Origin of the sequence: Pantoea sp. BL1 (assembly GCF_000963985.1) — a bacterium.
In the GTDB taxonomy this organism is placed as follows: Bacteria; Pseudomonadota; Gammaproteobacteria; order Enterobacterales; family Enterobacteriaceae; genus Pantoea; species Pantoea rwandensis_B.
The window spans coordinates 1-57,671 of the sequence record NZ_JZRH01000027.1; the positions used below are offsets into that span (position 1 = coordinate 1).

The window sequence follows — 57,671 nt, forward strand, 5'->3', positions numbered from 1 at the left end:
TGTAACGCTTTACTCCGCGGTCCCGCATTCCCTCCTTCATTTGATTCTGTGCGCGTTTTGGGAAGCTGACATTTGGTTCTGTGCGTGCTTTTGAAATCTAGCATGTGGTTCTATGCGTGCTGCTAAATGAAAACATTCTGCTGCTGAGTGTGCTGCTTTTCAAAACAGCGGCACCCTTGCTGATGTGCGATGGGAAGGCGGTTCGGGGAGCAAAGCGTCCGCCGCAGGGACGCGGCGGCCGAGGCTACAGGGATGTATTTACGCCGTCTTTGCGATCGAACCGCCTTCCCTGAGCAACGCACCGTTTAAAAGCGATGATGTTTATACCTAACCTTCTAATTCACCCATCCCATCCAACAAATCATATTTACCCGCCATTATTCCAACTTTACCGACTCGACCCCTCGCGCAATCAACCCTGCACGCTTAATTCGCGACACATTCTTCTTATGACCGATTAATGCTTTTTGCTGATTTCTTATGCCATTACACCAGCATATTTCGCTGCCTGAACGTCATAACGCACGACGAATCGTTCAGTTATTCGACGTTTACCAATAACTTTTGTGTGTTTTTTAGCGGTGATAATCACTGTCATTTGGCTGCATAGCCAGACAATCACACGGCATTGCGCGCTTTATCACCTTTTTAAATTTTGGCTCAGCGCAATAACCCTGTTTTTTATCGTTGCTTGCACTTACTCACACTCTGTGTAAATAACCCCACCTTGTATTGACGTTCTTTGCAACTGTTGACAAATTGATGCGTCAATAACATGCAGAGTAGGGCGATTCTGAGGAGCCGTTGGCTATCGGATGACAAAATAAACCACTCGCATGCTGCCCGAACCGCATAAAAAAATTCAGAGGTCGGGCGACGCACACAACATCACATCACAATGGAGCAAAACATGATCAACTCCCTGGCTAAATCCAGGATGCTGAAGGTCGGTCTTAGCCTGATTGCTATGACTGTTGCCGCGGGTGTCCAGGCGAAAACCCTCGTATATTGTTCAGAAGGTTCGCCGGAAGGCTTCAACCCACAGCTCTTCACATCGGGTACCACTTACGATGCCAGCTCCGTGCCGATCTACAACCGCTTGGTTGAGTTCAAAACCGGTACTACCGAGCTGCAGCCGGGTCTGGCAGAAAAATGGGACGTTAGCGAAGATGGTAAAACCTATACCTTCCATCTGCGTAAAGGCGTGAAATGGCAAACCACCAAAGACTTTAAGCCAACTCGTACCTTCAACGCTGACGACGTCGTGTTCTCCTTCGAGCGTCAGCTCGACAAAAACAACAAGTACCACGGTGTTTCGGGCGGCAGCTACGAATACTTCGAAGGCATGGACATGCCTAAGCTGATCGAGAAAATCGAGAAAGTTGACGACTACACCGTACGCTTCACCCTGAGCCGTCCTGAAGCGCCGTTCATTGCCGACCTCGGCATGGACTTCGCCTCAATCCTGTCAAAAGAGTACGCTGACAACATGCTGAAAGCCGGCACGCCAGAGAAGCTGGATCTGAATCCAGTGGGCACTGGTCCATTCGTGCTGCAGCAATACCAGAAAGACTCGCGCATTCTGTATAAAGCGAACCCAGACTTCTGGGGCACCAAGCCGAAAATTGATCGTCTGGTGTTCTCTATCACCCCTGATGCTTCTGTGCGTTACGCCAAACTGCAGAAAGGTGAGTGCCAGGTCATGCCGTATCCAAACCCGGCTGACATCGCGAGCATGAAAAAAGATGACAAAATCAACCTGATGGAACAGCCTGGTCTGAACGTCGGTTACTTGTCATTCAACACCGAGAAAAAGCCGCTGGATAACGTGAAAGTGCGTCAGGCACTGACCATGGCGGTGAACAAACAAGCCATCATTGACGCTGTGTATCAGGGCGCTGGCCAGGCCGCGAAAAACCTGATCCCACCAACCATGTGGGGCTACAACGATGCGGTGAAAGACTACGCTTATGACCCTGCCAGGGCGAAAGAACTGCTGAAAGAAGCCGGCATGCCGGATGGTTTCTCCATCGACCTGTGGGCGATGCCGGTACAGCGTCCTTACAACCCGAACGCCCGTCGCATGGCGGAAATGGTTCAGGCTGACTGGGCGAAAATTGGCGTGAAAGCCAAGATTGTCACCTTCGAGTGGGGCGAGTACCTGAAACGCGCCAAAGCCGGTGAACACCAGACTGTCATGATGGGCTGGACCGGTGACAATGGGGATCCAGACAACTTCTTCGCCACCCTATTTAGCTGTGCCGCCGCAAAAGACGGTTCTAACTACTCACGCTGGTGCTACAAGCCGTTTGAAGATCTGATTCAGCCTGCACGTGCTGAAGCCGATCACAACAAACGTATTGAGCTCTACAAACAGGCTCAGGTCGTGATGCATGACCAGGCTCCGGCGCTGATTATTGCTCACTCTACCGTGTATGAGCCGGTGAGCAAGAAAGTGACTGGCTATGTGGTTGATCCATTAGGTAAACATCACTTCGAAAACGTCGATATCCAGGAATAACCTTTCGGATTATCGCGGTCTGGGCCAGCGCTGCTGGCCCTCGGGCGGCACCTTTGCCGCCCGGTCTCCGCACTTTTTTTCCGGTTAATTTCTTATATACCCTCAATATTTCACGCTGTAGCAAGGCGGCAATTTCGTGAATCTCCTGGAGCTTACTCTAGTAAGTAACTGGGATGAGCGAACGCAGCCAACGCAGATGCAGCATGAAGTATGACGGGGATTTTGAAGCGCTTCTTGCGTCGCAAACGACGTTGTCGATTGCGTGTTGTGAGCAATGTAGTCCCTGGCGGCAACGCCACGGGAAATGACTGAGAATCCGGCTTATGCTGCAATTCATACTCCGACGTCTGGGCCTTGTCATCCCAACGTTCATCGGTATTACCTTACTGACCTTTGCGTTTGTCCATCTGATCCCCGGTGACCCGGTGCTGATCATGGCGGGTGAACGCGGTATCTCTCCCGAGCGCCACGCCCAGTTGATGGCCCAATTTGGCCTCGACCAGCCGATGTGGAAACAGTACATCACCTACATTAATGGTGTGCTGCACGGCGACCTTGGCATCTCGCTGAAAAGCCGCATCCCGGTCTGGGATGAGTTCGTCCCCCGCTTCAAAGCCACGCTGGAACTCGGCATCTGCGCGATGATCTTCGCCATTGCGGTGGGCATTCCGGTGGGTGTGCTGGCTGCGGTGAAGCGCGGTTCCGTATTTGATCACACCGCGGTGGGTATCTCGCTGACCGGCTACTCGATGCCGATTTTCTGGTGGGGCATCATGCTGATCATGCTGGTATCGGTGCAGCTCAACCTGACGCCGGTTTCGGGGCGTGTCAGTGACACCATTTTCCTCGACGATAGCCACCCACTCACCGGTTTTATGCTGATTGATACGCTGTTGTGGGGTGAAGAGGGCGATTTCAAAGATGCGGTGATGCACATGATTTTGCCGGCCATCGTGCTGGGGACTATCCCGCTGGCGGTGATCGTGCGTATGACGCGCTCTTCAATGCTGGAAGTGCTGGGTGAGGATTATATCCGTACCGCGCGCGCTAAAGGCCTGACGCGTATGCGCGTCATCGTGGTGCATGCGCTGCGCAACGCCATGCTGCCAGTGGTCACCGTGATCGGTCTGCAAGTCGGCACTTTGCTGGCGGGCGCGATTCTGACGGAAACCATCTTCTCGTGGCCGGGACTCGGTCGCTGGCTGATCGAAGCGCTGCAACGTCGTGACTATCCGGTGGTGCAGGGCGGCGTGCTGCTGGTGGCGATTCTGATCATCGTGGTCAACCTGCTGGTTGATCTGTTGTACGGCGTGGTCAATCCGCGCATTCGACATAAGAAATAAGGGGGGCATCATGACAACTGTTGATCCCGCAAGCGTAAGCGCTGCACCTAAGCCGATGACCCCGATTCAGGAATTCTGGCACTACTTCAAACGTAATAAAGGCGCGGTGATTGGCCTGGTTTACATCATTTTGATGCTGCTGATCGCCATCTTCGCCGATGTGCTGGCGCCGCACGCGCCGTCGGAGCAGTTCCGTGATGCGCTGCTGCATCCGCCGGTGTGGCAGGAAGGCGGCAGCTGGAAATTTATCTTTGGCACCGATGACGTAGGCCGTGATGTGCTGTCACGCCTGATGTTCGGTGCACGTTTATCGCTGCTGGTCGGCTGTCTGGTGGTGGTGCTGTCGCTGATCCTTGGCGTGGTGTTTGGCCTGATGGCGGGTTACCTCGGCGGCGTTGTCGATGCGGTAATCATGCGTCTGGTCGACATCATGTTGGCGCTGCCGAGTCTGCTGCTGGCATTGGTGCTGGTGGCGATCTTTGGTCCGTCGATTGTCAACGCCTCGCTGGCGATTACTTTCGTCGCGCTGCCGCACTATATCCGTCTGACGCGTGCAGCGGTGCTGGTGGAAGTGAACCGCGACTACGTCACCGCATCAAGCGTGGCGGGTGCCGGTACGTTGCGCCAGATGTTCGTCAATATTCTGCCTAACTGCCTGGCACCGCTGATCGTGCAGGCGTCATTAGGCTTCTCCAACGCCATCCTCGATATGGCGGCGTTGGGCTTTCTCGGAATGGGGGCGCAACCGCCAACGCCGGAGTGGGGCACCATGCTCTCCGACGTGTTGCAGTATGCGCAAAGTGCCTGGTGGGTAGTGACGTTCCCTGGTGTCGTCATCCTGCTCACCGTGCTGGCATTCAACCTCATGGGCGATGGTTTGCGTGATGCACTCGACCCGAAACTCAAGCAGTAAAGAGGCACCGAGATGGCACTATTAAATGTAGAAAAACTGTCGGTGCACTTCGGCGACGAAAAAACACCGTTCCGTGCAGTAGACCGTATCAGCTACCAGGTTGAACAAGGCCAGGTGGTGGGAATTGTGGGTGAATCCGGCTCTGGTAAGTCGGTCAGCTCGCTGGCGATCATGGGACTGATTGATTATCCCGGCCGCGTAATGGCGGAAAAGCTGGAGTTCAACCAGCGCGATTTGCAGAAGATCTCTGAGAAAGAGCGCCGCCAGCTGGTGGGCGCGGAAGTGGCGATGATCTTCCAGGACCCGATGACCAGCCTCAACCCGTGCTACACCGTGGGCTTCCAGATCATGGAAGCGCTGAAGGTGCATCAGGGCGGTAGCAAAAGCACGCGCCGTCAGCGTGCGATCGACTTGCTGGATCAGGTCGGTATTCCCGATCCGGCCTCTCGTCTGGATGTTTATCCGCATCAGCTGTCAGGCGGCATGAGCCAGCGCGTGATGATCGCCATGGCGATTGCCTGCAAACCCAAACTGCTGATTGCCGATGAACCGACGACGGCGCTGGATGTGACCATTCAGGCGCAAATCATCGAACTGCTGCTGGAGTTGCAGAAGCAGGAGAACATGGCGCTGATCCTGATTACCCACGATTTGGCGCTGGTGGCAGAAGCCGCGCAGCACATCATCGTGATGTACGCCGGCCAGGTCGTGGAGAGCGGTAAAGCGGTAGATATCTTTAAAGCGCCGCGTCATCCGTACACTCAGGCGCTGCTGCGTGCGCTGCCGGAGTTTGCCGCAGATAAAGCGCGTCTGGCTTCGCTGCCGGGTGTGGTGCCGGGCAAATATGACCGTCCAACCGGCTGTCTGCTCAATCCGCGCTGTCCATATGTGACCGAACGCTGCCGTCGTGAAGAACCTGAACTGCGTGACATTCCGGGTCGCCAGTCTAAATGCCATTTCCCACTGGATGATGCCGGGAGACCGACTTATGAGTCTTAATAATACTCAGCAGGATTACCTGCTGCAGGCGATCGACCTGAAAAAACACTACCCGGTGAAGAAAGGGCTGTTTGGCCAGGAACGTCTGGTGAAAGCGCTGGATGGCGTGTCGTTCAACCTTGAACGCGGTAAAACGCTGGCGGTGGTGGGTGAATCGGGCTGTGGGAAATCCACGCTTGGCCGTTTGCTGACCATGATTGAAACACCGACCGAAGGCCAGCTTTACTGGCACGGTCAGGATTTGCTGAAACACGATCCACAGGCGCAAAAACTGCGTCGTCAGAAAATCCAGATCGTGTTCCAGAACCCGTATGGCTCGCTTAATCCGCGTAAAAAAATCAGCCAGATTCTCGAAGAACCGCTGGTGATTAACACCTCACTGACTAAAGCGGAACGTCGCGAGAAAACGCTGGAGATGATGGCGAAGGTGGGCCTGAAAACCGAGCATTACGATCGCTATCCACATATGTTTTCTGGTGGTCAGCGCCAGCGTATCGCCATCGCGCGCGGTTTGATGCTCGACCCGGACGTGCTGATCGCCGATGAACCGGTTTCTGCGCTCGACGTTTCCGTGCGTGCGCAGGTACTCAACCTGATGATGGATTTGCAGCAGGATTTGGGTTTGTCCTATGTGTTCATTTCTCATGATTTGTCGGTGGTTGAGCATATCGCTGACGAAGTGATGGTGATGTATTTAGGTCGCTGCGTTGAACGAGGCAGCAAAGAGGCCATTTTCAGTCATCCGCGTCATCCTTATACGCAGGCATTGCTGTCAGCCACGCCACGTTTGAATCCAGATGAGCGCCGTGAAAGGATTAAATTGACCGGCGAACTGCCCAGTCCACTTAATCCGCCGCCGGGCTGTGCGTTTAACGCGCGCTGCCGCCGCCGTTTTGGTACCTGCGTCCAGTTGCAGCCCAAACTGAAGCAATATGGCGAACAGCAAATTGCCTGTTTCGCGGTGGATCAGGACGAGAATCAGCCAGTGGGCGTGTAATTAATAACGCCAAAAATGAATAAAGGCTCCTGCGGGAGCCTTTATTTTTTCCTGCGTTATACTTCAGGGATGCTAACGCGAAAAATGTTTCTGCCGGAAGCGCCTGGAAATGTATTACTCCAGTGCATCAGTAATCGATTGGTCCTGATTAAGGGTTAAATCGTTAAGGCAAATTCTGAATAGCGTCAGGATTATGTGAGCATAATCACGCACCTGTTAAATCCGCAACTTGAACCACTTCTGCTTCATATCAGTAGCTTAGGTGCATGTTTTTGTCGTTATTATTTCAGTTAATCGATATTAATAAATCTCCGGCCTTAAATATCTGCACGCTTTTTGCATTGCCAGATTTTCAATCATTTTGATAAAAGTCTTTTGTTGAATACGCCGTTTTTGTAATCAGAATTCCCTCACTCTCTTTTAGTGTGTGTGATATATTCGCGGAAAATTCCCTCCCGCTTTTACAGGCTCTGATCATGAAGAATTACGACGATCTGCAGCGTTTTAAAGAAAAGACCAAAACGCTCGATATCGCTTTTAAGGATATGTCTGGGCAATCGCAGGAAGCGGATCACAGCCAGTGGGCGATCATCCGCCAATTAGCGACCGATAATGAGCCTGAGTTAGGCAGCGGCCAGCGTATTGATCTGCCACAGCCGCAGCCGATCCGCGGTGATGAGTTCAGCGCACCCGCTGCTGAACCGGCGGCAATTTCACCAGCGGCCAGCACTTCACGCGGTTCGATTCTCGATATCCTGGCGGCCACTGCGCCTGCAGAACCTGCGCCAGCCACGCCGCCTGCGGGAGTCTCGTCTCTCTTTTCGCCTGTACCAGCGGCTAAACCGGCGCCCTCTGTCATCTCACAGGCACCGAAAGCGACCCACGTTGAGCGTCAGGCCACGACGTCGCTGTTTCCACCGCCGCCAGCGAAACCGGCTGCTGCACCTTTATCTGCATCCGCACCTATCGCTGCGGTAACTGCAGCGACGCCGGCTCCCGCACCTGTAGCAAACCCTGCTCCAGCGCCTTTAGCCGCATCGATTGCCGCGACATCGGCTGAAGCACCGCAGGCTGCAACAACGTTCAGTGCACCCGCGTCTGCCTTTGCCGCTCCGGTTGAATCGGCGCGTCCGGCCGCTTCTGCACCCTCTCGTTTTGGTGCCCTGTTCCGCTCGCGTGCGACGGAACCTGCTAATCTATCGAAAGAAACACCCTTAAAACCGCTATTGGAGAAGATTGCGCTATGCCGTTAGTTTGTGTGTGCTCGCCAAAAGGGGGAGTAGGGAAAACCACCATGGCGGCCAACCTTGCATGGAGCCTGGCTCGCGCTGGCAGCAAGGTGTTGGCAATCGATTTCGATGTCCAGAACGCATTGCGCCTGCATTTTGGTGTGCCGCTGCACGATGGTCGCGGCTTTGTTGCGCGCTCTGAAGAGCAGGCCGACTGGAGCCAATCCATCCTCACCACCGGCGGTAATATTTTCGTCATGCCTTATGGCGATGTGACCGAAGATCAGCGTGAGCGTTTTGAAGAGAACCTGATTAAAGATCCGCATTTCCTGCGCCGCGGTTTGGACACGGTTTTAAATTATCCGGGACTGGTCATTATTGCCGATTTCCCGCCAGGCCCAGGTCCGGCACTTAAAGCCATGGCCGCTTTGGCCGATATGCATTTAGTGGTGATGCTGGCAGATACCGCCTCGGTCTCTTTACTGCCGCAAATTGAAAATGACCGCATGATAGGTCAGCCACTCAATAATAAGCGTGGTCATTATTTCGTACTTAACCAAAGTGACAATCGCCGCAATATTAGCCGTGAAGTCACTGGCTTTATGCAGCAGCGTTTGGGCGAGAATTTATTAGGCGTGGTGCATCGTGATGAAAGCGTCGCGGAAGCCAATGCTTCACAACAATCAGTTTATGATTTCAGCCCGGCATCAGCCGCAGCCTTTGATATCGAACTGGTGGCGAAGCGCGTAGCCAATATCCTGAATATTACCGTGGGTAACGGTGAAGTTCAGGCACCTATCCGCAGCCATTATTAATCGCCAGGCATTTGCCTGGCGGTATTAGCAATAATAACAACACAGCTTCTTTAGGGTGAATCATGAGTAAACTCGGGTTTTACCTGCTGCTGCTGGTGCTTGCACCTGTGGCTGCGGTAATCGTCATCACGCCTATGGACAGCCAAAAACAATATATTTTTGGCTTAATCAGCATCGGGATGATGTTTTTACTGGGCTTCAGCAAAAGCCGCAAAATAACCGTCATCATGGTTATCCTTTCTGCGCTGATGTCGACCCGATATATCTGGTGGCGCACCACGGAGACGCTACAGTTTAATTCCGAGATTGAAGCGATTCTCGGTATCGGCTTATATCTGGCCGAACTGTATGTCTGGCTGATTCTGATTCTCGGCTTCCTGCAAACTACCTGGCCATTAAAACGCACCATTGAACCGTTGCCGGACGATACCAGCCTGTGGCCCACTGTCGACGTCTATGTCCCGACTTATAACGAAAGCCTCGACGTTGTCCGTGATACCGTGCTGGCGGCCCAGTGTATTGATTATCCGCGTGACAAACTCAAGGTCTATTTGCTGGATGATGGCAAGCGCAGTGAGTTTGCGGTTTTTGCCGCCGATGTGGGCGTGGGCTATATCACCCGCGACGACAACAGCCATGCGAAAGCCGGTAACCTCAACCATGCGATGAAAATCACCAAGGGTGAGCTGATCTGCATCTTTGACTGTGACCACGTGGCCACGCGTACTTTCCTGCAGGCAACGGTGGGTCCGTTCCTGAACGATCCCAAGCTGGCGCTGTTGCAGACGCCACACTATTTCTATTCACCGGACCCGTTTGAACGTAACTTGCGTGCGGCACGGACGATCCCGAACGAAGGGGCGCTGTTCTACGGCCCGGTTCAGCAGGGTAACGACAACTGGAACGCGACCTTCTTCTGCGGTTCCTGTGCGGTGATTCGCCGTAGCGCGCTGGAAGAGATTGGTGGATTTGCGGTGGAAACCGTGACCGAAGATGCGCACACCGCATTGAAAATGCAGCGTCTGGGCTGGGGGTCTGCCTTCCTGGCGATTCCGCTGGCTGCGGGGCTGGCAACTGAGCGTCTCGGTCTGCACGTGGTTCAGCGTAACCGCTGGGCACGAGGCATGACGCAGATCTTCCGTGTGGATAATCCACTGTTTGGCCGTGGTCTGAAATGGCAGCAGCGTCTCTGCTACCTCAACGCCATGCTGCACTTCCAGTTCGGTCTGCCGCGCGTGGCATTCCTGACCGCGCCGCTGGCGTACCTGCTGTTCAACCTGAACATCATTCACTCGTCGGCGTCGCTGATCTTCGCCTACGTATTGCCGCATTTGGTGATGTCGCTGTACGTCAACTCCCGCATGAACGGCAAGTTCCGTTACACCTTCTGGGGTGAAATCTACGAAACCGTGATGTGCTTCCACCTCGTGATCCCGACGTTGCTGACCATGCTGGCACCTAAGCGCGGTAAATTTAACGTAACGGATAAAGGGGGCTTGCTGGATCAGGGCTTCTTCGATTTCCACATCGTCCGCCCCCATGTGATTGTCGCGGTACTGCTGACCATTGGTATCGTCGCGGGTGTGGTACGTGCGACGGCACATGATTACTTCGGTGTTGACCCTTATGTTATCGCCCTCAACGTCGGCTGGGCGGTGTTCAGCCTGATCATCCTGATGGCGGCGATTGCCGTGGCGCGCGAAACCAAGCAGGTACGTAAAACCATTCGTATCGAAGTGCAGATTCCGGCGGTGATTCACTACGCCAGCGGTATCTCATCACGCACCCAAACCAGCGACCTGTCGATGGGCGGCGCGCAACTGGATGCGCCGGACAATCGTCATGAGCATGATGAAATTGAAGAGATTGATCTGCTGCTGAAATCCGGTGCCATTACCATCCCGGTGAGCAAAATCTCCGGCGATGAAGAGACCATTCGTCTGCGCTTTGGTGATATGCCGCTATCGCGTCGTCGTGAGCTGGTGCGTGTGGTACTGGCGCGCGCCGATGCGTGGATCCAGCCGGAGTATAAGCAGGACAACCCGCTGGTATCGCTGGGCACCATTATTCGTACCGTATTTGAGCTGTTCTGGCTGACCTGGAAAGATCGCCGTGAGAAGCGTAAGCGTGACAACCAGTCGGCAGTGAAAGAGGACAGCGCAGTATGAAGAATTTGACGCAAACGTTGCTGGCAAGCTCGCTGGCGACGGCGCTGATGCTCGCCCCGGCCTGGGCAGAAACCCCTGCGGTAACGCAGGATAGTTCGGCCTTGTCCAACGTGCCGCCACCGCAAGGCATCCAGAGTGAAGCGGATGCCCAGTTGCAGCAGGCGGCGGGTGCGACACCGTATGCGCCCACTGAAAATGCACCAGCGACTGAAAATAGCGCCCCGGCTGCGACGGATATGCCAGCAGCCAACGCCACAAACCCGGCTGCACCACAGACGGAGCTGCCTGCTACCACGCCAGCGCCAGAGATGGTGCTGCCTGATGTGGCACCTGCGGCATCAGTTGCCGCACCCGTGGTTTCCGCTTCTGCGATGCTCAATCAACCTATCAGCAGCACCATTTCCGTGGCGCAGATGGGCCAGCCGCAGGGCATCACCTTAACCGGCGGTCAGCTGCAATCGGGTATCATGTTTACTCTGCCGAGCGATGAAGTGATCACCAACGCGCGCCTGAATTTGTCGCTGCGCGTTTCAGCAGCACTGGCGGCGCGTAATACCTCGTTGCAGCTGATGCTGAACGGTCAGCCGCTGGGCACCTTGCCACTGGGATCGAGCGACAGTGATGTCAGCGACTATCAGCTGGATATTCCGGCGGCGATGGTGGTTTCAAGCAACAACCTCAGCTTCAAAATTAACGATGCCGACAAACTGCTGTGCGAAAAAGAGAGTGCGCAGCAGTATCAGGTCTCCATCTTGCCGAAAACCACGCTGAGCCTCGAAGGCCAGCAGTTGAATATCGGCACCAGCCTGCGCAACTTCCCGCGTCCGTTTATGGATGCGCAGCGTATGACGCCAGCCAGCGTGACCTTTGGCTTTGCCGCCAATGCCACGCCGGACAGCATCAGCGCGGCGGCGTTAGTGGCATCATGGATGGGTATTCAATCGGACTATCGCGGCATTCGTTTCCCGGTGGTACGTGGCGATCTGCCTGAGCACAACGGCATTTTGATTGGCCATCCCGGTGAGAAGATCGGTTCTGTGACTTTGCCTGCCACCAACGGACCGCTGTTGCAGGTGATTGATAACCCAAACAACCCGGTTTACAAACTGCTGTTAGTGGTCGGCGCGGATGATGCTCAGCTGCGTCAGGCGGCCAACCGTTTGACCACGCAACCGCTGGCGACCGATGCCAGCAGCCTGAACGTGCAGCCGCAGCCGATTGGCCTGCGTAAGCCGTATGACGCGCCGCGCTGGATCAACACCACCCGCCCGGTGCGCTTGAGCGAGCTGCTGCGTAAAGATCAGAGTCTGACTACCACCGGCATCTGGCACGATGCGCTAAGCGTGAACTTCCGCGCGGCACCCGATTTGTTCATGTGGGATGGCGACACCATTCCGGTCGAGCTGCACTACCGCTTCCCGTCAGAAAGCTGGATTGATGAGAACAAATCGTTCCTCAACGTGATGCTTAACGGCACCTTCCTGCGCAACCTGACCGTAAACAAAGTCGGCTTGCTGGAGAGCGCCTGGCATCGTCTGGGCGGCGACGCCCGTCAGGAGCACTATACCCTGAAGCTGGAGCCGTATCTGATTTACGGTGATAACCAGCTGGCGCTGTACTTCAACATCAAACCGAAAGCGGACGCGCCCTGTGGTGTGTTGCTCAACAACAACATCAAGAGCCGCATCGAAGATGATTCGTGGATCGATCTGAGCCACACGCGTCACTTCACCATGCTGCCGAACCTGTCGTACTTCGTCGGCGCATCGTTCCCGTTCTCGCGTCTGGCGGACTTCTCGCAGACCACCTTGCTGCTGCCAGAAAAACCGACCGATGCGGAGATCTCCACGCTGCTGGATATGTCTTCACGTGCGGGTAACGCGACCGGTGTACCGCTGGTGCAGAACCAGGTGCTGTTTGGCTTGCCAAATGGTGGCACTAACCTGACACGCCTGCAGGACAGCGATCTGCTGGCGGTGAGCACCACACAGAACAGTGAATTCAATCAGCAGATGCTGGCTAACACGCCTTATCAGACCAGCGGTAATACGTTGGGCGTGAAAGATCCGACGACCTGGGACAAGCTGCGTGGCTGGCTGACCGGCGACTGGAATCTTCAGCAGTTGGATGCCGATCGTTACTTCTCCTCCAACGAAGCGTGGCGTGGCTTTGTCAGCTACCGCTCGCCGTGGAATGCCGATCGTCTGGTGGTGATGACGGTGGCAACCAGCGATCAACAGCTGCTGCGTTTGCATGAAGATCTCAACTCGGCGCGCATTAACGCGGGCATTCGTGGCGATACCGCCATCATCACCGATGAAAACGGTATCCGCAGTTTCCGCGTCGGCCCACAGTTCCCGAGTGGCGAAATGCCGTGGTACATGATGGTGGTGTGGTATGCCAACCAGCACTCGGTGCTGATGGCGCTGGCGGCTCTGTTGCTGGCAACGCTGGTCGGCGGTAGCGCATGGGCGATGCTGAAGCGTCATGCATGGCGACGCCTCAACCCGAAAGCTGATAGCAAGTCCGGCAAGAAGTAAGGATAAAAACAATGAAAAAAAATCTGTTGAGTGCCGGTATTCGTCATGCCCTGATTCTGGGTGGGGCACTGGCGTTCTCTCAGCCGCTGCTGGCGGCGGAGAGCACCAATCCTGCGTTACAAGCGTTGTTTGATCAGGCGGCTTACTGGCATCAGAAAGCGCATGACGATTTGGCCAAATCTTCGCTGCAAAAAGTGTTGATGGTGGAACCCAACAACACTCAGGCGCTTTATTTGCTGGCGCTCTATTCCCAGCAAAGCGGCAGCAGCGCGGAAGCGGCGCAGTGGCGCGCGCGCCTGAGTGCCGCATCGCCGAACGATCCGCACCTCACCGAACTGGATAATGCGCGTCAGCTGCAAACCATTCCGCAGGCGCAGCTGTCGTTAGCGCGCCAGCAGGCCCGCAGCGGCAATATTGCGGCTTCGCTGCAGACCTGGCGCAATACCTTTAATGGTAATGAGCCACCACCGAGCGTGGCGGCGGAATATTACCTGACCATGGCTGGAGACCGCTCGCTGCTGCCGCAGGCGGTCGAAGCGCTGCGCCAATTTGCGGCCGATCATCCACAAGATACCGGCGCGAAGCTGGCACTCGGCAAAGCACTGACCTATCAGGAATCAACCCGTCGTCAGGGTATTGATCTGCTGGGCACGCTGGCGGATGGCAATAAAGACGCTGACCGTTCACTGCGCCAGGCGCTGCTGTGGCTCGGGCCGCAGGCGTCCGATGCTTCCCTGTACCAGACCTGGCAGCAGCGCCATCCGCAGGACAATGCGGTGATGGATTACTACCGTAAAAATGTCGGTGGTGCTGAGAAAGGGGCGGGCTTTACCGCACTGAACAGCGGTGACGTCAGCAACGCACAGAACAACTTTGAGAAAGTGCTGCAGGCAAACCCTCAGGATGCCGATGCACTGGCAGGGATGGGCTATGTGGCCCAGCGTGCCGGACGCTATGCGGAAGCGGCGGATTATCTGACGCGTGCCGCGCAGATGGGCGGCGATCAGAGCGAGACGCGCCAGAAGCAGGCAGCCGATGCGCGCTTCTATGCCCAGTTGGCCACCGCGCAGCAGGCGCTGAAAAACGGTGACAGCGCGCAGGCATTAGCCTTGAGTGAACCCCTGGCGCTGGCCGATGGTGAGAAAGGCGTTTCAGCTAAGCTGTTCCGCGCGGACGTGCAGCGTCGCAGCAATCAACTCGACCAGGCGGAACAAACCTATCGTTCTATCCTGCAAGGCGACCCGAATAACCGTAACGCCAAAGAAGGCCTGTTCTACGTGCTGCGTCAGCAGAACCGCAGCGCCGAAGCGAACACGCTGCTGGCATCACTGCCGGACAGCGTACGCCAGAGCGTGGCACCGCGCGGCAGCAGCACCGATCCAATCCGTGCGCAGGCCAGGCGTGAGCTGGCGGCAGGCAATAACAGTGCGGCGATTGCCACGCTGAACAACGGGATTCAGCGTTATCCCAACGATGGCTGGCTGCGACTCGACCTGGCGCGTATTTATCGTGCGCAGGGCGATAGCATGATGGCCGCCAATATCATGCAGCCATCAATGCGCAGCGGCGCCAGTACGGCAGAGCTGTATGCCGGCGCATTGAACGCCAGCGAAAGCGGCGCCTGGCAGCAGGCGAGTTTGCTGTTGTCACGCATACCGAACGGCAGCAAGAGCAGCGATATGCGCGAACTGGCGCAGCGTGTGAACTTCAACCTGCAGATGACCACGGCCGATCAGTATCTGGCGCAGGGTTCCAATGCTGCAGCGGCGAATACCCTGCGTGCGCTGGCCTCGTCACCTCCGTCCAACCCGGTAGATGCTGGTAATCTGGCACAGAAGCTGGCGAAAGCGGGCGATCTCACCACCGCTGTCTCTGTGGTGCGCAGCAATATGCAGCGCGGTATTCAGGGGAACGCCGGTGATTACGCTGCACAGGTCGCGGTACTCAACCAGGCGGGTCTGAATACCGAAGCGCAGAGCTTCCTCAGCAGCCCGGAGCTGCAGGCGCGCAGTACGCCCACGCAGCTGGCGGGTATTCGCAACGGTTACGTGATCAACGAAGTGGATCGTCTGCGTGAGCAGAAGCAGTACGCCGCGGCTTACGACAAGCTGGTGGGTGCATTGCAGCACGATCCACAGAACCGCGATCTGATGTTCGCCATGGCGCGATTGTATCAGTCCGGCAAGATGAACAAAGAAGCGGGTGTGGTGTATGACTACCTGATGACCCAGGATACGCCAACGCAAGATGCGCGTACCGGTGCCATCAACGTGGCACTGGCCAACAATGACGTCAATAAAGCCAATACCCTGACACGCGGCCTGAACAATGAGCAGTCACCGGATCGCCAGCTGTTACTGGCGCGCGTGGCTGAAGCCAACGGCAATCACAGCCAGGCCATGAGCTATCTGCGCAGCGCGCGCGGCCAGTTGATTGGTCTGCAGGGCGCCACCAATGGTGATACGCCAAGCGTGGGTGGTCTGGCATTGGCGGATAACCCGTTCATCAACCGTGGTACTTCGCCGGTGGGACGTTCTCCGTCTGCCTATGGCGCGGTGATGCCATGGCAATCGTCACCGGATGTCACCAGCAGCGCAACGGGGACCACGCTGGCCAGCAACACACCAGCAATCCAGCAGAGCCAGACGCTGCGCCAGATCGACAGTATGATGGACGATCTGCAAGAGAAAACCGGCACTTGGATTCAGGGCGGCATGCAGGTACGTGGTCGTGACGGCGAATCGGGTCTGAGCAAACTGACCGAAGCCAAAGCGCCACTGACTTTCTCCACCGTCCCGTTTGGCGAATCGCGCTTTGACTTTACTATGACACCTGTCTCGCTCACGGCGGGCAGTGCGGCGGGCGATGCGTGGCGTCGTTTCGGCACCAATGCCCTGGTGCAGGGTAATGTGGTGGCGTCAGGCGATGCCAAAATTGACGATGTCCCGTCTTCATCCACTGATTCGCAGAAAGCCACGGGTGTTGAGCTGAACCTGGCATTGAAAGGCGACAGCTACAAGATTGACCTCGGCAGTACGCCACTGGGGCAGGATTTGAGTACCCTGGTGGGGGGCGTGCAGTGGTCACCGAAACTCACTGACTTCCTGACGCTGATCCTCACCGGTGAACGTCGCGCGATGACCGACAGCCTGCTCTCCTATGTGGGCGTGGAAGATAAAACCAGCGGTAAGCGCTGGGGTCGCGTGACCAAAAACGGCGGTAATGCCTTGCTGAGCTACGATAACGGCGATGCTGGTTTCTATGTCGGCGGCGGCGCGTACAGCTACATCGGCGAAAACGTGGCGAGTAACAACAGCGTGCAGGCGACTGCCGGTGCGTATGTGCGTCCGTTCCACTACGACGACCGCGAGCTGAAAGTGGGCATGAGCCTGTCGTGGATGGATTACTCGAAAAACCTGAGTTACTTCAGCTACGGTCAGGGCGGTTACTTCAGCCCGCAGAACTATGCATCGGTCTCGTTCCCGATCGAGTTCTCCCGCAAGTTCGACGATCTGAAAGTGAACGTTGGTGGTTCGGTGGGTTATCAATCCTACAGCCAGGATAAGAGCGCCTACTTCCCGAACGATCCGACTTACCAGGCACAAATGCAGAGCCTGGCCGATCAGGGTTACGTGAAGAGCGCGTTTTACAGCGGCGAGAGCAAGAATGGCATTGGCTATAACTTGCACGCCGGTGCGGATTATAAGATCAACAAAGATGTCACTGTGGGTGGGCAATTAGGCTACGACACCTTTGGCGATTACAACGAAAGCACAGCGAATCTGTACTTCCGTTATCTGTTCGGAGACAACTAAATGAGTGAGCAGGCAACCGCGCGCGTCAGCCATCCGCATCAGCCGGGTTGGTTTGATCTGGTCAGCGTGATGATTGAAGGGATGCTGGACAACGCGGGCGAGGAAGCCGAAGGCTTTCTCAACAATGTGGGCGCATCGCTGGCAGCGCGCTATCCTTTAGCGGAAGCGCGCACCGTGCAGGATCTGGAACGCGAGATGAATCTGCAACTGGCGCGCTTTAGCTGGGGTTTTACCCAGCTTCAGCCGCTGGAAAATGCCATTCTGATTCAGCACCATGCGCTGCCGCAGGGCGACAGCAAGGTGGGTGCAGAGCGCTGGCAGCTGGCGATGAGCGCCGTGCTGGCCGGTGTTTATTCACAGTGGCTGCAGGCACAGGGCGGCAGCGCTGCGGTGCCGGTCACCTTCGAGAAGAATGACGGCAACACGCTGCATTACCGATATCAATAGGATTGTTTGATGAGAGTCATGCGCTTCTGGCGTCAATGGATGCTGTGTTTCATGGTGATGTTTTTCAGCGCCCAGGCTGCTGCAGATGGCTGGAGCACCTTCAAAGGCCGTTTTATGAGCGGCGATGGACGTATCAGTGATACGGCCAACAACAATGTCAGTCATACCGAAGGTCAGGGTTATGGCATGCTGTTGGCGGTCGCGAACGACGACCGAACCACGTTTGATCTGCTGTGGAAGTGGACGCGCACCCATCTGCGTAATCCACAAAACGATCTGTTCTACTGGCGTTACACGCCGGGTGCTTCAGACCCGATTGCCGATAAGAACAATGCCTCTGATGGCGATGTGCTGATTGCGTGGGCACTGCAGCGCGCAGGTCAAAAGTGGGGCGGTGATTATCAGTCAACTTCTGACCGTATTCAGCGCGCCATCGTCAAACAAAACGTGATCACGTTTGGCGGCCACACGGTGATGTTGCCTGGAGCACAGGGCTTCAACAAAAACAGCTATGTGGTGCTGAATCCCTCTTATTTCCTGTTTGCTGCCTGGCAGGAGTTTGCCGATCGTAGCCATCTGCGCGTATGGAATAACCTGATCGACGACGGCATGGAACTGCTCGGTGATATGCACTTCGGCAAAACCGGTCTGCCGCTGGATTGGGTGGCGTTGAATGCCGATGGTTCGGTGGCACCGGCGGTGGGTTATTCCAATCGCTTTAGCTACGATGCGATTCGTATTCCGCTTAATATCTGGTGGTATGACCCGCAAAGCCTGCGCCTGGTGCCATTCCAGCGCGTCTGGCAGGGCTATGGTCGCCAGACAACACCGGCCTGGTTTGATGTACTCGCCAACACCCCTGCGCCATACAATATGGACGGCGGCTTGCTGGCGATTCGCGATCTGACCCTGAATCAAACCGGTTATCTCAGCGATCGTCTGGCGCCGGATCAGAACTACTTCTCCGCCAGCTTGCAGTTACTGACCTGGCTGGCGTATCAGGAAAAACGTTAGCCAATTTCGGGTTGCGTCGCGACGACGCACATTTTAAAAGCTGTACTTCATTGATGGAGTGCGGCTTTTTTTATGTCTAAATTTCACGTAGCAGCTCACATTGTTTATCTTTTTCAAGACAATAACCTGAAGCGCGTTGATCTTGATCAATGCTGAGCCATAAACAAACATGTGAATTTGTCATGCTAAAATGTATAGACAAAAGTGTATGCTAAAATGCAAACGGAATTGGAGTTTGAATGGGATACCATCAAAGCGGAAACCAACATCCGCAAGCATGGCATCACCTTTGAAATTGCAGCCAGAGTCTTTGATGACCCTTATCACATCGCTAGTCAGGATCGCGTTGAAAACGGCGAATATCGCTGGCAGACGTTGGGTAGTGTGTCGGGTTATCTCATCGTATTGGTTGCCCATACGGTCAGATTTGAACAGGGTACCGAGATTGTCAGGATCATCAGTGCTCGTTCTGCAACGCGAAATGAGAGGAGGCAATATGAGCAAAATCAGAGTTAAACGCAGTGAACTGCCGCCGCTTACAGATAAACAGCAGTTGGAACTGGAAGCGTTGAGTCAAAAAGCGGACGGAGACATTGATTTTGAGGACATTGCGCCGTTAGACGACGCCTTCTGGAGCACAGCTACGCGCGGCCGCTTCTATCGTCCGGTAAAAACGCAAGCCTCGGTGAGGATTGATGCCGATGTTCTGGAATGGCTGAAAGCGCCAGGGAAAGGTTACCAGACGCGCTTGAATGCGATTTTGCGCGCCGCCATGATGCGAGAGCTGCAAAGCAAATAGCCACGCGATGGATTCGGCACATCATGGTGGTGAACTTTAGTCACCCCCCATGATGGCTACCGAACTGGGTGCATCATTCAGTCAACATTGAGTCGGATCAACTATTTAAAATCCGCATAGGGTTCAAGCGGTTGTGGTGGCATATCCATATCGCCATTCCAGCCGCCCATTGAATAACGCATGTAGATCAAGCCGTGGCTTGGGGTGTAATCCTTGGCTTGCTGAATATCCATGGCGAGACCGACTGACCAGTGCGGCGTGATGCGGCGTTCTACCACGGCTTGCAGGGTGTAACCGAAACCGTTGCCGGAGCTGCTGTCGGAGGTCGGGTCGGAAGCCAGCGTAAAGCCAGGGTTGACCGGATATCGCTGCTGGCCGTCGGTTTGCGATTGTGACCAGGAGACCGAGCCGCCCAGATCAAACGACCAGTTCTCGGTGCGCTGGCGATAAGTGACCGGCACCGCCAGCGAGAAATACTGCTGCGGACTGTAATAGCCGCCCTGGCCGAAGGTGTAGTCGCTAAGGTCTTTTTGGTAATGCCACAGCATGCTGTTCAGGCCGACGGTGGCGCGGCGATTATCTTCGTTGATCAGTTTGTAGTAATAGCCGGCCATCAGGCGTTCACGGCTGTTGTCTGCGACATTTTCCCCGGTAATTTGCTGGGCGCTGATATCGGCCCATACGCCATTCGCGCCGCCCTGATCGTAACTCAGCCCCACCGAACCACCGGTTGCCACTACGCCGCCCCAGGTTTTGCCGCCGTTGGCCGCCGGATCGCGTGCGCCTGCGTAGGCCAGCAGTGAGCTGGAGATCGGTCGGCGTGAAGCGGTGAACGTCACGCTAATATCATCAACGTCGGTTTTCCAGCTCAGACCGCCTACCCAGTTAGTGACTTCAAAGCCGAGCGGTGTGGTGCCGATATCGCCAGACCAGCGATCGTTATGCCAGCCAACGCCTATCGCCGTGCCTTCATCACGTTGGGTAAAGTCGCGGCTACAGCCTCCGGAGTTACCATCATTACAGCTACCAAAGCGTTCGCTGTGGCTGCCATTACTGGTGGAGAAGGTGCCCGCTGATACCAGCACATGATCGACGCGCACAAAGCTGTGCCCGTCGGCCAGCGGTGTCTCCGCCTGCATCATGGTGGTATGTGCGGTGAAATCGGAGATACCGCCGGTGCCTTTATCGCGCGAATAATCCTGTTCGAGCGTGAAGGTGGTGTCCTGCTGGCGATAGAGATCGGCGGCATCGCTGCGAATACCGCGCTTCAGCCAGTCATCGCTGGCGTCGTTACGCGTCAAACGGGTGTAGCTGTCATTATCCTGCGGCGCGTCGGCGCTGATACCGCTGGCCGTCATTGCCAGACGATAGTCCTGCTGCGCCGCATCAGGCTGTTGCTGCTGAGTTTCCAGACGTGCCGCATCGCGATAGACCAACGCTTTGCTTTGCGAGGGGGCTTCTTTGGCGGCGCGCGTTTTTAAATCATTGAAAAGCTGATGCGCATGCGCCGTGTCGCCGCTGTTTTGCCATGCCAGCGCCACGCGGCGTCCGCTGTTGATATTTTGCTGCGCCACGCGGCGTCCGCTGTTGATATTTTGCTGCGCCACACTGGAGGGTAAAGCCTGCAACGCCTGACGAGCTTCGTCTGGGCGTTTCAGGGCGATCAGTGCTTCGATACGGCCCAGTGCTGCATCATTGTTGGTCGCATCCTGCTGCAGTACACGTTGGTAACTCGCCAGCGCCGCTTTCGCGTCGCTGCGTTCCAGTGCCCAATCCGCCAGGGTGATATCACGTCGCGTCGAGGCCGGTTGCTGTTGCAACAGTGCCAGCGCGGCAGATTCATTGCCGTTGGCGCGCAGCTCGCTGGCACGGGCGTACACTTTATCCTGCGTTAAACGGTCCGCCAGCTCATGCATATTGCTGTCCCAACGCGTTTCCGGCAGGCGATGCAGTGCCGCCAGTGCAGCATCATCCTGATCGCCGGACGAGAGCCACAGCGCCCAGGCATAGAGCGCGGCGGGTTCCTGCGCGTGCTGACGCACCATAGCATCCATCACCTGAGCGCCCTGTGCTTCTTCGCCGCTGCTGCGTAGCGCGCCGGCTAAACGGTAAGAGAGCCAGATATCGTTGGGGTTGTCCTGAGTGGCCTGGCGGTATTTCACCACCGCCTGATGCCATTGACCTTGCTGCGCCAGCGCATCCGCTTCAGCACGCAGGCTGTCGCTGCGCAGCGATCGCAACGTCTCGGCCAGTGACCGCTGTTGCGCGGCGGGCAGGGCATTGATAAACGCCATGGCGCGGGCAGGGGACTGCTGCTGATACAGCGCAGCCAGTCGGCGCACGGCGGTAGTATTGCTGCGATCAAGGCGCAGTGCCTGTTGCCAGTACTGTTCTGCCTGCGCATCATTTTTTCGCGCCAGAGCGACGTCACCGAGGCCAATCAACGCCCAGCTGTCCCGATTATCAATGGCCTGCGCGCTGCGATACTGGCGTTCCGCGCTCGCCAAATCGCCCTTTTTCAGCGCATCGTCGCCGTTATTGATCGCCAGCCAGTAACGATTGGTTTGCAACAGCGACTGCCATTTGCCCACTTGTGTACTGGCCTGCCCGGCCTGAATCGCTTTCTGCAGCCAGCTGATCGCCGCTGCGCGGTTATTCGCTCGCGCCTGCGCCTGACCCATCGCGCCCATCAGCTCGGCATCATTCGGGTTGGCTTTGAGCGCGGCGTTGAGTGACGCAATGGCACCCGCGCCACCGCCGGCATCCACCAGCGCCAGCCCGCGCATGCGCTGACGATAGGCGGGATCGGCCAGCAGCTTCTGCTGTCTTGCCAGCTCTTCCTCGCCGCGCTGTTGCGCATCACCGGAAGTAAACACCTGCAAATACTGCTTCAGACTGGCCACCGTGCCCTCTGACACCGGCTGATTTTGAATCTGCTGCAGCCAGAGTTCGGAGGCGGCATCACGTCCGCCGTCACGATTGGCCAGACGACGCAGCTGCACCAGCGCTTCGCCGGGCTGATTGTTATCAAACGCCATGCGCGCCAGCTGCAGTTCTACACCGATGTTGCCGGGATAACGTGCTTCCAGCGCCTGCAACTGGCGATAAGCGGTGGGCTGCTGACCGGGTAAACGCGCCACCAGCCGCCAGTATTCCAGTTCGGTATTCACATCCGGGAACACGCCGTGGAACAGGTCATCCCAGGCCGTTTTGGCTTCTTCTACGCGGCCAGCCGTGGCCAGTAAACGCGCCTGCTGCAGTTGCTGGCGCCCTTCAGCGCTCATCAGCCGCAGGCCGGTTTCCGATTCACGCGTCGCCGCGTCATTGGGCGCCACTTTCTTTAGTTCATCGAGCAGCGTCTGCGCTTTAGCCTGATCGCCCTGACGCAGTGCCATGCGGATTTGCGCGGCCAGCACCTGCGGGTTATCAGGGTCGATTTTTTCCAGACGATAAAGCGACTGCTGCACCAAATCATACTTGTTGGTGGATTCACCGGTGCGAATCTGCATCAGCAGCCATGCCACCGGTGACACCTGCGGACCCTCGGCAGCTATGCCGGAGCCCGCCAGGATACTGGCAATCAGCAGCCCGAGTGGCAGTTTATTCATCGTCTTCCAGCTCGGCCAGGCGGCGACGGCTCACCATGCGCATCAGGCGCCATGCCATCAGAGCAAACAGAATCACCACCACGACGGCACAAATCGCCAGCCATACCGGGTGGGTCGCCAGCAGGTTCCACAAGCGTTCCCACCATGGCAGATGGCCGACGAAGTAGGTATCGCCGACGCGCACGCTGGTGACGCCCGATTCACGCACGATGGTGGCAGACCCGAACACAGCGGCGCGCTTGCCACTGTCGAGCAGGGCATTGTTCAGCAAATCCCAGCCGCGCGGGCTGTCGGCTAACAGTGCGACCACGCTGCGCTGATCGTTAAACGGTGACTGGAAGCCAACTATCGCCCCCATCGGCCCGCGTGAGCTGATGCCGGTCTGGCTTTCAACCGCGCGATCGCCGGCGGACACCGGCACGTTCTGCGCGGTAATCGGGCGCGATGGCATGTTGATCCAACTGCGCGCCGCATTCACCAGCAGGTTGATCTTCTTATCGTCCTGCAGATCCTGCGGAATGCCGCCGATCATCAGTAGGTCAGCGTCTTGGTCTTTTGCCTGCTTCCAGTCATCGCTCATCTGCACGCGCAGCGCCGGATAGCCGGTCTGAGCGCCGATGGCACCCAGTGCGTTCAGCATGGTGCTGACTTCACCGTTGGCGGGTTTCGGCTGCACTAACACCAGCGTCTGCGCCAGATCGGCGTAGCGGCTGTAAGGGAAACCGGCGTTGGCGTACGCACCCAGCGATGGCATTTCGATGTAGTGGCGATAGCCGGAGAAGTCGATGCTGGAGTTGTCATCGATCACCACATGATGGCCTACGGCGGTGACGGTTTCGCAGCGGCCGTCGGCGGTGCCACCGATAAAGGTGTTAGCGTAATCAAAGCTGAAGCGCAGTTGGTTGACCACGCCGAGGCGCAGCGCCGGGATGGTCAGCTGGCGGTTGCTGTCCTGCAGACCTTGCATCAGGGGAATGCGCATGATCTGCTGGCCTGCCGTGTCTTTCGGCGTCAGCGGGTAATCCTGCATGAACTGATTGTTCAGATGCACCGCCAGGCGCGATCCATCTTGCTGGATCGGCGAGGTGTAGCGGTAAATCAGATCCATGTCGATGCCGCGCGCGCGCACCAGGAACAGGTCGGGCGGCAGGTTCAGCGTCAGGCTGATGGGATTCGGTTGTAAACCATCGGCCTGCAGCTGGTTCTGATACTGCGTCAGCTCGGCAAATGTGGTGCGGCGATCGGTGCGCACCCAGTTAGGCGCATCATAGGCCTGACGCGGTGCCAGCATTTTCACGCTGTCGATGGTCGAGGTATCACCCCGCAGCAGCAGTTCGCCCTGGGCAATGCCTTCGACGGCGGTCAGCAGATCGTTGTCATCCCGGCCGAGGATCAGCAGCATTTTTTCGTAGGGATTGTCCGGCTGGCTCACCATTTCCACCGTGGGTTTCTCCACCGGTGGCAGATCTTTCAGGAAGTCAGGGCGATGGTCGTTGGTGGCAAACACCACCGCATGTTGCTCTTTCGGCAGCTGGTTATACAGTACCGGGAAGGATTGACCACGCCACTGCGCTTTGCTGCCGAACCACGAAGCCAAAATCCCTGCGGCACGCTGCTGCACCAGGTTAGGTTGATTGCTGAACACCATCGGTAACTGCAACGGGCGGCTGTCACGCGCATCAAAGAACGGTTCCGGGAAGTGCGACAGGTCGTTCTTCAGCGGCAGTTTTTGCAGCGTCAGATCGAGCTTGCTCTCTTTACCGATATCCATCCAGATGGTGCTGTTGGCCGGGTTCTCACACACGTTGGCGTAGTGACCCACCAGTTCGAGGCGCACGCGGTTAAAATCGCCAATAAAACGCGGATCGATCGGCAACTGGGTTTGATTCTCTTTGCCCAGCTGATCGGCGGTGACGGTGACCAGTCCCACCAGTTCATCGTTGAGATAGACCTTGAGCTGCGACAGCGTCGGGATCAGCGCGGGTGAAGGGCGATAGCTGAGCGTCAGCAAGGCGCGAGTCACCACTTCATCACTGCGCACGCCGAACTCAATCTGGCTGGTGGGCTCCGTGCCGCGCAACGTCATGCTGCCTGGCGGAGGCGCGACCTGATTAAACAGCAGTTGGCTGTCGCGCAGCGGGGCATTGGCATCCAGCGGCTGGCTGACTGTTGGCAGCGGTATCTGTGCACTGGTGCGCGGCGCTTCAGGAGCGGAAGGCTGCAGCGCGGCCTGTGCCAGCGTTGCGGTGCCCAGCAGCAGGGCAGTAAACCAGCTCAGTTTTCTCGTCATGGTCATATCATCAACTTATGAAAAATCGGTTTTGATTGCCGCAGGTGCGCGGCCAATGCCCTGTGGCAGCAGTGTCGCCAGCCAGCTCACCAGGGAAGTCAGTGCCCGGAAAAGACGGCGCAATGGGACAGGGCCATACTCCGCCAGACGCAGGTAACCTTTGAAACCCAGCACCATAATATCGGCCAGGCTTTGCACCGGTTTATCTTCCGGGAAGCCGTCCTGCCACAGCGCCCAGGTATCGGCGCGGGCGAAGGTACACTGGATAAATTCAATATGCTGGCGAGTGGAGAGCTGATGCAGGCGAATACCGGCGCGACGGCCAAATACACGCTGTACCTGGCACGGGAAGCTGAATTCCTGCTGGCCACGGCGCAGCAGCAGCCACACGGGCTCATCCTCTTTCAGCGCATCCGCTTCACGCAGTTCGACACCCACACCGCCATCTGAATAGTCGCGCAGGGTGCACGGCACCATATGGCCATCTTCACGTGCAATGGCGGCGGGCATGGCAATCTCGACGCGATGCGCTTCGCGAATCTGGCGCGCTTCCACTGAAACTGCCACGGCGCCGCCGAGAATAATCATGTTGTACACCACCCACACCAGGCTCACCCAGATGGTGAGCATCTCGTTGGCCGGGCCATACGCCATGCGCCAGAACGCCATGCCGATACCCGCAATATTCAACAGCACCAGCATCATATAAGGCTTGGTGATCACCCAATCGAGATGACGCTCTTCGACCAAGCCGCCTTTCGCCGTGACGTTGAACTTGCCTTTGTGCGGGTTAAACAGCGCGACGGTGGTGGGACGCGCGATATACCACGCCAGCACCGTTTCATACACTTCACTCCAGAATGAGTGACGCCAGCGTCCCTGAATGCGTGAGTTAGTCAGGCTGGTGTGCACCATGTGCGGCAGCACATAGATCGCAATCGCCAGTGCGGGCGCGTAGATGATGTAGGCGTGGCACAGCAGAAACGCCAGCGGCGCCAGCAGGAAGATCAGGCGCGGAATCCCGGCGAGGAAGTGCAACATGGCGTTGGCGTAGCACAGCCGCTGTACCAGCTTTAAGCCCTTGCCCATCAGTGGATTGTCGAGGCGGAAAATCTGCACCATGCCGCGCGCCCAGCGAATACGCTGGCCGATGTGCGCGGACAAACTCTCGGTGGCAAGGCCCGCCGCCTGCGGAATACGAATATAGGCAGAGGTATATCCCTGACGATGCAGACGCAGCGAGGTGTGCGCATCTTCGGTCACAGTTTCAACGGCAATGCCGCCAATCTGATCCAGCGCGGTGCGGCGCAATACGGCGCAAGAGCCGCAGAAGAACGCCGCATCCCAGGTATCGTTGCCGTCCTGCACCAGGCCGTAGAACAGCGAGCCTTCATTCGGCGTCTGGCGGAAGCGACCGAGGTTACGCTCAAACGGATCGGGCGAGAAGAAGTGGTGCGGCGTTTGCAGCATCGCCAGGCGGTGGTCTTTCAGGAACCAGCCCATGGTCATCTGCAGGAATGAGCGTGTCGGTACGTGGTCACAGTCAAAAATCGCCACGTAATCGCTGCGGCAGGCCACTTTCAATGCGTGATTGATGTTGCCCGCCTTGGCATGCTCATGGGTAGGGCGCACCACATAGTTGATGCCCACGCTGGCGGCAAATTCGCGAAACTCCTCGCGGCTGCCGTCATCCAGAAGGTAGATGTTGAGCTTGTCCTGCGGCCAGTCGATGCCCATCGCGGCATAAATGGTCGGTTTCACCACGCTCAGCGGCTCGTTGTAAGTCGGCACCAGAATATCGACGCTGGGCCAGGAAGTGATTTCCGGCGGCATTGAAACGGGCTGGCGATTCAGTGGCCACAGCGTCTGGAAGTAACCCAGCACCAATACCGTCCACGAATAGGTTTCAGCGCCAATCAGCAGCAGACCGAATGTCAGACTCAGCGGATCGTCCCAGTTCAGGGTCTCAGTGTAGCGCCACCACAAATAGCGGCAGGATATGGTGAGTGACAGCACAATCAGCATGATGGTGGAGAGGCGGCCCGGCACGCGGCGTACCATCATCGCCAGGCCCCACAGCAGCAGCACGAAGACAAATTGCGTGGTGATGCCAAACGGTTGTGAAATACACAACAGCGCCAGCAGGCTGGCGACAATCGCCGCGACAATAAACAGCAGCTGGCGTAGACGCGGTGGCAGTTTCTGCAACTGCTGTTCGGTTCGCAGATGAATGCCCGTTTTCGCCATGCGCGCGGGAAGCGCTCCCAGCCATTGATAACACTGCTGACGCCAGCGGAACAGTGGGCCAAACGCGTTAAACCGTTTGCGCTCGCTGCGTGCGCTGTTGTCGAGCGGTAACACCAGCATCAGCCACAGGCTCTGCATGGCGTAACGCAGAACGTCTAACGGGCGAGGACGCAGCGGTGAGATTTGCGGATAGTATCGCTGACGCTGTTGCAGCAAGCGCTGCCAGCCGGGCGTTTCCAGCCGCAGCAGCGACCAGGCGAGCACGCACCAGAGCAGATGCAACATCACGGTTAAGCGGCCCGCGCCGTGCTGGCGAGCCACGCGGGCACGGCTTTGCAGCGCCTGCCAGGCCTGAGGAACCAGCAGCCAGCGCAGCGGATTCACGCCGCACCGCCCGCAACGTTCAGTATTAGCCAGTTCGCCAGCGTATTGATTTCTTCGCTCGCCAGCGCATGAGGACGATATTCGCCCACCGGTTGTTTCATCATCAGGGCTTCTGCCAGTGCTTCATCGCGGTGAATCACCTGCGGAATCAGATTCTTCAGCGTGCGCAGCCACAGTTGATGCAGATCCTGTTGCAGCTGGCTGTTGGCGTTGAATTGATTAATCAAAAACAGCGTATGCGGCAAAAAACGCGGGTGGTGCAATCGCAACTGGCAGTTGGCATCCAGCGATAGTACTTGCAACAGGCGATCGGCGTGAATGGCGAAGGATCGTTGCCACGGCAGCAGATCCGCTGGAAGGTCGAAGATCACCCAGCGATAGTGTGATTTCAGGGCCGGCAGCGCCTTCAGCAACGGCGCAGCAAGCTGTTCGTCGGCGTTTTGCAGACTTAAGGACTGCTGAGGGGTTAGCGCGCCGAACGGCAGGAAATCGAGACCGGTTTGATAGCGCTGCGCGCACTGCTGCCACGGCTGCTGTTCCAGCAGTGCGGGAACCCAGCCCTGGGTGTGATTGAGCGCTAGATTAAAATGGGCGGCCAGTTGATTCGAGGCGGAAAAATCAATGACCAGCACCGACTCCTGTAAGGTATTGAGCGCCCAGCCAAGCGCCGCACTGAGTGATGTTGCGCCACAACCGCCGCGCAAACCTTGTAAGGCAATAACCGGCATTAGCGTTCCGGCTCCTGATCGGCAGATAATTCACGCAGCAGCGGCCAGCGTGTCAGCAGACTATTCAGTCGCTCTTCGCGGGCAATATCAATGTAACGAAATGCCTTAAGGGAAAAGGCTTCGCTCAGGGTATTAATGTCATCCTGATCTTCAGTAGTTGACGCGATCAGCGAAAAGGCATTCTCTGTTTTCATTACTTTTTGCCACCAAAAAACAGCAATGGATGAATTGTGGTTCTATTTTTTGTAAAGTTTAAACCCGGAAAAATGCGCAGACTATGCAAAAATCGATATCATTTGAGATAGCGCAGGTTTTAATTATTTCAGCAGTTCCAATCGTTGCCGTCTATATTAAACTAGCCTGGATTGTTCTGATCGCGAAACAAATATGAAAAATCGTTATGCGCTTGGCCTACAACAGGTTCAGCAGGAATTAGTTACCCTGCAAAATCCGGGGTTTTATTGGATTACCAGTCAGCGTCAGGAAGACGCGCGGGTACTGCTGCGTCAGGTGGTGAGCCATCAACAGGCGGCAACCCTGGTCAGCTCAGATGAGAAACCTCAGTCATTACTAACGCCGGACCCACTGACAGGACCGGCGCGCATTCCCCTATTTTCGCTGCCGGCCAATAAAGCCAGCTTGCAGCATCTGGAGAATGATTTCGCGCGTGTACTGAATGTCCGCAGTGGTTTAGTGCTGTTTTACAGCAACGCTGCGCAGTGGAGTAAATTATCCGAGGATGAGCTGACGCTCTGGGTGAAACGCATGCGGCGGTTGTTGATTAAAAAACAAATCACGCTGTTACTGATCACCTCGGGGGCGTCAATTATTCATCTGCGTAACCATCTACAGCGTTATTTTCGCCAACTTGATGGTGTCGCACATTTAGAATTTCAACAGGATAGTTGGCAATATCGAATTAACTGGTGGTACTCCGCAGACAAATTACTGGCTGACCGTGCGATTCGCTTGAGTTGTAATGAGAATCAATTCATTGCCATTAATGACGTTGAACAAACCACCCCTCTTAGCCTTAATGATGAAAATCAGTTTCTGGCACAAGAAGGGGTGCTGGAAGGCGCACCGCCACTCTCCAGCCAGTGGCAACTGTTTAGCGATAATGAAAGCGTATTCTCGCGTGCACAACAGGCCAACGCCGCCACGGTCATTTTTAGTCTGGCCCATAACCAGGACATTTATGCCCTGGCAAAAATGGTCCACAGTTTGCGCCGTTCGCGCGGCAACGCATTAAAGATCGTGGTGCGCGAAATCAGTACCAGTCTTAGGTATAGCGATGAGCGATTGTTGCTGGCGTGTGGCGTGAATGCCATCGTGCCCGGCGCTCAAACGCTGTCACGCTTTCTCACCACGCTGGAAGGGATTCAGGGCCAGCAGTTTACGCGTCATGTTCCGGCCAACTTGCCCGCGCTGATGCAGGCACTCCAGCCGCTGCAGCAAAAAGGGTATCTGCAGTTGGAGTCCTTCTGCGCGGCGGTGCAGCAGCTGATGAGCAATACGCTGTTGCCGGAAAACGACAAAGGGCTGATGGTGGCATTGCGTCCGGTGCCACAGCTGAAACCCGAGCAAATTTTGACGCTGTGCAAGCCGCGTCGTTTCGGTGATTTGGTGACGCTGATTAACGATCGCATCTATCTGTTCCTGTCATCTTGTCGCTTCAACGATTTGGATATCGCGCTGAAATCGATTTTCTCGCTGCCGCACGATGAGCTGTTCAGTAATCGCGTGGTGTGGTTTGAGGACAACCAGATTTTGTCGGAAGTGCACAAGATTCGTCAGCTGACGCCCGTGGCGCAGCGTGAAGTGCCGATGGCGCCCATTGAAGCCCCTCAGGCGAATAAGGTGTCCGCTGCTAACCTGCGTGGGGCGCAAACCCCGCAGCCCATTATTCTCAACCTCGATGGAGATCGCCGCTAATGACACTGATGGATTGGGTGCAGGTGGCGATCCTGCTGTTATTAATTTTACTGTTCCTGAAATCGTTGTTCGTGCGCTGGTTACCGCGCAGTAGCACCAGCCTGCTGATGCGTCTGCTGCCACCGCGTGCGCTGAAGTCGGAAGGGCAGTGGCAACGCAAATCTGCGAAAACGGATACCAAACCGTAATGAGTGATAACAAACCTTCGACGCTGCACGCTTCGTGGTGGCGCGGTCTCGGCGGCTGGAATTTCTACTTCCTGATCAAATTTGGTCTGTTGTGGTACGGCTACCTGAATTTTCATGCGCTGAGCAATCTAGTGTTCCTGGCCTGGCTGCTGTTCCCGCTGCCGTCACGTCGTTTGCACCGTGTGCGCCATTGGATTTCGCTGCCGATTGGCTTCGCGCTGTTCTGGCATGACACCTGGCTGCCGGGGCTGGAATCGATCATGAGCCAGGGCAGCCAGGTTGCGGGCTTCTCCTCTGCTTATCTGCTCGATCTACTGGAGCGCTTTATTAACTGGCAGATGATCGGCGCAGGCTTTGTCTTGCTGGTGCTGTACCTGTTTGTCGCCCAGTGGATTCGCATCACAGTGCTGGTGTCACTGATGCTGATCTGGCTTAACGTGCTGACCATTGCCGGGCCGGCGATGAATCTGCTGCCAACCAAAGCGGCGACCCCGGAAGTGGCACTGAGCAACCCACCTGCGGCAACCAAAGCACCGGATGGCCTGGACCAGTCAGCACCGCCGACCAGCGCCAATCTGACGTCCTGGCTCAATCGCTTCTACGACAGTGAGCGCCAGCGCGCGACCCATTTCCCGGATGCGCTACCCGCGGACTCGCAGCCGTTTGATATTTTAGTGATCAACATCTGTTCGCTGTCCTGGTCAGATATGGATGTGGCCCAGCTGCGTGATCATCCCTTGTGGAAACACTTCGATATTCTGCTGAACAACTACAACTCAGCCACCGGCTACAGCGGTCCGGCGGGGATCCGTTTATTGCGTGCCAGCTGCGGCCAGACTTCACACTCCAATCTGTATAAGGCCACCGACCAGCGCTGCTATCTGTTTGATAATCTGGCGAAGCTGGGCTTTAAGCAGGAACTGATGATGGATCATACCGGCGTGTTTGGTAACTATCTCAAAGAGTTACGTGAAGAGGGCAATTTGCAGGCACCGCTGATGTCACAAGCGGGAATAGCACCAGAATTGACTTCGTTTGATGGTTCGCCGGTGTTTAATGACGGTCAATTGATGCAGCGCTGGCTCGACGATCGCACCAAAAGCAGCGATGCGCGCAGTGCCACCTTCTACAACCTGATTCCGTTGCATGACGGCACGCGCGAGCTCGGCAGCACGCGTACCGCTGACTGGCAACCGCGCGCTAAAGTACTGTTTGATCAGCTAGATACGTTCCTGACCAATCTGGAGAAATCGGGTCGCCGCGTGATGGTGTTGGTGGTGCCGGAGCACGGTGCTGCACTGCAGGGCGATAAAATGCAGATGTCCGGTCTGCGTGATATTCCCAGCCCAAGTATTACGCATGTACCGGTGGGCATTAAATTTGTCGGGATGAAAGCGCCGCATCAGGGGCAGCCGTTGAGCATTGATACGCCAACCAGCCTGCTGGCGATTTCCGAAATCATTTCCCGTGTGGTGGATGGTCAGGTATTTAACGCCCCGAACGTCAATATGTCGGTGTTAGCGGATAATTTGCCGCAATCACCGGTGGTGTCCGAGAATGATAATGCGGTGGTGATGATGTATCAGGGTAAACCCTGGATTCGTCTGAACGGCGGCGATTGGGTGCCTTATCCGCAATAGTTGGGGTCGCGGCGCAAACTTTGCGCCGCGACTTTAACGTGCACAATTCCTAATCACCACTTTATCTCGCCCTTCCTGCCTTTTTTCGACTTTATCCCGGCGCATAACAATGCTCACCTGCGATATACTCGCTGCGCATTTCATCTATACCCGTCATTCTTCAAGTTGCAGGTGCGTTGGCTGTGCTCATTCATCCCAGTCACTTACCTGAGTAAGCTCCTGGGGATTCATTCCCTTGCCGCCTGCCTGCACCTTGAATAATTTAGGGTATACATAGTCGATTTAAGTGGTCGGGAGAGGGTTTTGTTGCGCGTTAGTCGCTCGTTAACGATAAAACAGATGGCAACGGTGTCCGCCGTGGCAATGGTGACCATCAGCATTTTTATCGTCATCCAGTTATTCCACTTTGTGCAGCAGCGCAGGATTGACTACGCCCAGCAGATGGAAAATATCGCGCACACGGTGCGCCAACCGCTGTCAGAAGCCGTTCTGAAAGGCGATATTCCGCAAGCCGAACGTATCCTTAACACCCTGAAACCGGCGGGCATTCTGTCTCGTGCCGATGTGGTATTGCCGAATGCGTTTCAGGCGCTGCACGCCGATTTTGTGCCGGAAAAACCGGTGCCGCGTTTTGTGGCGCGTCTGTTTGAGCTGCCGGTGCAAATTACCCTACCGCTCTATTCAGTTGAGCGCACCGGGCTGCCCAAACCGATTGCCTATCTGGTACTGCAGGCTGACTCGTCGCGCGTTTATCAGTTTCTGCTGAGCACGTTATCGACGATGATCACCACCTATTTGCTGCTGGCGCTGATCCTCTCGGTGTCGATTAGCTGGTGTATCAATCGCTTGATTGTTCACCCGTTACGTAATCTGTCGCGTGATTTGCAGGAGTTGCCGCCGCAGGCCATCCTCACGCACAAGCTCGATTTGCCGAATAATCATCGCGACGATGAAATCGGTATGCTAATTCGCAGTTACAACCGCAATCAGCAGGTGCTGGAGTCGATTCATGATGAAATGAGTCGCATGACCACCCATTTTGCTGTGACCGACCTGCCCAACCGTGCCCTGTTCCTTGCGTTACTGGATCAGCACGCCAGCCATCGCCATAGCCGTCAGCCGTGGGGATTGATGGTGATTCGTATCGAAACGCTGCAGGAAGCCAACGGTGTACTGAGTGATGAACAGCGCGATACCCTGATGCTGACGCTGGTGGAGAAGATTCGCAGCACCGTTGACGATCACACCCTGCTGGCGCAAACCGGACCCAGTGATTTCGCGCTACTGATGAAGCGTGCGCACAACCCGTTCCGCGCCATGCGCCTGGCGCGTAACCTGATGATTCGTATCAACCAGCCGGTGAATTTACATCAGTTACAACTGCGCCCAAACGCCAGTATTGGTCTGGCGCTGCATGATGACAGTGTTGTCAGCGCCAGCGAGCAACTCGACCGCGCGACCTCGGCAATGATGTCGGCGCGTCATCAGGGCAAAAACCAGATTCTGTTCTTTGATCCGGCGCTGACTGAGCGGGCGCAAAAACGCCTGACGCAGGAGCACGATATCCTGCAGGGGTTGCAGGATGGTCAATTTGCACTTTACCTGCAGCCGCAAATCAATATGCAAACCGGTGAGCTGGCGGGTGCGGAAGCGCTATTGCGTATGCGCATGCCGGATGGCAGCTATGGTTTGTCAGAAGAGTTTATCGCCAGCGCGGAAGAGATTGGGGTGATTTCCGCGATTGGGCGCTGGGTGTTTGAAGAAGCCTGCCGCATCCTTGCCGCGTGGCAGAAGCTGGGCATCAATATTCCGCTGAGCGTCAATATATCGGCAGTGCAGTTGCGTGACCCCAGCATGGTGAGCCATTTGCAGGGCTTGCTGGAGCGACATCGTATTGCACCTGGCAATTTCGTGCTGGAAATTACCGAAACCGCGCAGATTGGCGATGCCGAGCAAGCGATTTCGCTGCTGCGTTCGCTGCAGCAAACCGGCGTGGCCGTGGCGCTGGATGATTTTGGCATGGGTTACTCCAATCTCAATTACCTGCATCAGTTTAAAGCGCTGCCGGTGAACAAGCTGAAGATGGACCGCAGTTTTGTTGCGGCGCTACCGGATGATGACACCATGGTGCGTATTGTCGCGGCGATTGCGGACATCATTCATCTTGATGTTATTGCTGAAGGCGTGGAAACCGATGAGCAGCGAGACTGGCTGCTGGCACGCGGAATTACGATAGGGCAAGGCTACTTATACGCTGAAGCGCTCCCTCTCAACGTCTTCAACCAACGCTGGCTTGACAGCTCGTCACATCCTGAATAATCACATTGGTTATTGATTTTACTCACGAAATTGCTATCAAGCGGTTTGCTGAAGCGTTTCAGTTCATAGTTAGAGTTTTGTAACTTTTGTAAGGAATGTAAGGGTATATTAATCCTGTTAATGGAGTGTTATTTTCCCGCAATCGGTAAGGTTTTTCGCTTCCAGGCGGCTTGCCGCATGCGTTCTCCATAATAACGGCGGTGAATTCCGTCTATACCTGGACACCTGTTATGAAACTGTTCAAAAGCCTCTACTTTCAGGTGCTGGTTGCCATCGGCATCGGCGTTCTGTTGGGCCATTACTATCCTGAGTTAGGCGCGCAAATGAAGCCGCTTGGCGATGGTTTCGTTAAGCTGATCAAGATGATCATCGCCCCCGTGATTTTCTGTACGGTGGTGACCGGTATTGCCGGCATGGAGAGCATGAAAGCAGTTGGACGGACTGGCGCAGTCGCGCTGCTCTATTTTGAGATTGTCAGCACCATCGCGCTGATTATTGGCCTGGTGGTGGTTAACGTGGTGCAGCCGGGTGCGGGCATGAACGTTGATCCCGCGACGTTGGATGCCAAAGCCGTGGCGGTTTACGCCCAGCAAGCACAGGATCAGGGCGTTATTGCCTTCTTGCTCGATATCATTCCGAGTAGCGTGATCGGTGCCTTTGCCAGCGGCAATATCTTGCAGGTGCTGCTGTTCGCGATTTTGTTTGGTTTTGCCCTACATCGACTGGGTAACGCCGGTACCGTGATGTTCAACGTCATTGAGAGCTTCTCGAAAGTGATCTTCGGCGTTATCAATATGATTATGCGTCTTGCGCCCATCGGTGCTTTCGGTGCCATGGCGTTTACCATCGGTAAATACGGCGTGGGCTCACTGGTGCAGCTCGGTCAGCTGATCATCTGCTTCTACATCACCTGCGTGCTGTTTGTTGTGGTGGTGTTAGGTTTGATTGCACGCTGGGCCGGCTTCAACATCTTCAAATTTGTTGCCTACATCAAAGAAGAGCTGCTGATCGTGCTGGGTACCTCTTCATCTGAATCTGCGCTGCCGCGTATGCTCGACAAGATGGAGAAGCTGGGTTGTAAGAAATCGGTGGTGGGTCTCGTTATTCCAACGGGTTACTCTTTTAACCTTGATGGCACCTCGATTTACCTGACCATGGCGGCGGTATTCATTGCCCAGGCCACCAATGCGCACATGGATATCTTCCACCAGATCACGTTGTTAGTGGTGCTGCTGCTCTCCTCAAAAGGCGCAGCGGGCGTGACCGGCAGTGGCTTTATCGTGCTGGCGGCCACCTTGTCTGCAGTCGGACATTTGCCGGTAGCAGGTCTGGCGCTGATTCTCGGTATCGACCGCTTTATGTCTGAAGCGCGTGCATTGACCAACCTGGTGGGTAACGGTGTGGCGACGGTTGTCGTGGCGAAGTGGGTCGGTCAGCTGGATGAGAAGCAGATGAAAGCGACGCTTTCTTCAGCGAAAAAGGTCAATAACGCCTCACAAACCAGCGTCTGATCGCCTATTTGCGTTAATTTCCCGAGAAATGCCCGCTGTCGCTTGCCCTGACAGCGGGCATTTGCATAATAAACCCCATTGATTTTTTCCCGATTTTTTACCTCGTTGCGCGACATCCTGACCTTCCTGTGGTCAAAGAGTCTGTTCTTCATTAAACGTGGCGGCTAATGGCCGCGCCGGTCACCAAAGATGTGACCGCACATGTCGCGATAACGAGCGTTGATCTGTTTATGTAGGGGTTCACATGCAGGGCACCAGAATTCGACTTTTGGTTGGCGGATTAATCCTTGCGGCATCCGGCTTTGGCGCGCACGCCGAGACACTCCAGCCCGATCCCGCGTGGCAGGAAGGCAAACTGGACAATGGTTTTAGCTGGCAGTTACTCACCACGCCACAACGTCCAAGCGATCGTATTGAATTACGTCTGATTGTTAACACCGGTTCACTGGTGGAGAGCGCTCAGCAAACCGGTTTCAGCCATCTGATACCGCGTCTGGCAATGGTGCACAACACCGCGCTGGATACCAATCAGCAGCGTGCACTGTGGCAGCAAGCCATGGATCCGCAACGACCGTTGCCGCCAGCGATCTCGTCGTACGATTACACCCAATACAACCTGAGCTTGCCCAACAACCGCCCGGAGCTGCTGAAAGAAGCGCTGAACTGGCTGGCGGCAACCGCAGGGAAAATGACCATCAATGAGCAGGTGGTATCAACCGCGCTGACCGCGACCGATCCTATCGCCACCTGGCCGCCAAATACCCAGGATGTCTGGTGGCGTTACCGTCTCAAGGGTTCCGCGATGCTGGCGCACGATCCGGGCGAACAGCCGCGCGCGCCGGTCGATATTGCACAGCTCAACAGCTTCTATCAGCAGTGGTACACGCCGGATGGCATGACCCTGTATGTGGTGGGCAACGTTGACAGCCGCAGCATGGCAGAACAAATCAACAAAACCTTCTCCGTGCTGAAGGGGAAACGGGTGGCGCCCGCAGCACTGCCTACGTTGTCTCCTTTGCCACATCAGCCCGTCAACCTGGTCAATGGCGGGATGAGTCAGGATCGCCTGTCGCTGGTGTGGGATACGCCGTGGCAACCGATTCGTGACTCGCAAAACTTACAGCACTATTGGCAGAGTGATTTGGCGCGCGAAGCGCTGTTCTGGCATGTGCAACGCGCACTGGCGGACAGCAAAGCACAGAGCGTGCAGGTGGGCTTTGATTGCCGCGTGCTTTACCAGCGTGCGCAGTGTTCCATCAACATGGACAGCCCGAACGCATCGCTGGCGCAGAACATGAACCAGGTGGCGAAAGAACTGGCGGCAGTGCGAGATAAAGGCTTACCGCAGGATGAGTTCGATGCGCTGATGGCGCAGAAGCTGCTGGAACTGAATAAGCTGTTCGCCACCTATGCGCGCACGGATACCGATATCTTGATGGGGCAGCGTCTGCGCTCGCAGCAGAACGCGGTGGTGGATATCGCGCCGGAGCAGTATCAAAAGCTGCGTCAGGCGTTTCTCAGTGGGTTGACACGTGACCAGCTGAATCAGGAATTGCGCCAGCAGCTGACGCAGGAACTGACGATGGTGCTGATTCAACCACAAGGTGAAGCTGAGACCAACGTGAAGATGCTGCAGGACGGCTGGGATAAAGTGATGAAGGTACCGGATGCTCCTGCAGCACCGGCGGCTTCTGATGAAGCTAAACCGGAAAGTAACGGCAGCGCGAGCGCGACCGACCCGGCGCAACCATCGTCATGACACAGGGCTTATGATTCATGACCCTTGTATCAAGTCTTATGATTCATGGCACATGGCAAGTGGCATATGAGATCTCCAAAATAATTTGAGTTGCAGCAAGGCGGCAAGTGGATAAGTCCCCCGGAGCTTACGTCAGTAAGTGACTGGGGCGCATCCACGCAGCGAACGCAGCTGCAGCTCAAAGTATGAAGGAGATCACTTGGCGCGTAGCCATTCGGTGACCAGCATCGGCCAACTGGCGAGGGGCAGATCGGCGACGCCGCGAATGCCAAATCCATGGCCGCCTTTCTGATAAAAGTGAATTTCCACCGGCACCTTGTGTTCACGCAGGGCGCTGAAAAACACCATGCTGTTGTTCACCGATACCGCTTCATCATCGGTAGCGTGAATTAGCAGCGTTGGCGGTGTCTGCGCATGTACGCGCGTTTCCATTGAATACGCATCAATCAACCTCTGGTCCGGCCATGCACCGAGCAGGCGAGTGCGCGAACTTTCGTGTGCCAAACCCTCGCGCATGCTGATCACCGGGTAGAGTAGCACCATGGCATCCGGGCGCGGCGAGAAGCTGTCGGCCTGATCCTGCACCGGATAAATTTTCTCACCAAAGCGCGTCCCCAGACTGGCAGCCACATGCCCACCCGCTGAGAAGCCCATCATCACAATGTATTTACCGTTCATGCCACGCTGCGCACGATCGCGCAACACGCGCACCGCACGTTGTGCATCGGCCAGCGGGGCATCGGGACCTTCGTGGTGGCCATCGTAGGGCAGGCGATAAGTCATCACTGCCAGCGTATAACCCATCGATGTGAAGAACGTGGCGAGGGCACTGCCTTCACGGTCAATCAGTACTCGCTGATAGCCGCCGCCGGGCGCGACCAGCAGCGTAATGCCGTTGGAGGTTTCCGGGTGCCAGATCGCCATTTCAGGGCAACGTACGCCGGTTGCGGCGCGGTCATAGGGTTCGTACTCTTTGGCGAGATCGACGATTTGCGGCTGAGCGCGCGAATCACTCGCGCCTGGCGCATCACCGTGTGGCCAGATATTAATGATTTCTGTGTGCATAAATCAGTCCTGAGCGAGTCGTGTTGTCATTATTTTGTTCGCGGCCGGATTAACAGCGTCCTGCTGTTATTGATTAAAACATGGTCTGTTTTCGCGCTGGCGTCCAGCCGAAAACCCACCATTTCTGCAGTTTCGGACTATGCCTGGCGGCCCGATTTCTGTCCGTAATCTATTGAATTTAAATTGATATGGTAAGAGTTGCTAAACTGGCGAGGGCGGATATGAGCCAAAGATGGATCGCTGGCGAGGTTAGTTGAAATTCGCAGTGTAATGTCGGGGTTTAAGACAAATTATCCTGTGCATTGCGTAAGTCGTGATTATCAAATCAACAGCGGCAAAGTGAACGCCTGGCGCCAACAGATATCCAGCGGCGCCAGGCGTCGTGCCTGAAATAGCGCCGCTGGAAAATGCTGACAGGAGGGTTACTGCGGCATAGCGCTTAAAGGGATAATGGCTCCACGATGTTGGATCACCGTGCTGGCGGTGAGATGACCGCGCGCGGCCGCATCTTCTGCACTCCCTCCGGCTAAACGCACGGCCAGATAACCGGCACTGAAAGAGTCGCCTGCGGCCGTGGTGTCGATCACCTTCGCTTTAGCCAGCTTGATGGCAGGCACTTCACGCAGCGGCTCATCGCCTATCGCCACTAAACAGGAATCGGCACCGCGTTTGATGGCAATCTCCTGCACACCGGCTTCGCGCGTGCGTGCAATCACTGCGTCCAGCGGCTGCTCACCCCACAGCAGGTGCTCATCATCCAGCGTCAGGAAGGCGATATCGGTATGATGCAGCATCTCGGCATAAGCCTGTTGCGCGCTAGATTTGTCTGCCCACAGACGTGGACGGTAATTGTTATCGAAAATGACCTTGCCACCGTTCTGGCGACAGGTGCTGAGCAGTGCCATCAGCTTCTCCCGGCTGGCAGCTGGCAGAATCGCCAGGCTTATACCGCTGAGATAGAGGTAATCGTAGTGGGCCAGCTGGGCGCAAATCGCGTCAGACTCTGGGCCATCCAGCCAGAAGCGTGCAGCGGCATCATTGCGCCAATACCAGAAGGTGCGCTCACCGTGTTCGTCGGTTTCAATGAAGTAGAGGCCCGGCATTTTATTGTCGAGGCGCTGAATGAGCTGGGTGTGAACCTGCTCCTGCTGCCAGGCAGCGATCATCTGGTCACTGAAACTGTCGGTGCCCAGCGCGGTGACATAGTCCACCCGCAGCTGCTGGCTATCTGACTGGCGTGCCAGATAAACCGCTGTGTTTAGCGTGTCACCGCCAAAGCCACGTTTGATGTTCTCACCTTTTTCGGATAGCTCAATCATGCATTCGCCAATGATGGCAATGTTCTTCTGCGTCATGGTCTTCGGCCTGTAGTGAATTCTGCCCTCGAGTCTCGCGTCTGGTATGGCAGCTGTCAATGGTTTTTAAAACGATGTTTTAATTTAACTTAAGGTGCCTGAACCCTCTCTCCACGGCGATTTAACGGACAAAGCGCCGCTTGTTTTGCCGATTAAGCCTGAAACGCGCTGATACACTCAACTGCTCGTGAGGTGGCTGAGACCAATAAAGTTATCGTGTTACTCGCCGATACTTGCCGCTGAGAAACAATTTGCAGGCACCCACCACCTACCAGGAAAAAACCATGGTGATGAACAATTTAAGTCATCGGCTGCCTATTTCAATTGAACTGGAGCAACAACAGGAAACGCGTTTCTTCTGGCAGCAGTGCCAACGATTCTATACTTTCCAGCCGATTTACCAGGTCTCCGGCCGTTTACTGGCTATTGAATTACTGACTGCGGTGACACACCCCTCCGCACCAGAGAAAAGGTTGTCGCCCGAAACCTATTTTGATGCGCTGACTATCGCGCAGCGCCTTGATGTCGTCGAGGAACAGCTTGAGCTGTTATTACAGTGGTCACACTTTTTCAGCCAGCGTCAGCTGGTGGCCTCGGTGAATATTGATGGTCCGACGCTGTTAGCCATTGAGCAGCATGACGATATCCGCCAGTTGATTACGCAGCTCCCCTGGGTGCGTTTTGAACTCACGGAGCATCATGCATTGCCGCAGGAAGAGATGGTAGCGAAGATGCCTGAACTGGGGCCGCTGTGGCTCGATGACTTTGGGTCAGGCATGGCAAACTTCTCTGCGCTGACTGAGCTGCGCTATGACTACATTAAACTGTCGCGCGAACTGTTCATGCTGCTGCGCTCTACCGATGAAGGTCGCTCGCTGTTCTCCATGCTGCTGGCGTTGATCAATCGCTATTGCAACGGCGTTATTGTTGAAGGCGTGGAGACCGAAGAGGAGTGGCAGCAGGTGCGTAATTCGCCTGCGATGGCGGCACAAGGCTATTTCTTCTCGCGCCCTGTTCCCTTCAGCACGCTGGAATCCCTGGCGCTCGAGCTTCCCTGATCCCGATCCGCAACGTCTCGACTACAGTTATGTGAGACGTTGAGGGCAAGGAGGAAGCAGAATGTCACGTACGGGAAAAGTCCTGAGTTGGGTGTTCGGGATTTTATTGTTGTTGGTTGTGGTGGTGGTGGTGATTATCGCCACGTTTGACTGGAACCGCCTGAAGCCAACCATCAACCAAAAAGTCTCCACTGAGTTAAACCGGCCTTTCGCCATTCGTGGCGATCTGGGTGTTGCCTGGGTGCGCAATCGCGAAGAACCCGGTTGGCGCAGTTGGGTGCCCTGGCCGCAGGTGCATGCCGACGACATTATGCTGGGCAATCCGCCGAATATTCCCGATGTCACCATGGTGCATTTGCAGCGCGTTGAAGCCACGCTTGCGCCGCTGGCGCTCCTGCATAAACAGGTTTATCTGCCATGGATTAAAATGCAGCTGCCCGATGCGCGGCTGGTGCAGACGGCGGATAAAATGAATAACTGGACCTTCAACTTAGCCAGCAGCGAGAACAGCGATGCCAATGCGCCGCCTTCTGCCTGGTCTTTCCGCCTCGATAATATCCTGTTCGATAAAGGCCAGATTCGTTATCGCGATGCCATCAATAAAGCCGATGTGACCGTCACCCTTAATCCACTGGGCAAACCGGTGCCTTATGCGCAGGTAGCGGGCGGTAACGACCAGCAGAAAGGCGCGGGCGATTTTGTCTTTGGCTGGCAGGCGGATGGAACCTACAACAATCAGAAACTGACTGGCGACGGTAAGATCGGCGGCATGCTCTCGTTGCGCAGCAAAACCACACCGTTCCCACTGCAGGTGGATGTGCGCAACGGCACCACGCGCGTGCGCGTTGACGGGACGTTGCAGGATCCTTTAAATCTCGGCGGGCTGGATGTGCGTCTGCGCTTTGCTGGCGATACGCTGGCGAATCTGTACGGTTTAACTGGCGTGCTGCTGCCTGATACGCCGCCGTACGAAACTGACGGCCATTTGATCGCGCGCTTCAATGAAGAGAAAGGGCCGCTGTTCCGCTATGAAAACTTCAATGGTCATATTGGCGATAGCGATATTCACGGTTCGCTGGCTTATCACCAGGTGAAACCGCGCCCAACGTTGACCGGAGAATTAACCTCGAACCAGTTGCGCATGGCGGATTTAGGCCCGCTGATTGGTGTGAATTCGGGCAAGGGCAGTGAGAAAACCCAGCAGGCTAAAGCCCAGCGTGGTGACGCTTCGACTCAACCGGCCGATCGCGTGCTGCCGCATGACAAGTTTGATACCAAAAGCTGGGACGTGATGGATGCGGATGTGAAATTCAGCGGAAAACGCATCGAACACAGTAGCAAGCTGCCGCTGAGCGACCTTTATACCCATCTGCAGTTGAAAAACGGTGACTTGCTGCTCGATCCGCTGCGCTTCGGCATGGCGGGCGGCAGTATCAACTCCACCATTCATCTGGAAGGGGATAAAAGCCCGATGCGCGGTCGCGCGGATTTGCATGCGCGTAAGCTGCAACTGCGTCAACTGTTCCCGAATGTCACGGCGATGCAGCGCAGCCTGGGTCAGTTAAACGGCGATGCCAGCCTGAGCGGTACCGGCAACTCGGTAGCGGATATTCTGGGGACCAGCAACGGTGAACTGAAACTGCTGATGAATGATGGATTGATCAGCCGTAGTCTGATGGAAATTGCCGGCCTGAATGTCGGTAACTATGTGGTCGGCAAACTGTTTGGTGATGATGAGGTGCGCATCAACTGTGCCGCCACCGACCTCAATATCCGTCAGGGTCTCGCCACGCCGAAAGTGTTTGTGCTGGATACGGAGAATGCGGTGATTAATGTCACCGGCAACGTTAACTTTGCCAATGAAGGGCTGGATTTATCTATTAATCCAGAGAGCAAAGGCATTCGTATCATCACCTTGCGTTCGCCGCTGTATGTGCGTGGCACGTTCAAAAATCCGGATGCCGGAGTGAAAGCCGGGCCGCTGATCGCACGTGGCGCCGCCGCAGTAGCGCTGGGCGCGGTGGTGGCACCGGCCGCAGCACTGCTGGCACTGATTTCACCCAGTGATACTGATGCCAATCAGTGCAGTAATGTGCTGCAGCAGATGAAAAGTAAAAAGTGATCAGTTACGCCACAGCACTTTGATGATGTGATACCCAAAGGCGGTTTTCACCGGCCCGTAAGGCTGCAGCAGCGGGCAGGAGAACACCGCCTTATCAAAGGCGGGCACCATTTGGCCTTTGCGGAATTCACCCAGATCGCCACCGTTACGCCCTGATGGGCAGGTGGAGTGCTTTTTTGCCAGCTGCTGGAAGTTTGCGCCCTTTTCCAGCTGGGCCAGCAGGGATTTGGCCTGCGCTTCATCCTTGACGAGGATGTGCAAAGCTGCCGCGGTTTTCGCCATGTTGGTGTCTCTGTATGTATGTATAATGTTCGGCGCATTATATCCCCGTCCTACTTCAAATTGCAGGTGCGTTGGCTGCGTATGCTTGATACGGTGACTGATTGAGTCAGTCTCCGGGAGTCGCTCACCTGTCCATATTCCTGCCATGCGAAATCGTCAGGGGATCTCCTTTTCATTTGTTGAGTGATATTCCGTTATGCGTTTAAACCCCGGCCAACAACGTGCTGTCGAATTTGTCACCGGTCCCTGCCTGGTGCTGGCCGGTGCAGGCTCGGGTAAGACCCGCGTCATCACCAATAAAATCGCCCACCTGATCCGCGAGTGTGGCTATCAGGCGCGCCATATCGCTGCAGTCACCTTCACCAATAAAGCCTCGCGCGAGATGAAAGAGCGTGTCGCGCAAACGCTCGGACGCAAAGAGGCGCGAGGCCTGATGATCTCCACCTTCCACACATTGGGACTGGAGATCATTAAACGTGAATACAAAGCGTTAGGGATGAAAGCGAGCTTCTCATTGTTCGACGACCAGGATCAGCTGGCGCTGTTGAAAGACCTCACTAAACAGTGGCTGGAGGAAGACAAAACGCTGTTGCAGCAGCTGATTTCCACCATTTCCAACTGGAAGAATGATCTGGTCGATCCGCAGGGTGCGGCTGGCCTGGCCAAATCCCAGCGCGACCAGATTTTTGCCCACTGCTATCAGCTGTATGACCAGCATCTGAAATCCTGCAACGTACTGGACTTCGACGATTTGATTGCGCTGCCGACGCTGTTGCTGCAACGCAATCAGGAAGTGCGCGAGCGTTGGCAGCAGCGTATTCGCTATTTATTGGTGGATGAGTATCAGGATACCAACACCAGCCAGTATGAGCTGGTGAAACTGCTGGTGGGCGCGCGGGCGCGTTTCACCGTGGTAGGCGACGATGACCAGTCAATTTACTCCTGGCGTGGCGCGCGGCCGCAAAACCTGGTGTTGCTGAAAGAGGATTTTCCGGCGCTGGAAGTGGTTAAACTGGAGCAGAACTATCGCTCAACCCAGCGCATTTTGAAGTCAGCTAACATCCTGATTGCCAATAATCCGCATGTGTTTGAGAAGCGCCTGTTCTCCGAGCTGGGCGAGGGCAGCGAGCTGAAGGTGCTGAGTGCCAACAATGAAGATCATGAGGCCGAGAGGGTGGCCGGTGAGTTAATTGCCCACCACTTCGTCAACAAAACCGCCTACAAAGATTATGCGATTCTCTATCGCGGCAACCACCAGTCGCGCGTCTTTGAAAAGCAGCTGATGCAAAACCGCATCCCCTATCGTATTTCTGGCGGCACCTCGTTTTTCTCGCGCCCGGAAATCAAAGATTTGCTGGCCTATCTGCGCGTGCTGACCAATCAGGAAGACGACAGTGCCTTCCTGCGTATCGTCAATACTCCGCGCCGTGAGATTGGCCCCGCCACGCTGCAGAAGCTGGGTGAATGGGCCAACCTGCGCAATAAAAGTCTGTTCAATGCCAGCTTCGATATGGGACTGGAACAGACGCTGAGCGGGCGCGGACTGGAGCATCTGCAGCGTTTTACTCAATGGCTGAATGAGATTATCCAGCTGACGGAACGCGAACCGGTGAATGCGGTACGCGATCTGATTCGCGGTGTCGATTATGAAAGCTGGTTGTTTGAGACCTCGCCTAGCCCCAAAGCCGCCGAGATGCGCATGAAAAACGTCAACACGCTGTTCCAGTGGATGACGGAGATGCTGGAGGGCGATGAGCTGAATGAGCCGATGACGTTGGCGCAGGTGGTGACGCGCTTCACGCTGCGCGACATGATGGAACGCGGTGAGAGCGATGAGGAGAGCGATCAGGTACAGCTGATGACCTTGCACGCCTCCAAAGGGTTGGAGTTCCCGTATGTTTATCTGGTCGGTATGGAAGAGGGGTTGTTACCGCATCAGAGCAGCATTGATGAGAACAACATCGAAGAGGAACGCCGTCTGGCCTATGTGGGCATTACCCGCGCGCAAAAAGAGCTGACCTTTACCTTGTGTCGTGAACGTCGTCAGTATGGCGAACTGGTCCGCCCGGAACCGAGCCGCTTCCTGATGGAGCTACCTCAGGATGATGTGGTGTGGGAGCGCGAGAAAAAAGTGATCAGCGCCGAGGAGCGGGTGAAAACCGGGCAGACGCGCGTCGCGGGTTTACGTGCGATGCTGGAGAATGCGAAGAAGGGGTAAAACCCCCGCCGTTCGTTCAGCCAGGCCTCTGGCGAGAACCGTGGCGAGCGAAGCGGAGGCAAGGCGAAAATTTCCCGGCAAAGCGGCGTGTACAGGCCGTAAATGAGCATTTGACGGGAGCTTTTCAACGCAGCATCAGCAAGCGCAGCAGGTTTGATCAAGAGATAGTCAGCAACCAGTGCACATAAGACTGGTAATGACTCTCTTGCTCCAGCAACTCGGCACGCAGCGGATGCGCGTCCAGCCAGCCTGCGGGGAGTGTCAGGTGCAGCGCATCATCATCCGCCTGTAAACGTACCGCAGGCAGCGTGTCATCACGACGTCGGCTAGAGAAGATTAGCGCCAGACGCAGTAAACGGCTTAAGCGTTCCGCCATACGTGGTGGCACAGCGTTCTGCTGCGTCAGTAAAGCGAGATCGATACTGCCACTCTGATTCTGCAGCAGGCAGGCGAGCATTTTTTTCTGTGCAGGCGTAAAGCCGGGAAGATCGAGATGGCGAATCAGGTAAGCTGCGTGCTGCGGTGCCTGGCGGAAATCAACGCTCAGGCCAATTTCGTGAATCGAACAGGCGCTCAGTAGCAGATCGCGACATCGGTTATCCAGCTTCCAGGCAGCGCTCACCTGGCGGAAAAAGCTTTCAGCCAGCTGACGCACGCGGCTTGCCTGCTCCACATCGATTGAGAAGCGGCGCTGGACGTTTTGCAACGTGCGGCTACGAATGTCGCGGTCAATCGGCAGATGCAGCATGCCGTACACCAACCCCTCACGCAGTGCGCCACCGGCCAGCGTCATGCTGTCGATGCTAAGTTCATGGAAGATAGCGATCAGAATCGACAGGCCGCTGGGAAACACCAGCGCGCGCTCGAGTGTCAATCCTTCGATTTCCAGCTCTTCCAGCTTGCCGCACTGAATCGCACGCTGTTTTAGCTGCTGCAGCTTGCTCAGGGTGATGCGTTCATCCATGCCCTGTGCAACCATAATTTCCTGCAATGCCTGCACGGTGCCTGAAGCGCCGACGCAGATCTGCCAGCCTTTTTCACGCAGTGCAGCCGCGACCGGACGAATCATATCGCGGGCCGCTAATTCAGCCTGCTCGAAATTTTCTTTCGCCAGGTGACGATCGCCAAAGTAGCGTTCCAGCCAGGTGACGCAACCCATCGACAAACTAAACAACGTGGTCGCGTGCGAACCCTCGCCGGTGACCAGCTCGGTGCTGCCGCCGCCGATATCCACCACCAGGCGCTGATCGGACCCCCCAGTGGTATGAGCAACACCTTGATAAATCAGGCGTGCTTCTTCCTCGCCGCTGATGACATTCACCGGGCAGCCAAGGATTTCTTCGGCGTGAGTCAGGAAGTCCTGGGCATTTTCAGCAATACGCAGCGTAGCCGTGGCGACCACGCGGATTTGCTCGGGGGGAATATCTTGCAGCTGTTCAGAGAAGAGCTTCAGACATTGCCAGCCACGCTGCATCGCCTCGGCGGAGAGGTGATTGGCTTTGTCCAGACCGGCAGCCAGACGTACCTTGCGCTTTATACGCGCAATGGTCTGAATACTGCCGGACACTTCGCGCACCACCAACATATGAAAGCTGTTAGAGCCTAAATCAATCGCAGCATAAAGTGACGATGCGCTCAGCATGGTGTGCTTAACTCGAACGTTTACGGTTGTTATTGCGCGGCGCACCGCTACGACGGTTGCTGTTGTTCCCGCCACGGCGTGGGCCGTTTCCAGAACGGCTGCGCTGCAGACGTTTCGGCGGAGGCAGCTCACTCATCAGTGCTTCGCTGCTGTACTTACTCACCGGAATACCGTGACCAATGTACTCTTCAATCGCTGGCAGGTTGAGTGCGTACTCTTCGCACGCCAGGCTGATGGAGTGTCCGCTGGCACCCGCGCGGCCGGTACGACCGATGCGATGCACGTAGTCTTCACGGTCGTCAGGCAGATCGTAGTTGAACACGTGGGTCACGGCAGGAATGTGCAGACCTCGCGCTGCAACGTCGGTCGCGACCAGAATATCCACATCACCTTTGGTGAAGTCATCCAGAATACGCAGACGTTTTTTCTGTGCCACATCGCCCGTCAGCAGACCTACACGGTGACCGTCCGCGGCCAGATGGCCCCAGATATCTTCACAGCGGTGTTTGGTGTTGGCGAAGATGATGGCGCGGTCGGGCCACTCTTCTTCGATCAAGGTTTGCAGCAGACGCATCTTCTCTTCATTCGAAGGGTAGAAAAGTTCTTCTTTGATGCGATGGCCGGTTTTCTGCTCCGGTTCCACTTCCACGTATTCAGCGTTGTTCATATGTTCAAACGCCAGTTCACGTACGCGGTAAGAGAGGGTAGCCGAGAACAACATGCTCAGACGCTGGGTGGCCGGCGGCATGCGGCGGAACAACCAACGGATATCTTTAATAAAGCCAAGATCGAACATGCGATCGGCTTCATCCAGAACCACGACCTGAATGGCGCCGAGGTTGATGTGATTTTGTTTCGCATAGTCGATGAGGCGACCGGTGGTGCCCACCAGGATATCGACGCCATCGGCCAACACTTTCAGCTGTTTGTCGTAGCCGTCACCGCCATAAGCCAGACCCAGTTTCAGACCCGTGACTTTTGACAGCGGCTCTGCATCGGCATGGATCTGCACAGCAAGTTCACGCGTCGGGGCCATGATCAGCGCACGTGGCTGATTAATCTGGCGGCCTTCAGCGGCTGGATGAGAAAGAAGATGATGAAACGTTGACGTCAGGAACGCCATCGTTTTGCCGGTACCGGTTTGCGCCTGACCCGCAACATCACGCCCTGAAAGCGCAAAAGGCAGTGCCAACGCCTGAATAGGCGTGCAGTTAGAAAAGCCTTTGGTATCAAGGGCTTCAACCACCTGTGGGTGCAGGGCGAAGTCGGAAAACTTCTGTTCAGTTAAGTGTGTTTTGCTCATAGTGTGGTAGAATATCAGCTTACTAGCGCTTTACGAAAGCGTATCCGATGAAATAAAGTCAACCTACGTTGGTATATTTTACGCCAATTCGCCAGGCACAATCTTTGGAGTTAAACATGAGCAGCGATAAAATCGTTCACTTAACCGATGACAGTTTCGACACTGACGTGCTGAAAGCCGACGGTGTCACTCTGGTAGATTTCTGGGCTGAATGGTGTGGTCCTTGCAAAATGATCGCCCCAATTCTCGACGAAGTCGCAGAAGAGTACGACGGTAAGCTTACCATCGCCAAGTTGAACATTGATGACAACCCGGGCACTGCGCCTAAATATGGCATTCGTGGTATCCCGACACTGCTGCTGTTCAAGAACGGTGAAGTGGCTGCGACCAAAGTAGGCGCCTTGTCTAAAGGTCAGCTGAAAGAGTTCCTGAACGCTAACCTGGCCTAAGCCCGGCGCGGTGTTGTTCCGCAGTGGTGAATTTTTTCGCCACTGCTGGACGTCTCCATTCAGGCGTGTTAAGTTGACCTCACTGCATTACGCACTTACCTTGTAGTTTGCATCTAAAGTTTTCCCTTGTCAGACCCTGCTCGCATTGAACGTTATCGTGGTTTGGCAATCTGATGACTAGCACATTCGGCATCACCTTTCGACCATCTCTTCGTTTCCTATCGCCACATCAGACGATAATCGTCGAGCAGAGTTGAAAAAGAGCCATTAACGGCATGGAATTTTTGCCATACCACCCACGACAATCATTTCGAGAATTACCCCGAGTTTAAGAACCCTCACTATGAATCTTACCGAATTAAAGAACACGCCGGTTTCTGAGCTGATTACCCTCGGCGAAAATATGGGTCTGGAAAACCAGGCACGTATGCGTAAACAGGATATTATTTTCTCTATCCTTAAACAGCATGCGAAAAGTGGCGAAGACATCTTTGGTGATGGTGTGCTGGAGATATTGCAGGACGGATTTGGTTTCCTCCGCTCTGGAGACAGCTCCTACCTCGCCGGTCCCGATGATATCTACGTTTCTCCCAGCCAAATCCGCCGCTTCAACCTCCGCACTGGTGACACCATTTCTGGTAAAATTCGCCCGCCAAAAGAGGGTGAACGTTACTTTGCGCTGTTGAAAGTTAACGAAGTTAACTACGACAAGCCGGAAAACGCGCGTAATAAGATTCTGTTCGAAAACCTCACGCCACTGCACGCAAACAATCGTCTGCGTATGGAGCGCGGTAATGGCTCAACCGAAGATTTGACCGCTCGCGTACTGGATCTGGCATCGCCGATTGGTCGCGGTCAGCGCGGTCTGATCGTGGCACCACCGAAAGCCGGTAAAACCATGCTGCTGCAGAACATCGCACAGAGCATTGCGTACAACTATCCGGATTGCGTGCTGATGGTGCTGCTGATTGACGAGCGTCCGGAAGAAGTGACCGAGATGCAGCGCCTGGTGAAAGGCGAAGTCATCGCATCCACCTTCGACGAACCGGCTTCACGCCACGTTCAGGTCGCTGAGATGGTGATCGAGAAGGCTAAGCGCCTGGTCGAGCACAAGAAAGACGTTATTATCCTGCTTGACTCCATCACCCGTCTGGCGCGTGCTTACAACACCGTGGTACCGGCTTCCGGTAAAGTATTGACCGGTGGTGTGGACGCCAACGCCCTGCATCGTCCGAAGCGTTTCTTCGGTGCAGCACGTAACGTGGAAGAGGGCGGCAGCCTGACCATCATCGCGACTGCGCTGGTTGATACCGGTTCGAAGATGGACGAAGTGATTTACGAAGAATTTAAAGGTACAGGTAACATGGAACTGCACCTGTCGCGTAAAATTGCTGAAAAGCGCGTATTCCCAGCGATCGATTACAACCGCTCCGGTACCCGTAAAGAAGAACTCCTCACCACGCAGGAAGAGCTGCAGAAAATGTGGATCCTGCGCAAAATCATCCATCCAATGGGTGAAATTGATGCGATGGAGTTCCTCATCAATAAGCTGGCGATGACCAAAACCAACGACGAATTCTTCGATATGATGAAGCGTTCGTAAGTTGGCGAAATTGAATCGCTAAGCGAAGCGATTCTTTCGCACAATTTGCCAGGATTTATTGCTAACGCCACGTCTTAACGTGGCGTTTTTTTTTTATGGGCATTAGGATTAGCCCAGTCAGGAAGAAAGATAATGATTGTGCCAGAAAGGTGCTGGTTTTTTCAGCAATCAGACTTTTCCCAGGCATAATTCGGACAAAGGATATACGGCAATGGCAAGAATCTTGCTTATTGTTGTCGATGATTTTAGCTGAGAGCGTTAACGTGAATTTACTCACTATGAGTACTGAGCTTGGTTTTGTTTTTCTGTTTACTTTAGTGTTCCTATTTTTTGCCCGTAAAGCCGCTAAAAAAATTGGGCTGGTGGACACACCTAATTTAAGAAAACGACACCATGGCGCCATTCCGTTAGTGGGTGGAATCTCCGTATATGCGGGGATCTGCTTTGCTTTCGCTATTTCAGATTATTATTTGCCTCACGCGGCACTTTTCCTCTGCTGCGCAGGGGTGCTGGTGCTGGTGGGTGCACTGGACGATCGGTTCGATATCAGCGTTAAAATCCGCGCATTAGTACAAGCGGCGGTGGCCATCGTGATGATGGTCGGCGCAAAACTGTATCTGCTGAGCCTCGGATTTATCATTGGTCCGGTGGAATTGGTTGTTGGGCCATTTGGTTACGTGCTCACACTGTTCGCCGTTTGGGCTGCCATTAACGCCTTTAACATGGTTGATGGTATTGATGGCCTGTTGGGTGGATTGGCCAGTGTGACCTTCGCCGCCATGGGCATCATCCTCTATTTCGACGGTCAGACCAGCCTCGCCATGTGGTGTTTTGCCATGATTGCCGCCACCATCCCCTACATTTTGCTTAATCTGGGTCTGATTGGTCGCCGCTACAAGGTCTTTATGGGCGATGCCGGCAGCACCATGATTGGCTTCACCATTATCTGGATCCTGCTGGAAACCACCCAGGGTTTGAGCCATCCGATTACGCCGGTCACGGCACTCTGGCTAATTGCCATTCCGCTGATGGACATGGTGGCGATTATGTATCGCCGCCTGCGTAAGGGGATGAGTCCGTTCTCAGCTGACCGCCAGCATATTCACCATTTGATCATGCGTGCCGGCTTCACCTCCCGCCAGGCCTTTGTACTGATCACCGTGGCTGCTGCGCTTTTAGCCGGTATCGGCGTGCTGGGCGAGTACCTTGCTTTCATCCCCGAGTGGGTGATGCTGGTGTTATTCCTGATGGCGTTTTTCCTTTACGGCTACTGCCTGAAACACGCGTGGCGTGTGGCGCGCAAAATCCGTCGCATTAAACGCCGCTGGCAAAGCAGTGGCGAAGATAAAAAATAAGTTACCCCGATCAGTACCCTGATAAGGACTTTTGTTATGACCTCTGTCGTTGTGGAGAACGAACTGGATGTGCGCGGCCTGGGCTGCACGCTTTGGCGCGGTAAGCGATGGATTATCGGCTTTGCGCTGCTGTTTGCCTTACTGGCATGGCTTGCCTCGATGCTGATGAAACAGGCATGGAGCACCACCGCCGTTACCGATCGTCCCACGGTGAATATGCTGGGTGACTTCTTTGTACAGCAGCAATTCCTTAATAACCTTGATGTGCGTAACAACACGCTCAATCTCAACACGCCCGCCCCCACCGTGATGGATGAGGTCTATCAGGAGTTCACCATGCAACTGGCTTCCTGGGACACGCGCCGTGATTTCTGGCAGCAGACCGATTACTTCAAAAGCCGCAAAAGTGGTAATACACACAACGATGCGGCTTTGCTGGACGATTTAATTACCAATATTCAGTTCACACCCGCGGATGCGGCGCATAACACACTGGATAACATAAAGCTGATTGCCGAAACCGCTGGCGACGCGAATAACTTGCTGCGCCAATATATCGCCTATGCCAGCGAGCGTGCCGCACGTCATCTGAATGCGGAACTAAAAGGCGCATGGCAGGCGCGCAGTGCGCAGTTGCAAGCGCAGGTGACTCGTCAGCAGGAAGTGGCACAGGCGGTGTTTGATCGCCAGCGCCAACGTATTGAACAAGCCTTAAAGGTGGCAAGCCAGCAGGGCATCCAGGAAAACCGTGCACCGGCCATCGGCGAAGCGCTGCCTGACAGCGATCGCTTCCTGCTCGGGCAGCAAATGTTGCAGGCTCAGCTCGATACATTGCAGGCCAGCGGGCCCGCTTACGATCTGAGCTATGATCAGAACAGAGCGATGCTGGGCACGTTGCAGGCAGGCGCGCAATTGGATAAGCCATTCCAGACATATCGCTATCTGCGTACGCCTGAAGAGCCGGTGTCGCGCGACAGTCCGCGCCGAGTGTTTATGATGATCATGTGGGGCGTCATTGGCGCGCTGGTGGGTGCAGGTGTGGCGCTGGTGCGCCGTCCTCGTCCAACGTCACCAACGAGCCATTAAAGAGAAGCCACGTGAAAGTTCTGACCGTATTTGGCACGCGTCCTGAGGCGATCAAAATGGCCCCGCTGGTGCAGGCATTGGCGCAGGACCCGTCGTTTGAATCACGCCTGTGCGTGACCGCGCAACACCGTGAAATGCTTGATCAGGTGCTGCGGCTGTTCAAGCTGCAGCCCGATTACGATCTCAATATTATGCGCCCGGAGCAGGGGCTGACGGAGATCACCAGCCGCATTTTGCAAGGAATGAAAACGGTGCTCGCCGATTTCCAACCCGATGTGGTGCTGGTGCACGGCGATACCACCACCACCTTTGCCGCTAGCTTAGCCGCTTTTTATCATCAGATCCCTGTGGGGCACGTCGAAGCAGGACTGCGCACGGGCAACCTGATGTCGCCCTGGCCGGAAGAGGCTAACCGCACCTTAACTGGTCATCTGGCAAGCTACCATTTCACTCCAACCGAGAGTTCGCGGCAGAATCTGCTGCGTGAAAATTTGCCGGATGACTGTATCGTTGTTACCGGCAATACGGTGATTGATGCGCTGCTATGGGTGCGCGATCGGGTGCTGGATGATGGCGACCTGAATGCGCGTCTGGCAGCGCGTTATCCGTTCCTTGATGCAGATAAAAAACTGATCCTGGTCACCGGCCATCGTCGTGAAAGCTTTGGCGGCGGTTTCGAACGCATTTGCAGCGCGCTGGCGCAGATTGCACGTCAGCATCCGCAGGCGCAAATCGTCTATCCGGTGCACCTCAATCCCAACGTCAGCGAGCCGGTTAATCGTATCCTGAGTGGGATCGACAACATAATTTTGATTGAGCCACAGGAGTATTTGCCGTTTGTCTGGCTGATGAACCGTTCCTGGCTGATCCTCACCGATTCCGGGGGCATTCAGGAAGAAGCGCCATCGTTGGGTAAACCTGTTCTGGTCATGCGTGATACTACTGAGCGTCCGGAAGCGGTGGATGCGGGCACCGTAAAACTGGTCGGTACCGATATCAACCGGATTGTCGAAGAAGTCGGCCTGCTGCTGCAGGACGAGGAAGCCTGGCAGAGGATGAGTCGCGCGCACAATCCGTATGGCGATGGACAAGCCTGCGCGCGCATCCTGCAGGCACTGAAACAACACAGAGTATAATTATGCGTTTTGAAACCATTTCCGTTATCGGACTGGGCTACATTGGGCTGCCTACGGCGGCCGTTTTTGCCTCAAAGGGAAAAAAAGTGATCGGCGTGGATATCAATGTTCGCGCAGTCGAGACCATTAATCGCGGCGATATTCACATTGTTGAGCCGGAGCTGGGTGATGTGGTGCGCAACGCCGTTCAGGCAGGACATCTGCGCGCCACCACAGAATCCGAAGCCGCGGATGCCTTCTTAATCGCTGTACCCACGCCGTTTATCGGCGATCATCAGCCGGATCTGAGCTACGTACAGGCGGCAGCATTGTCGATTGCACCGGTATTGAAAATCGGCGATTTGGTGATTCTTGAATCGACCTCACCGGTTGGCGCTACCGAGCAGATGGCCACCTGGCTGGCGGAGGCGCGTCCTGACCTGCGTTTCCCGCAGCACGGTGATGACTGTGACGTGTTTATCGCTTACTGCCCGGAGCGCGTGCTGCCCGGCAAAGTGATGGTAGAACTGCTGGAAAATGACCGTGTGATTGGCGGCATGACGCCTGCGTGCTCAGCACGGGCCAGCGAACTGTATCGCATCTTCCTGCGCGGCGAATGTGTGGAAACCAACGCGCGTACTGCGGAGATGTGCAAACTCACGGAGAACAGCTTCCGCGATGTGAATATTGCGTTTGCCAATGAGCTATCGCTGATCTGTGCGGAGCAGAAGATCAACGTGTGGGAGTTGATTGCGCTGGCGAACCGCCATCCGCGCGTCAACATTCTGCAGCCCGGGCCGGGCGTCGGTGGGCACTGTATCGCTGTCGATCCCTGGTTTATCGTGGCGCAAAATCCGGAGCTGGCGCGGCTGATTCGCACCGCGCGGGAAGTGAATGATGCGAAACCGACGTGGGTGTTAGATCAGGTCAAACAGCAGTTGGCAGATTGCCTGACTGTCAGCGGCAAACGTGCTTCTGAGGTGACGATTGCCTGCTTCGGCCTGGCGTTTAAACCGAACATCGATGATTTACGTGAAAGCCCGGCGATGGCGGTGGCACACCTGATTGCTGAGTGGCACAGCGGCAGCACGCTGGTGGTTGAACCGCATGTGGCAGAAATTCCTGCGCGACTGGCAAATGAAGCAACACTGGTTTCCACTGAGGATGCGTTGCAGCAGGCGGATATCATCGTGATGCTGGTGGATCACACGCCGTTTCGCGCGATCGATGCCAGCCAGATTACGCAGCCGTGGATTATCGATACTAAAGGTGTCTGGCGATGAAACAATTCCTCATCACGGGTGGTGCTGGCTTTATTGGTTCCGCACTGGTGCGCTTCCTGATTGAGCAAACAGACCATCAGGTGGTGGTGGTGGATAAACTCAGCTACGCTGGCAACTTAGCCTCTTTGGCTTCAGTACAGAATGATGCGCGCTATGCCTTTGAGCAGGTGGATATTTGCGACAGAGCCGAACTGGACCGCGTCATGGCCCAGTATCAACCGGATTGCATTATGCATCTGGCCGCAGAAAGCCATGTGGACCGTTCGATCGATGGGCCAATTGCGTTTGTCGAAACCAACATTGTGGGCACCTATCAGCTACTGGAAGCGGCTCGCCACTACTGGAATGGCATGGTGGATGAGCGTAAAAAAGGCTTCATCTTCCATCATATTTCCACTGACGAAGTGTTTGGCGATCTGCATGGCAGTGATGATTTCTTCACTGAAACCACGCCTTATGCGCCCAGCAGCCCTTATTCAGCGACGAAAGCCAGCAGCGATCATCTAGTGCGGGCCTGGTTACGCACCTACGGCTTGCCAATTATTGTCACCAACTGTTCGAACAATTATGGCCCGTGCCACTTCCCGGAAAAACTGATTCCGCTCACCATCATTAATGCCTTAGCCGGAAAACCGCTACCGGTGTATGGCAATGGCAGTCAGATCCGCGATTGGCTGTATGTCGAAGACCACGCCAGAGCGCTTTACTGCGTGGTGAGCAGCGGCAAAGTCGGCGAAACCTATAATATTGGTGGTCACAACGAACGCCGTAATATTGAGGTGGTGGAAACCCTGTGTGATCTGCTGGACGAACTCGCACCGCAGCAGCGCGCGGCGCACCTCGCGTGCTATCGTGATCTGATTACCTTTGTCACCGATCGTCCCGGTCACGATCTGCGTTACGCCATTGACGCCAGCAAAATTGCGCGTGATTTAGGCTGGACGCCTCAGGAAACTTTCGAAAGTGGCATTCGCAAGACCGTGCAGTGGTATCTGGCAAATCCACAATGGTGGCAGGCGATTCTCAACGGCAGCTATCGTGGCGAGCGGTTGGGTTTAGCTACGCCGCACTGAGGCATAATACAGGAGCAGCAACGATGAAAGGTATCATCCTCGCGGGTGGTTCAGGCACGCGCTTGCACCCTATCACCCGTGCTATCTCAAAGCAACTACTGCCGGTGTACGACAAGCCGATGATCTACTATCCGCTGTCAGTGCTGATGCTGGCGGGGATTCGCGAGATTATGATTATCACCACGCCGGAAGATCGTGCGCACTTTGAGCGTCTCCTCGGCGATGGCAGCGAGTTCGGCCTGCAGTTGCAGTATGCCGAACAACCCAGTCCCGATGGCCTGGCGCAGGCGTTTATCATTGGTGAGTCCTTTATTGGCAATGACAGCTGCTGTCTGGTGCTGGGCGACAATCTCTATTTTGGTCAGGGCTTCAGCCCGAAGCTGAAAAAAGTGGCCGCGCGCAGCCGTGGTGCCACGGTGTTTGCCTATCAGGTGATGGACCCTGAGCGGTTTG

General features: G+C 55.6%; 41 protein-coding genes (1 of these 41 running past the window's edge). 31 read left to right on the forward strand and 10 right to left on the reverse strand.

Annotation, left to right across the window (positions count from 1 at the left end; genetic code table 11):
- Positions 1-910: 910 nt before the first annotated feature.
- From dppA to VH86_RS13705, 14 genes are all read left to right on the forward strand, one after another.
- Positions 911-2,521: a dipeptide ABC transporter periplasmic-binding protein DppA gene (dppA, locus tag VH86_RS13640; RefSeq protein WP_045833188.1), complete on the forward strand. Its 1,611-nt coding sequence runs from the start codon at positions 911-913 to the stop codon at positions 2,519-2,521.
- A 323-nt stretch (positions 2,522-2,844) separates the two neighbouring features.
- Positions 2,845-3,864, forward strand: a complete 1,020-nt coding sequence (gene dppB, locus VH86_RS13645) for a dipeptide ABC transporter permease DppB (protein WP_045833189.1) — start codon at positions 2,845-2,847, stop codon at positions 3,862-3,864.
- Between the two features lie 10 nt (positions 3,865-3,874).
- The gene (gene dppC, locus VH86_RS13650) at positions 3,875-4,777 is read left to right on the forward strand and encodes a dipeptide ABC transporter permease DppC (RefSeq protein ID WP_034827779.1); all 903 of its coding nucleotides are present in this window, start codon (positions 3,875-3,877) and stop codon (positions 4,775-4,777) included.
- Between the two features lie 12 nt (positions 4,778-4,789).
- Complete coding sequence (gene dppD, locus VH86_RS13655) at positions 4,790-5,776, forward strand: dipeptide ABC transporter ATP-binding protein (protein ID WP_038643846.1); 987 nt, start codon at positions 4,790-4,792, stop codon at positions 5,774-5,776.
- Positions 5,766-6,773, forward strand: a complete 1,008-nt coding sequence (gene dppF / locus VH86_RS13660) for a dipeptide ABC transporter ATP-binding subunit DppF (protein ID WP_038643845.1) — start codon at positions 5,766-5,768, stop codon at positions 6,771-6,773. Before dppD ends, dppF begins: the two co-directional genes overlap by 11 nt.
- A 476-nt stretch (positions 6,774-7,249) precedes the next feature.
- Entirely contained in the window at positions 7,250-8,026 is a 777-nt protein-coding gene (gene bcsO, locus VH86_RS13665; RefSeq protein WP_045833190.1) for a cellulose biosynthesis protein BcsO, read from the forward strand.
- On the forward strand, positions 8,017-8,817 hold the full coding sequence (gene bcsQ / locus VH86_RS13670; protein ID WP_034827788.1) for a cellulose biosynthesis protein BcsQ: 801 nt from the start codon (positions 8,017-8,019) through the stop codon (positions 8,815-8,817). The genes bcsO and bcsQ (VH86_RS13670) overlap by 10 nt, the downstream gene beginning before the upstream one ends.
- Before the next feature lie 62 nt (positions 8,818-8,879).
- Complete coding sequence (gene bcsA / locus VH86_RS13675) at positions 8,880-10,985, forward strand: UDP-forming cellulose synthase catalytic subunit (RefSeq protein ID WP_052696614.1); 2,106 nt, start codon at positions 8,880-8,882, stop codon at positions 10,983-10,985.
- Positions 10,982-13,525: a cellulose biosynthesis cyclic di-GMP-binding regulatory protein BcsB gene (gene bcsB, locus VH86_RS13680; protein ID WP_045833191.1), complete on the forward strand. Its 2,544-nt coding sequence runs from the start codon at positions 10,982-10,984 to the stop codon at positions 13,523-13,525. The genes bcsA (VH86_RS13675) and bcsB (VH86_RS13680) overlap by 4 nt, the downstream gene beginning before the upstream one ends.
- Before the next feature lie 11 nt (positions 13,526-13,536).
- Positions 13,537-17,340 carry a cellulose biosynthesis protein BcsC gene (locus tag VH86_RS13685; protein ID WP_045833192.1) on the forward strand — a complete coding sequence of 1,268 codons (3,804 nt, stop codon included), beginning with the start codon at positions 13,537-13,539 and terminating at the stop codon, positions 17,338-17,340.
- On the forward strand, positions 17,341-17,787 hold the full coding sequence (gene bcsD, locus VH86_RS13690) for a cellulose biosynthesis protein BcsD (protein WP_034827794.1): 447 nt from the start codon (positions 17,341-17,343) through the stop codon (positions 17,785-17,787).
- Between the two features lie 9 nt (positions 17,788-17,796).
- Positions 17,797-18,801 (forward strand): glycosyl hydrolase family 8, encoded by a 1,005-nt coding sequence (locus tag VH86_RS13695; RefSeq protein WP_045833193.1) that lies wholly within the window; start codon positions 17,797-17,799, stop codon positions 18,799-18,801.
- 216 nt (positions 18,802-19,017) lie between these two features.
- A complete protein-coding gene (locus VH86_RS13700; RefSeq protein WP_045833194.1) occupies positions 19,018-19,317 on the forward strand; it encodes a BrnT family toxin in 300 nt (99 codons plus the stop codon).
- On the forward strand, positions 19,298-19,600 hold the full coding sequence (locus tag VH86_RS13705) for a BrnA antitoxin family protein (RefSeq protein WP_038643835.1): 303 nt from the start codon (positions 19,298-19,300) through the stop codon (positions 19,598-19,600). Before VH86_RS13700 ends, VH86_RS13705 begins: the two co-directional genes overlap by 20 nt.
- Positions 19,601-19,701: 101 nt before the next feature.
- Here the strand turns inward: VH86_RS13705 and bcsC are convergent, their stop codons facing one another.
- The 5 genes from bcsC to bcsR are packed head-to-tail and all read right to left on the reverse strand — an operon-like array spanning position 19,702 to position 29,051.
- Positions 19,702-23,208 (reverse strand): cellulose synthase complex outer membrane protein BcsC, encoded by a 3,507-nt coding sequence (gene bcsC, locus VH86_RS13710; RefSeq protein ID WP_045833195.1) that lies wholly within the window; start codon positions 23,206-23,208, stop codon positions 19,702-19,704.
- A complete protein-coding gene (bcsB, locus tag VH86_RS13715) occupies positions 23,201-25,504 on the reverse strand; it encodes a cellulose biosynthesis cyclic di-GMP-binding regulatory protein BcsB (protein ID WP_082082862.1) in 2,304 nt (767 codons plus the stop codon). Before bcsB (VH86_RS13715) ends, bcsC begins: the two co-directional genes overlap by 8 nt.
- 9 nt (positions 25,505-25,513) lie before the next feature.
- Entirely contained in the window at positions 25,514-28,129 is a 2,616-nt protein-coding gene (gene bcsA / locus VH86_RS13720) for a UDP-forming cellulose synthase catalytic subunit (RefSeq protein ID WP_045833197.1), read from the reverse strand.
- A complete protein-coding gene (bcsQ, locus tag VH86_RS13725; RefSeq protein ID WP_045833198.1) occupies positions 28,126-28,857 on the reverse strand; it encodes a cellulose biosynthesis protein BcsQ in 732 nt (243 codons plus the stop codon). Before bcsQ (VH86_RS13725) ends, bcsA (VH86_RS13720) begins: the two co-directional genes overlap by 4 nt.
- Positions 28,857-29,051 (reverse strand): cellulose biosynthesis protein BcsR, encoded by a 195-nt coding sequence (bcsR, locus tag VH86_RS13730; RefSeq protein WP_034827811.1) that lies wholly within the window; start codon positions 29,049-29,051, stop codon positions 28,857-28,859. The genes bcsQ (VH86_RS13725) and bcsR overlap by 1 nt, the downstream gene beginning before the upstream one ends.
- Before the next feature lie 193 nt (positions 29,052-29,244).
- Between bcsR and bcsE the strand changes: the two genes are divergently transcribed.
- The 6 genes from bcsE to VH86_RS13760 all read left to right on the forward strand — a co-directional run bounded on the left by bcsE (position 29,245) and on the right by VH86_RS13760 (position 38,209).
- On the forward strand, positions 29,245-30,792 hold the full coding sequence (gene bcsE, locus VH86_RS13735) for a cellulose biosynthesis protein BcsE (RefSeq protein WP_045833199.1): 1,548 nt from the start codon (positions 29,245-29,247) through the stop codon (positions 30,790-30,792).
- Complete coding sequence (bcsF, locus tag VH86_RS13740) at positions 30,792-30,980, forward strand: cellulose biosynthesis protein BcsF (RefSeq protein WP_038643825.1); 189 nt, start codon at positions 30,792-30,794, stop codon at positions 30,978-30,980. The genes bcsE and bcsF overlap by 1 nt, the downstream gene beginning before the upstream one ends.
- The gene (gene bcsG / locus VH86_RS13745; RefSeq protein WP_045833200.1) at positions 30,980-32,620 is read left to right on the forward strand and encodes a cellulose biosynthesis protein BcsG; all 1,641 of its coding nucleotides are present in this window, start codon (positions 30,980-30,982) and stop codon (positions 32,618-32,620) included. The genes bcsF and bcsG overlap by 1 nt, the downstream gene beginning before the upstream one ends.
- A gap of 306 nt (positions 32,621-32,926) precedes the next feature.
- Positions 32,927-34,939, forward strand: coding sequence for a biofilm formation regulator HmsP (gene hmsP / locus VH86_RS13750; RefSeq protein ID WP_197080216.1), 2,013 nt, complete (start codon positions 32,927-32,929; stop codon positions 34,937-34,939).
- 230 nt (positions 34,940-35,169) lie between these two features.
- On the forward strand, positions 35,170-36,450 hold the full coding sequence (locus tag VH86_RS13755) for a dicarboxylate/amino acid:cation symporter (protein WP_038643822.1): 1,281 nt from the start codon (positions 35,170-35,172) through the stop codon (positions 36,448-36,450).
- A gap of 244 nt (positions 36,451-36,694) precedes the next feature.
- The gene (locus VH86_RS13760) at positions 36,695-38,209 is read left to right on the forward strand and encodes a pitrilysin family protein (protein WP_038643821.1); all 1,515 of its coding nucleotides are present in this window, start codon (positions 36,695-36,697) and stop codon (positions 38,207-38,209) included.
- A gap of 195 nt (positions 38,210-38,404) precedes the next feature.
- Here the strand turns inward: VH86_RS13760 and VH86_RS13765 are convergent, their stop codons facing one another.
- Positions 38,405-39,274: an alpha/beta hydrolase gene (locus tag VH86_RS13765; RefSeq protein ID WP_045815005.1), complete on the reverse strand. Its 870-nt coding sequence runs from the start codon at positions 39,272-39,274 to the stop codon at positions 38,405-38,407.
- Positions 39,275-39,696: 422 nt separating this feature from the next.
- Entirely contained in the window at positions 39,697-40,629 is a 933-nt protein-coding gene (locus tag VH86_RS13770; protein ID WP_045833202.1) for a sugar kinase, read from the reverse strand.
- A 284-nt stretch (positions 40,630-40,913) separates the two neighbouring features.
- On the opposite strand from VH86_RS13770, the gene pdeH reads away from it, so the two are divergent.
- Entirely contained in the window at positions 40,914-41,687 is a 774-nt protein-coding gene (gene pdeH / locus VH86_RS13775; protein WP_038643818.1) for a cyclic-guanylate-specific phosphodiesterase, read from the forward strand.
- A 61-nt stretch (positions 41,688-41,748) separates the two neighbouring features.
- The gene (locus VH86_RS13780) at positions 41,749-43,809 is read left to right on the forward strand and encodes an AsmA family protein (protein WP_045833203.1); all 2,061 of its coding nucleotides are present in this window, start codon (positions 41,749-41,751) and stop codon (positions 43,807-43,809) included.
- Here the strand turns inward: VH86_RS13780 and ppiC are convergent, their stop codons facing one another.
- Positions 43,810-44,091 carry a peptidylprolyl isomerase PpiC gene (gene ppiC, locus VH86_RS13785; protein ID WP_034827827.1) on the reverse strand — a complete coding sequence of 94 codons (282 nt, stop codon included), beginning with the start codon at positions 44,089-44,091 and terminating at the stop codon, positions 43,810-43,812. It abuts the gene before it with no gap.
- Positions 44,092-44,287: 196 nt separating this feature from the next.
- On the opposite strand from ppiC, the gene rep reads away from it, so the two are divergent.
- On the forward strand, positions 44,288-46,309 hold the full coding sequence (rep, locus tag VH86_RS13790) for a DNA helicase Rep (RefSeq protein WP_045815001.1): 2,022 nt from the start codon (positions 44,288-44,290) through the stop codon (positions 46,307-46,309).
- Positions 46,310-46,466: 157 nt separating this feature from the next.
- On the opposite strand, the gene gppA is transcribed toward rep, so the two are convergent.
- Both gppA and rhlB read right to left on the reverse strand, forming a co-directional pair.
- Positions 46,467-47,951: a guanosine-5'-triphosphate,3'-diphosphate diphosphatase gene (gene gppA / locus VH86_RS13795; RefSeq protein WP_045833204.1), complete on the reverse strand. Its 1,485-nt coding sequence runs from the start codon at positions 47,949-47,951 to the stop codon at positions 46,467-46,469.
- Between the two features lie 7 nt (positions 47,952-47,958).
- The gene (rhlB, locus tag VH86_RS13800) at positions 47,959-49,254 is read right to left on the reverse strand and encodes an ATP-dependent RNA helicase RhlB (protein ID WP_038643814.1); all 1,296 of its coding nucleotides are present in this window, start codon (positions 49,252-49,254) and stop codon (positions 47,959-47,961) included.
- A 116-nt stretch (positions 49,255-49,370) separates the two neighbouring features.
- Between rhlB and trxA the strand changes: the two genes are divergently transcribed.
- From trxA to rfbA, 8 genes are all read left to right on the forward strand, one after another.
- Entirely contained in the window at positions 49,371-49,703 is a 333-nt protein-coding gene (gene trxA, locus VH86_RS13805; RefSeq protein ID WP_003851963.1) for a thioredoxin TrxA, read from the forward strand.
- 343 nt (positions 49,704-50,046) lie between these two features.
- On the forward strand, positions 50,047-51,306 hold the full coding sequence (gene rho / locus VH86_RS13810; RefSeq protein ID WP_034827837.1) for a transcription termination factor Rho: 1,260 nt from the start codon (positions 50,047-50,049) through the stop codon (positions 51,304-51,306).
- A gap of 278 nt (positions 51,307-51,584) precedes the next feature.
- Positions 51,585-52,661 (forward strand): UDP-N-acetylglucosamine--undecaprenyl-phosphate N-acetylglucosaminephosphotransferase, encoded by a 1,077-nt coding sequence (gene wecA, locus VH86_RS13815; protein ID WP_038649742.1) that lies wholly within the window; start codon positions 51,585-51,587, stop codon positions 52,659-52,661.
- A 36-nt stretch (positions 52,662-52,697) separates the two neighbouring features.
- On the forward strand, positions 52,698-53,747 hold the full coding sequence (wzzE, locus tag VH86_RS13820; RefSeq protein WP_045833205.1) for an ECA polysaccharide chain length modulation protein: 1,050 nt from the start codon (positions 52,698-52,700) through the stop codon (positions 53,745-53,747).
- A gap of 11 nt (positions 53,748-53,758) precedes the next feature.
- The gene (wecB, locus tag VH86_RS13825; protein WP_045833206.1) at positions 53,759-54,883 is read left to right on the forward strand and encodes a non-hydrolyzing UDP-N-acetylglucosamine 2-epimerase; all 1,125 of its coding nucleotides are present in this window, start codon (positions 53,759-53,761) and stop codon (positions 54,881-54,883) included.
- 2 nt (positions 54,884-54,885) lie between these two features.
- The gene (wecC, locus tag VH86_RS13830) at positions 54,886-56,145 is read left to right on the forward strand and encodes a UDP-N-acetyl-D-mannosamine dehydrogenase (protein WP_045833207.1); all 1,260 of its coding nucleotides are present in this window, start codon (positions 54,886-54,888) and stop codon (positions 56,143-56,145) included.
- On the forward strand, positions 56,142-57,218 hold the full coding sequence (gene rfbB, locus VH86_RS13835) for a dTDP-glucose 4,6-dehydratase (RefSeq protein WP_038643810.1): 1,077 nt from the start codon (positions 56,142-56,144) through the stop codon (positions 57,216-57,218). Before wecC ends, rfbB begins: the two co-directional genes overlap by 4 nt.
- Positions 57,219-57,241: 23 nt before the next feature.
- Positions 57,242-57,671: the 5' end (the start) of a glucose-1-phosphate thymidylyltransferase RfbA gene (gene rfbA, locus VH86_RS13840; protein WP_045833208.1), read on the forward strand. Its footprint extends 452 nt past the window's final position; the window shows 430 of its 882 coding nt (coding positions 1-430); it begins with the start codon at positions 57,242-57,244; its stop codon lies beyond the right edge, outside the window.

What these genes read in the sequence shown, in the direction of transcription:
- dppA (WP_045833188.1), top strand. Translation starts at nt 911, where the DNA reads ATGATCAACTCCCTGGCTAAATCCAGGATGCTGAAGGTCGGTCTTAGC.
- dppB (WP_045833189.1), top strand. Translation starts at nt 2,845, where the DNA reads ATGCTGCAATTCATACTCCGACGTCTGGGCCTTGTCATCCCAACGTTC.
- dppC (WP_034827779.1), top strand. Translation starts at nt 3,875, where the DNA reads ATGACAACTGTTGATCCCGCAAGCGTAAGCGCTGCACCTAAGCCGATG.
- dppD (WP_038643846.1), top strand. Translation starts at nt 4,790, where the DNA reads ATGGCACTATTAAATGTAGAAAAACTGTCGGTGCACTTCGGCGACGAA.
- dppF (WP_038643845.1), top strand. Translation starts at nt 5,766, where the DNA reads ATGAGTCTTAATAATACTCAGCAGGATTACCTGCTGCAGGCGATCGAC.
- bcsO (WP_045833190.1), top strand. Translation starts at nt 7,250, where the DNA reads ATGAAGAATTACGACGATCTGCAGCGTTTTAAAGAAAAGACCAAAACG.
- bcsQ (WP_034827788.1), top strand. Translation starts at nt 8,017, where the DNA reads ATGCCGTTAGTTTGTGTGTGCTCGCCAAAAGGGGGAGTAGGGAAAACC.
- bcsA (WP_052696614.1), top strand. Translation starts at nt 8,880, where the DNA reads ATGAGTAAACTCGGGTTTTACCTGCTGCTGCTGGTGCTTGCACCTGTG.
- bcsB (WP_045833191.1), top strand. Translation starts at nt 10,982, where the DNA reads ATGAAGAATTTGACGCAAACGTTGCTGGCAAGCTCGCTGGCGACGGCG.
- VH86_RS13685 (WP_045833192.1), top strand. Translation starts at nt 13,537, where the DNA reads ATGAAAAAAAATCTGTTGAGTGCCGGTATTCGTCATGCCCTGATTCTG.
- bcsD (WP_034827794.1), top strand. Translation starts at nt 17,341, where the DNA reads ATGAGTGAGCAGGCAACCGCGCGCGTCAGCCATCCGCATCAGCCGGGT.
- VH86_RS13695 (WP_045833193.1), top strand. Translation starts at nt 17,797, where the DNA reads ATGAGAGTCATGCGCTTCTGGCGTCAATGGATGCTGTGTTTCATGGTG.
- VH86_RS13700 (WP_045833194.1), top strand. Translation starts at nt 19,018, where the DNA reads ATGCAAACGGAATTGGAGTTTGAATGGGATACCATCAAAGCGGAAACC.
- VH86_RS13705 (WP_038643835.1), top strand. Translation starts at nt 19,298, where the DNA reads ATGAGCAAAATCAGAGTTAAACGCAGTGAACTGCCGCCGCTTACAGAT.
- bcsC (WP_045833195.1), bottom strand. Translation starts at nt 23,208, where the DNA reads ATGAATAAACTGCCACTCGGGCTGCTGATTGCCAGTATCCTGGCGGGC.
- bcsB (WP_082082862.1), bottom strand. Translation starts at nt 25,504, where the DNA reads ATGACCATGACGAGAAAACTGAGCTGGTTTACTGCCCTGCTGCTGGGC.
- bcsQ (WP_045833198.1), bottom strand. Translation starts at nt 28,857, where the DNA reads ATGCCGGTTATTGCCTTACAAGGTTTGCGCGGCGGTTGTGGCGCAACA.
- bcsR (WP_034827811.1), bottom strand. Translation starts at nt 29,051, where the DNA reads ATGAAAACAGAGAATGCCTTTTCGCTGATCGCGTCAACTACTGAAGAT.
- bcsE (WP_045833199.1), top strand. Translation starts at nt 29,245, where the DNA reads ATGAAAAATCGTTATGCGCTTGGCCTACAACAGGTTCAGCAGGAATTA.
- bcsF (WP_038643825.1), top strand. Translation starts at nt 30,792, where the DNA reads ATGACACTGATGGATTGGGTGCAGGTGGCGATCCTGCTGTTATTAATT.
- bcsG (WP_045833200.1), top strand. Translation starts at nt 30,980, where the DNA reads ATGAGTGATAACAAACCTTCGACGCTGCACGCTTCGTGGTGGCGCGGT.
- VH86_RS13755 (WP_038643822.1), top strand. Translation starts at nt 35,170, where the DNA reads ATGAAACTGTTCAAAAGCCTCTACTTTCAGGTGCTGGTTGCCATCGGC.
- VH86_RS13760 (WP_038643821.1), top strand. Translation starts at nt 36,695, where the DNA reads ATGCAGGGCACCAGAATTCGACTTTTGGTTGGCGGATTAATCCTTGCG.
- VH86_RS13765 (WP_045815005.1), bottom strand. Translation starts at nt 39,274, where the DNA reads ATGCACACAGAAATCATTAATATCTGGCCACACGGTGATGCGCCAGGC.
- VH86_RS13770 (WP_045833202.1), bottom strand. Translation starts at nt 40,629, where the DNA reads ATGACGCAGAAGAACATTGCCATCATTGGCGAATGCATGATTGAGCTA.
- pdeH (WP_038643818.1), top strand. Translation starts at nt 40,914, where the DNA reads ATGGTGATGAACAATTTAAGTCATCGGCTGCCTATTTCAATTGAACTG.
- VH86_RS13780 (WP_045833203.1), top strand. Translation starts at nt 41,749, where the DNA reads ATGTCACGTACGGGAAAAGTCCTGAGTTGGGTGTTCGGGATTTTATTG.
- ppiC (WP_034827827.1), bottom strand. Translation starts at nt 44,091, where the DNA reads ATGGCGAAAACCGCGGCAGCTTTGCACATCCTCGTCAAGGATGAAGCG.
- rep (WP_045815001.1), top strand. Translation starts at nt 44,288, where the DNA reads ATGCGTTTAAACCCCGGCCAACAACGTGCTGTCGAATTTGTCACCGGT.
- gppA (WP_045833204.1), bottom strand. Translation starts at nt 47,951, where the DNA reads ATGCTGAGCGCATCGTCACTTTATGCTGCGATTGATTTAGGCTCTAAC.
- rhlB (WP_038643814.1), bottom strand. Translation starts at nt 49,254, where the DNA reads ATGAGCAAAACACACTTAACTGAACAGAAGTTTTCCGACTTCGCCCTG.
- trxA (WP_003851963.1), top strand. Translation starts at nt 49,371, where the DNA reads ATGAGCAGCGATAAAATCGTTCACTTAACCGATGACAGTTTCGACACT.
- rho (WP_034827837.1), top strand. Translation starts at nt 50,047, where the DNA reads ATGAATCTTACCGAATTAAAGAACACGCCGGTTTCTGAGCTGATTACC.
- wecA (WP_038649742.1), top strand. Translation starts at nt 51,585, where the DNA reads ATGAGTACTGAGCTTGGTTTTGTTTTTCTGTTTACTTTAGTGTTCCTA.
- wzzE (WP_045833205.1), top strand. Translation starts at nt 52,698, where the DNA reads ATGACCTCTGTCGTTGTGGAGAACGAACTGGATGTGCGCGGCCTGGGC.
- wecC (WP_045833207.1), top strand. Translation starts at nt 54,886, where the DNA reads ATGCGTTTTGAAACCATTTCCGTTATCGGACTGGGCTACATTGGGCTG.
- rfbB (WP_038643810.1), top strand. Translation starts at nt 56,142, where the DNA reads ATGAAACAATTCCTCATCACGGGTGGTGCTGGCTTTATTGGTTCCGCA.